Here is a 43,632-nt window from a genome sequence, read left to right on the forward strand (position 1 = left end):
CAGGGAACTGATCTGTCTTCCCTCTTCTAAGGACAGTTCCCGGATCATCTCCTCGTACCAGATCACCTGATCCTCATGGATATAATCATACCGGCTCCAGCCTCTCCCGGTATAAGAATTCGAGTCCAGCAGAAACAAGGCCTGATTCAAAGAACCATCCGGATTCAGAATCTTAATCATCTGATTACTTCTCCCGCTGATTCCCGGCTGAACACTGCTGTATAACAAGTTCTTCGTATTCTTATACGAGAACACCTCAAACATCCTTCTCATTTCCTCCGCCGTATGGGAGGCCACAAATTCCGTATCGTGATTCCCATACGTAAACGCCCAGGGAATCCCGATATTTCTCATAAATGAAGCAAACTGCATCATCGGCGCATGGTTATTAAAAGATAAGGACTGGATCCCCAGCGGAAACACAAAATCACCGGTAACAATCACCAGATCCGGCTGCGCGCTGCGGATCAGTTCAAATACCGCTTCCAGCGCCTTCTCATCCTTCCTGGCCGAAAAGAAGCTCCCTCCCAGATGAATATCCGTAATCTGCAAAATTTTAAAATCCGAGTCCTCCGGCATCGTAATGGAGTAAACCCCGGTCTCCTCCTCATATCCCACCGTCAGAGGCCGGTGGGGCACCATTGGGATCATATTGATAAACGGCTGTATCCACCAGGAATCCACATTCATCAGCCACTTCAGGGCAAATCCCATGCTGAATATCAGGATCGCCAGCATCCAGGTATTCCACCTGGCCACCCGGCTTTCCATAAAGGAAAATACAACTACAACCACAGTCCAATAAAAAGCCATAAACAACAACAGCCTGGTCAGATAGCGTTTCAGGGACCTGCTGTATTCCTTATCCACCAGCCAGTTACAGAAATAAACACAGACCGCATCCTTCACCACCATATAAACGCCGACCGCTGCGATCCACATATTTGAAAAAGCCAGTACTTCCCCCGCGTCCATCCTGGTCACCCGGAGCATATAGATAAACGACCAGATCGAACTCATAATCAGCACTGCGCAGATCACAATGCTGTTTACCAGTTTCTTCCGATACGCTCCCTGCAGCATCACCATGTAATCCGACGCTTCCTCCCCCAGCGAACAGTATTTCTTTAAATACTGCCTGCTGCGTATCAGACGGACAAGTCCAGACAGGAACAAAAGCGCACCGGCCAGACAGACGCAGAATACCACGGTCCCGGAATAGATTCCCGACACCAGGAGCACACCGATGACCAGTGCGGTTCCGACCGCTGTCATCGACGCGTATTTTTTTACTTCATAAAAATAATCTATCATTTTCCGCTTTGTGATATGTTCCGTTTTGGGCACCTTCTTTTTTAGGAAATAGGTAGGGATGGGGGGAGCGATGGGTTCGGCGGCGGATGGCCCGCACCGGGGAGGCTTTTCCTGGGCAGGGGGAAACTTCGAGGGTGCTTTGATTTTCTAATAGGCCGGAATTTTTACCAGGACAGCCCGGGGCCGGACAAACTCGCAAGCTCAGACAGTGTCCGGCCCCGGGCTTGGCAAAAATCCCGGCCTATAAGAAAATTCAAAGACCTCTCAATGTTTCCCCCTGCCCAGGAAAAGCCTCCCCGGTGCGGGCCATCCGCCGCCAAACCCATCGCTCCCCCCATCCCCCGGCAACCCTGCCGGACAGGAGTGCAAGTCAGTATTCTATGCCATGGCGGGCTTTTATTCCACGCTCATAGGGATGTTTATGGCAGAGGATCTCTGAATCGTAGTCTGTTAATTCCAGAAGGCGGGGGACGGGATTTCTGCCTGTTATGATTATTTCTATCTTGTCCTTATTATACTCTAAAAATTTGTATAGTGGATCTTTTTCGATCAGATTGTAGTTAATCGGATAGGTAAGTTCGTCCATTACCAGGAAATCGCATTTTCCCTGCTCTGCCAGCTGTCTCATTTTTTCCAGGATCTGATTGTGGATGTCTGTTAGCCGTTTCTTTTGCTCTTCTGTCATCTGGAAGTAGAAACCAAAGTTTTCATCGCTTCTTAATATATCAATATTGGGGATTTTTTTTAACTCTGCCAGTTCTGCAGTCTCATTTCCCTTCATAAATTGGCCGAATACTACCTGCATTCCCGCACCAGCTGCACGCACCGCGCCTCCTACAGCTGCCGTAGTCTTTCCTTTCCCTTCTCCGTGGTATAATTGAATCATAGTATGGGCTCCCTTCTGTCATAAGTAAACATTTACATTCAATCACTCACATATTCTAAACATATTTTAAATAAGTAAGCATAAAAAACTTCGCACCTAATTCCATACTTAATAATCATAGCACGTACCCGTGTCACTTACCAGATGCCTTTCCCTCAACAATCAGTAGTCAGGGCGATGATGGGCGGCTGCGTGGCCGCCCATCACCGCCCGTTCCTCGCGCACCCCCTACCGCGAAGTAGACCCAAACCCCCCGTTGCGGACAGCATCCGCCTCGTCGTCTACCGTGATTCCAAACTGTGCAAAGATCCCCTGCATGAACCCGTCACCGGTTTTTAGCTGCAAGACTTTATTCTCTTTGGAATCATTTGTGATTTTAGCCATGATATGCCCTTCGTTATCGGAATAAAAATAATCGCTGTCGATGATTCCAACCGTATTGTTCAGCTGGAGCCTGTATTTGAAGCCCAGGCCGCTGCGGGGATAGAGTTTCAGTACCCAGCCTTCTTCCATCTCCGCCCGGATACCCGTAGGAATTTTGATGGTTTTCCCAGGCTCCAGGGTGAATTCCAGAGGGCTGTAAAAATCATATCCGGCCGATCCCCTGGTCGCGCGGGCCGGCATGCGGATCTCCTCGTAGACCTTGCGCACCACTTCATCCGGTGTTCCAAGGAATGAGTCTTTCCAATCTTTTTCAAATTGCTCCGGGCTTACTTTGTGAAACTGTGCGATTTTTAACATGTATCCGCTTCCTCCTTGTTGTATGGTAAAATAAATAGAACTTTCTATATTGACAGGAACTCTTCCCGATGGAACAAAAAGAGCGGTTCAAACTCCAACAGAGTCCAAACCGCCCGTTCTTATCTTAAGCTATGGCGAGGAATTTATCGATCTGTTTGTTGAGCAGATAGATGATAGCCTCCACCACCTGATGACAAAGTGCTACGATATATCTGCAATCCTCTTCTACCGATCTTTTGAATTCCAGGTACTCATTATGCGCTTTTTGGATGAAGATGCAAAGCGCGTCCGGTGTCTCGAATTTTTCCATTCTGCCGGCGTTTCTGGATGCTTCTCCGCTTCTGATATATTCTCTTAATCCATGTTTCAGATGTTTTTCGTAAATGCAGTGTTCTTTTAGATTTCCTTCGTAGGTCGCATTGTGCGGAAAGGTGAAGTAGTCCGCCATGTAGTGGATCACCTGGCCGAGATCCCTCCAGTATACCCGGGCATTGCGCTTCATGATATCGCAATTTACGGTCAGCCTTTTTATTTCAGTCCGAACTTCCTCGAAAGTCCCGTTAAATTCGTGTTTTTTTGTCAAGAAAGAAAGTTTGCAGTCCGGCAGGATACTGCCGAGGTAAAAGGCTTTCTTGTGTTTGGAAAGCTCTTTGGTTCCATTTGCTTCTACAATATATTTCGCCAGTGAGATGTGCGATTTTTTTCTCAAGTTCATATCCTCCAGGATTGAATTTTTCACGAACCTTTTTTATTGTACTTGAGGCGAAGTAAAAACACAAGTTATTTCACGTAAATTTTTCATGAAGGGTAAAATTGGCATGTATAAATGGTGTACTGTTAAGTATACATGTAAGGACAGGGGGGCCGGTTTCAACTGCACATAAGAGGAACTGCCGGAAAAATCCGGGAACCGGAGACTGCTCGAAACCTGTCGGAATTAACTGGTTATGTAATGACTATTGTGATAGAATATTTGTAAAGGATTTTCCAAGCAGCGCTCGTATGTTCTCTAAAATTCAAAAAAGAAAGGGAGCTTTATAGACTATGGCAGCCAGGTATAAAACGAACCGTATTTTTACAGACAAGCTATGGCAGAAAGATTGTCCCGTACTGATGGAGAAAGGCGCGTTTCTGTATGATACCGTCAAACAGCTTCATCTTTTACAATTCAAGTTTTGCAACTTACAATCTAAGGTTATAGAGTCCGTACATATAGAAATCGAATTTCCGAAAACGGATCATGATGTTTCGGCCGTTCCGATCAATTACCGCTACCAGGAGATTCATGCCGCCTTCCATGACCGGTTCGGAATCCAGTCTCCCATTTATGTTATAAAGAAAGAAGTCAATGAATTTCAACTGACGGTCAAGTCGGTTCACTTTCAGGATGGAAGCATATGGACAGGAGCCTCTCCTCTTATTCCTCTGGCTGCTCCGGACTATCTCACAAGTCTTGGGGAGTACCAGGAAACGTTTATTCAGGAAGTACATAAAATGAAAGACCTTAACTGTATGAATCTGCCGACGGACCGGGAGGAATTCTGGTATTGCGCCTGCGGGACTGTCAATGGAAAGGACGAGACCCATTGTATCAACTGTTCCATCCCAAAAGAGGCCATTTTTCAGCTGAGAGATCCGGACTTTCTCAAAGCCCGCAAGCAGGAGGCGGATGCCAGGCAAAAACTCCTGGAGGCAGAACAGGAGGCAGAAAGGCTCAAAAACCTCCAGACAGAACTTGAAAACAAAAAGAAACGGAAAAAGGTGCTATTACGCATCACTGCCGTCTGCTGTTCCCTGGTGCTGCTTTTTGGTATCGGCCTGCTTTCCGTAAAGGTGTTCTATCCGGAATACCGCTATGACAAAGCAGTCAGTTACATGGAAAACAGGAATTATGACAACGCTTTGCAGGTATTTGAAAGCCTGGGCGACTACAAGGATTCCTCAAAAAAGCTGCTGGAAACGAAATATGCCTATGCCGGAGTCTTGGCGGAGAACAAAGATTACGATGGTGCGCTGGCATATTATAACGAACTAAACGATTCTATGGATGTAGGGGAGGAGATCGATCTTGTTCGTTATCAGTTGGCAAATGATTGTGTTGAAAATGGCAGATACAGCGATGCTTTGAAGATCTACCAGGATCTGGCGGATTATAAGGATTGCGCTAAACGGATACCCGAGACAAAATATCTTCTGGCTAGTGCGTCTATGGAAAGCAAAGATTATACGACAGCGTACCGATTATATACGGAATTAGGCGATTATAAGGATGTTCCGGAAAGAATAACTGAAGCCAAATATCTTCTGGCCAATGCATCTATAGAAAGCAAAGATTATACGACAGCGTACCAATTATATACGGAATTAGGCGATTATAAGGATGTTCCGGAAAGAATAACCGAAGCCAAATATCATTACGCCGGCGTGCTGGTGGATCGGGGAGATTATCAGGAGGCGGTCGATCTATATAAAGAAATTTATAATTATAAAGACAGCGCCGATCTGCAAAAAATCGCAAATTTTAAGAAGGCTCAGAAATTCTTTGATCAGGAAAACTATAGTGAATGTTTGTTCACACTTCAAAAGATGTTTAATTCGTTAAAAGATATTGACGGGGCAACGGAACTTTATAATGAATGTAAAAATAAATTATGGAGGCAATAATTATGCCGCATAGCCGGAATATAACGCGCTGCGGCCGCTGTAAACAACTATACTTTTGTATTCTATTCAACAATATGATCTAAGGAGGGATTGTTTTTACTATGCCATCCAAATATCAAACACTTCGAATCTTTACCGAAACGCTGTGGCAAAAAGATTGTCCGGTACTTTTGGAGAAGAGCGCTCTTTTATATGACCGGGATAGAAGGCTTCATCTTTTGCAATTTAAATTTCGGAACATACAGTCTCGTGTGATAAATTCATTATATATCCGGATCAGTTTTGGGGAACCGGACAATCATGCAGCGCCGGTTACGGTCGGTTATCGTTATGACAACCTACAGGCGGCAGGACAGGAGCATTTTGGAAGCCAGTCGCCTGTATATATTTCGAACACCGTGGCTGACGGGTTTCAATTGGCTATCGAATCAATCACTTTTGAAGATGGCAGTACATGGACCGGCAGCTCTCCCCTGACTCCCCTGCCCGCTCCCGGGTTTATTTCAAGTCTTGGAGTATACGGTGAAACCTTTATTCAGGAAGTACATAAGCTCAAGGCGATCTCCTGTATGAATCTGCCGACGGACCGGGAGGAATTCTGGTATTGCGCCTGCGGGAATGTCAACACCAGCGATGCCGCGCATTGTATCAACTGCGGCTTTCCCAAAGATGTAATCTTTAAACTGAGGGATCCTGCTTATCTAAAGGAATGTAAGCAGATTGCCGACGCTGAACAAAAGCGCATGGAAGAAGAAAAAGAGGCGGAACGGCAAAAAAAGCAACAGGCTGAATTAGAAGGCAGGCAAAGGCGGAAGAAGCGTCTGATCCGCCTTGCCGTTATCTTCTGTATATTGATCTTTGCGTTTAGTATTGGCCTTTTATCACATAAAGTGATCTATCCGAATTATCGTTATCACAAAGCGCTCAGTTATATGGAACAGGGAAATTATGCGGATGCGCAGAGTATCTTTGAAGGTCTGGGAGACTACAAGGATTCCGGGAAGCTGAACATGGAAGCCAAATACGGGTATGCCGGATTCCTGGCCGAAAATGGTGAATACGACGCGGCGTTGGCCTGTTATAAGGAACTGGAAGGTTATAAGGATGTCTTAGAAAGAATAACATCCGTATACTATAACATGGCAGATTCCTATGTGGAACATGGTAATTACAGCGAAGCGCTGAAGATTTATCAGGATCTGGGAAACTATGAGGATTCCGAAGAGCGCATACCGGCCACGAAATATCTCATGGCCAATGCCGCGATGGAGAGCCATGACTATGAGACAGCGTATGGGCTTTACTCCGAATTAAGTGATTATAAGGATGTACCGGACAGGATGAACGAGTGCAGTTACCAATACGCCGGGCTGCTGCTGGAGCAGGGAAAATATCAGGAAGCGATTGATCAATACAAGAAAGTGTATCATTATAAGGACAGTGCCCAGCTTCAGGATGTAGCCAAATTTAACATTGCAAAGAAGCTATTTGAGGAAAAAAACTATGAGGAATGCTATGCAGCGCTGGATGGCTTAAAGAAAAGCCTGAAGGATCTTGACGGCGGGATGGATATGTATATGGAATGCTGTTATCAGGTGGGTTTATATTACCTGAAAATTGGTGATACCGTGGATGGTCTGGGCTATTTCCGGTTTATTTTCTACAATGAAGATTACAAAGAACACTATACCGATCTGTTGGAAAAAGAAATGTACGATAAAATTGCGGAAGACAAATGGGATAAGGCAGCATTAATGAGAATGGCCCTTCCGGATGATTATCAGGACCCCGCTCTGGATGAAGAGTTCTACATTGCCGGAAAGCGGATCTATAATTCTTTCTACACCTGGACTGCTTCCAGTGTCTTTGAATATCTGGCCTCCATTGATTATAAGGACAGCCGCACATGGTTAAGAAGGATACGCCAAGAGCAAGATGAGATGGAACAAAGGGTGTCATAACGTATCCGATTGGTCGCCTGTATCCGGGACGCCGTTATGTTTATCTCCCTATGTGGTATTCTGAGATTGGCCTCCGTCAGTCTCAGGTGATCCGTTACTTCCAGGTATTCTCCGTATGATCCGGGCTGCTTTTTACTGCCTCATCCTATTTATATTCTCCCGTTATCTGAGGGACCCTTATCAGTTTCTGGCCGCAAATATGAAAAGAAGCAGCTGGCGTGTTCTCTGGGCCATACCGCTTCTATTTATGGGGCTTGTAATGTTCCTGGGACTTTATCCTCATGTGCGGACGGACAATCTGTTGGGCGTCACCTTTCTTTATGTCATTCTCGGATTTGTTTACTATATTATCTACCAGGTATTATTAGCACTTATGATCTGTTAAATCAAAAGCAGGATCTGGACGTCCTGAAAAATCAGGTGGTTATAAGGCGGAAGCGGGGATGTTCCGGCTGCGGCTGCTTATAAACAACAGGGATGAAGAGGCAGCTGGCCGCTAGAAAGAGGTGCATTGTCCGAAAGGTATCTTAGTTTAATCTTGAGTATTTTGTTTAAATGTTCTATAATTATGAATAAATAATGTTGGTTTTTATCAATATCAGACAAATGGAGGGAATGTTTTATGAAAAACAAAAAAGCTTTAGCATTGACTGTTATTGGCTATACCGCGCTTGGGCTAGGCTGTTTATCCGGGTTTATTATGTTAACGCAATCGGAATTAGCGGCTACATTGTCTTGTATCATTGCCGGTGTTATTTCCTGTTTCTTGTTTTTAGGTTTTGCGGAAATCATAGAGCTGCTGCAGCAAAATCTGAATATTATGCGCGGTATGGCTTCTGCTCAAAATCCTCCACGTTATGTTGCCCAAAACGGAGGAAACCATCCTCAACAGCCGGTTCCGCCAAAGAAACCTGAGGTAGTACCTGAGGAACCCCTCCCGCCTCTTTAAATCTGGATGTCTCACTGGTTGTCTCATCTCATTATCATAACCGGTCAGCGAACCCAAAGGAAAGGACACTGCATAAAAATCGATTGTTACATATCGGAATCGGTAGGTCCTATTCATTCTTTTCCGTATCTGTATTCAGATCTGTGCGTGCCGGAAGATCAAATATTTGGCATCCAAACCCCAATCTTCCTGCCGGATCAGCGTTTGACTCATTTTACCTTTACGGTAACAAAGGTACAGTTTTCCGACGGTACTCTGTTTGAAGGCGAGGAACTGCTTCCCCCTGATCCAAAGACATTTCCGGCCCGCAATAATACACCCTCTCTTTCCGGGGAAATTCAAAATTCCAAGCCTAAAAAAATTTAATTCTTACTTAGAAAGGTGCTTTCGCACTACTTAGCATTCTTCCCCGGGGCTTCGTATGCCCGTTTCTTAGGGTTTGGAACCGCCGGCGGTATGCGGGGACGCACGGGGACGCTTCGGGCGGCCGGGTTCTTTTGTATCTCTCTGGGGGCGCATAGGGCTAGCGCTGGAATACGCTTAGTGAAATCGGAAAGCCGGGGTCAGGATGCCCGGCGGACTTCACGTCCGACGGGCAAGAGCCTCTGAACCGGGAACACATCAGGTGTTCCTGGTGAATAGGCCCGGTTCCCGAACCCGGCTTTTCGATTTCACTTAGCGGATACCAGCGCTAGCTCTCCGCGCTCCCAGGGAGATACAAAAGAACCCGGCCGCCCGAAGCGTCCCCGTGCGTCCTACCTCGGCCAGCGTTCCTCTCTCCCCATCAGCTTCCCAAACACCTGATGCGGTTCCCGCTGATACCAGTAAGCCACTGTAGCCACATCATCCTGCCGCTCATATATACCCCGATGGCACGATCCGATCTGCTGCACCGTAACCTTAATATCCTCCTGGAAATATACCGGGTCCGGTATATGGAACCGGTACAGCCCCCTCATCGGCGGACAATCATCCATATGATAATCGTTATGCACGCTGTCATCCTGCGCCGAATAAAACGGATATCCCAAAAACGGAGTGCAATAAGTATGCTCTACTGTCTTTCCCCCTGCCTGCGTCGCAAAGCTCCAGGCTCCGCCGAAATAATCCTCTGTCCCGGTGCCGCAGATCGTAGGATAATCCTTATCCCCATCCAGATAGAATTTTACTTCTCCTTCTCCCCACCAGTATCTCTCCAGGGTCGTCAATGCCATAAAGGTCCCCACATACTGGCCGGAACCCTTGACTCCATCCAGGATCACATAATCCTTCTGCTTTTCTGTCATCCGCTGCCGCCGCCACTGCGCGTGAAAATATCCGGCATTCTTAGGCAGCCCATCACACAGGCAGTAATCCACCTGATAGAAAAAGGAAGGAACCGCCTCTTTATTCTGGTTTTCGATGGTAATTTTTGCCTTTTTCCCGAAAGGCATGGGGAAATAACAGTTAAATCCCCGGGTCGGATTTACCACCACCGGCATGGAATTCACCGGATACGCTTTCGCAAAGCCGCAGCAGAAAAAGTCTCCAAGCGGGCACTCTACCGACGGCGTCTCCTCGTCATCCCAATACATCCGCAGCACCAGATCCCGCAGAACAAAACAGTTCTGATCGCTGGTCTTATCCGTCACTGTGATCCAGATATGCCGGATGACCCCGGGACCTTCCATCTCAGCCAGCACCTTTGTCTCCCCCGGCGCTATCGTGGGGATGCAGGGGGAACCCTTTCTGGAGGGTCCCAGTATACTGTCTGACATTCCTCCCTTTCCCTTTTCACCGGTGGGATTCTCTGCATTAATCGCCCTGCTTCTCGCGTTTTGAATTAAGGGTAAACTCTCCATCCCCATGATCGATGCAAACATTTTATATCCTCCGTTTCTGCGATTTAACAGCTAAATCGATAACTAGATTTGTAAATCTATATACTTTACTGCCCCAGCAGCCGCGGCTCCACACAGGATACAGTTCCGTACTCCGCAAATACCCCGATCAGGCCGGATTGTGCGCTGTAGCACCTGGTCGTCAGCGCCACATCATCCACATACACCTGCATAATCGTACCGCTGACCAGCAGCTGTACTCTGGCCTCACCGTCCCGGAACCGCACAGGGCGTTCATCGATATAACTTTGATCCCCGTCGATCCGGTTATAATAATCCATCACAATCTTCTGATGTGTCAATTCCAGACGCAGCTGGCACCACCGTTCCAGCTTTTCCCCGCTGACATGGATCATCAGTCCCACCGCTTTCGTTCCCGGTTTCCACCGAAGAGTCGCTTCGAACAGGCACGGATCTTTTAGTTCTCCCAGGGAAGCCCAGCCGAATCCGTCCCCGGATATTCCGGTGAGCAGCTTCCTGAAAGCCTGCTTTTCCTCTGATTGCTTCTGTAACGTTTCCTCTAATTTCCACACACCCTCAAAACCATGTACCTGTATAGGCAGTTCCAGGCCGAATGACCGGCGCACCGCTTCCACCATCCGTACCCCCAGCGTCTGATCCTCCCGCTGGATCAGCTCATGAACACAGGTGTTTCCTCCCCACACGAATCTGCCGTCATCCCGGCAGTCCTTGCGGATAGACAGCCATCCGACCAGATACCGCTTTTTCCCGTCCGTTACCGTCTTGGCCGCATAGAATTCCCGGCCGTCGAACATATCATCCTGATCCGGCATCTCCCATGGGCCGTCAAACCGTTCTGCCAAACGATATCTGGTTTCCCACCATCGGGAATAATTGGAGAAAGTCAGATACCATCTGCCGCCCATCTGAAAAGCATCGTGGCATTCGTGCGTCGGAAATGTCCTGGGCGAATAGATGGTCTTATAGTGTTCCCAGTGTTTCACATCCCCGGAGACATATACTGCCGTACATCCATCCCTTAAAACCGCCCCATCCTTTTCCGTAGCGGTTACCAGCATGCAAAAGCGCTTAAGCTCGGGATTCCAGAATACATGAGGATCCCTCCAGTGCCGGTCTCCATAATACCTGGTGTCCGGCGGGAAGAAATAGCCGGTATCTTTCGTCCAGTGGATCAGATCCACGCTGGCAGCCCTTAAGATGGCCTGCTCATATTTGCCGGGAACACCCCGGTTCCCTTCACAGAAACCTGTATAATAAAAATAAAAAGTACCGTCGTGATGAAACACACTGCCTGTCGCCGCATGCCAGTCCTGCTCATCGGGACTGCCGTTTTGAAGCACCAGCCTGCATTTCCCATAATGTACGAAGTCCTGGGTCTCGACCGCATAGATACAATATTTGTACAAAAAAAATAAAATATATCTGCCTTCCCAGTAAAACGGCATGATATCTCCACACATCTCACCGTGGGGCATCCCGGGATACTGGTTCTCGGGAGTATAGAATATCAGATCGCATCCTTTCATTCTGTCGCCGCCTTCTTCCTTTCAGGTGTATTCCGGGAATTACAGCCGGATTGCTTTTCTTCTGTACTCTCATCAAAGCATTTATCTCCCTTCCCGGGAATCCGGTACAGCTTATACCGCACCTCCTGATTATCCGGGAGTAATTCCGTGAGATCGGATTCTGCATAATAAAGCATGCTGCATACCGCTTCCCCCTCTCCCCAGAACAGTTCAACGCTGTTGGTATCTAAAAGCAGGTGCAGGTATTCCGGGTGTTTCATTTCCCTCTGACTAATTTTCCGGCATAACCACTCTTTTCCAAGTTCATCCGGAAAAGCTGACGTCCGATTTATCTCCAGTTCTTTTGTTTTCGTATTTACTAAGATCTTAAGACAATTACGCTCATTGGTCAAACGAAATTCTCTTGTCTCATCCCGCAGCGGCAGCTCCATCGTTATGTAACAGGGCTGTCCCGGAAGAAGGATGGCCGCTTTGTCTGTCCTGGCCGGATAAGGCTTAGCCGCTTCGAATAATTCCCGCACCGGATATTGGGCTAACCGGTAATCCTTCCCGCTTTTTTTAAGTTTCAGCTCTCTTGGAAATGACATAGTGCCCCGGTACTTCACGGCCGGCAGCATCTCCGCATAAGCCCACCGGTTCTGCCATCCCATAAGAATCCTGCGGCCCCGCACATTTTCATAGGTGACCGGCGCGTAAAAATCATATCCGAAATCCAGTATTCGTTTTTCCCCTGCCGGAGTTTGCGCAATAAATTTCCTGCCGTTAAAGATCCCGGTGAAGTATCTCACACAGGAATATTTTCTTTCCGGGATTATGACGCTGACGGTTAAAATCCATACCTGCCCGCGCTGAGAAGGTTCCGCTGTTTTGTCGTCCTCCAGTGCCATCGGGAACAGATCCGGGCACTCCCAGATTTCCCCCGGTTCCTGGTCACCGCTTTTAAAGGTACTCTCATATTCCCATTCCTTCAGGTTTCCCGAACTATAGATCTGTACCTCCTGTCCTGCTGACAGTACCATGATCCATCGCTCCTTAGGTTCATGGTAAAATACCTTCGGGTCCCGAAAATCTCTCAGGCCAGGATTCAGCACCGGATTTCCTGCGTATTTCAGAAAGGTATTACCTCCATCCAGACTGTAGGCCAGGCTCTGGGACTGAATCACCGACTCTCCCCACTCCCGGTGATGGGTAAACACAGCCACCAATGGACCGTGCGCATCTGTTCCGAATCCGCTGGTATTATCCCTGTCGTATACCATACTGCCGGAAAATATCTCTCCGTGCTCATCCGGATAAAGAGCCACGGGCAGATATTCCCAGTGGATCAGATCCGTGGATCTTGCGTGGCCCCAGTGCATCGCGCCGTGGGTCAGGCCGTCCGGATCGTATTGGTAATACAGATGATAATATCCCTCAAAAAAGATCAGTCCGTTCGGATCGTTCACCCACCCCGCAGGCGGGCTGAAATGAGCTCCCGGACGGTTATAACCTTTTATCATCCTATTGTCCTTGTTGTCCATCACTTGTCCTCCGTCGTATTCACTCAACCCTTCACCGCCCCGGCGACCACACCCTCAATGATATACTTCTGCAGGAACAGATATAAGACGAGAATTGGAATAATCGTCAAAACCAGCGCCGCCATCATCAGGCCCAGATCTGAGGAGAATGTCCCATAGAAGGCCCGCGCAGCGATCGGCAGGGTATACAGTTCCTTCTTACCCAGTACCAGGCTGGGCAGCAGGTAGTCATTCCACAGGTTCAGCGCGTCGATGATCACCAGGGTAGCGACCATAGGTTTTAGCAGCGGCAGCACGATCATAAAAAAGGTTTTATACCGGCCGCATCCGTCGATACTGGCCGATTCCTCCAGCTCCATGGGCACTGTACTCTTGATCGCCCCATGAAACAGGAATATTCCCATACTCACACTGAATCCGATATGCATGAAAATCAGCGTCGTCCTGTGATTCAGCATATTCAGGGTCCCGCCGTAGATCGAAACCAGCGGAATCATCAGTACCTGGAAGGGGATCGCCATGGAGGCGATCATCAGGGCAAACAGAATTTTTCCCGCCATCCAGTCGGTCCTGGCAAAAATATAGGCGGCCATGGCGGATACAAAAATAATCAGAACCACGCTGCACCCTGTAATGAACAGGGAATTTCCCAGTGCCTTGAAGAAATCCATCTTCTCTACCGCCTGCACAAAGTTACTCAGAATGAAACCATGTTCCCCGACCAGAGACAGTGGCTTCTTAATTACATCGATCTTGGTTTTAGACGCATTGATCAAAACCAGGAAGAACGGGAAAATGTACAGGAGCAGGACCGCAGACAGGATCACGGTTTTCAGCATTCCGGAATTTCTTTTTCTCTCTGTCATCTTACATGCTCACCTCTTTCTTCTTGCCGATCATCACCTGGCTTATGGAAATCACCACACATATGACAAACAGGATCACCGCTTCCGTCTGCCCCACACCGTAATCTTTGGTTGTAAATGCTTTCATATAGACATGCATAGCGGCCATGACCGTGGAGTTAAAGGGGCCTCCGTCCGTCAGCGACAGATTCAGATCATAAGCCATAAAGCATCTGGTGATGGACAGGAACAGGCATACCACAAAAGAGGACACCATCAAAGGCAGGGTCACGAACCGGGTGCACTGCCACTGCCGGCAGCCGTCGATCCTGGCCGCTTCCAGCAGATCCTTAGGTACGCTCATCAGGCCCGCGATATAGATTAACATCATGAAGCCCGAGTACTGCCATACCGTGACGATAATAAGGGCAAACAGCGCCTTGTCCGGATCTGACAGCCAGGACGTGGAAAAGATCCCGATCTGCAGCTTCGTTCCCACGGATACCAGCGCCCTGGAAAAGATAAACTGCCAGATATACCCCAATATCAGTCCGCCGATCAGATTCGGTGTGAAAAATCCGGCCCTGAAAAAATTTTGTCCTTTTATCCCGCTGGTGACCAGATACGCCAGCACAAAGGCCAGCACATTGATCAGGATCACGGATATCGCTGAGTAGATCAGGGTTAGCAGCACAGAACGCCAAAAGTCCGCATCCTGAAATGTGGTAATATAATTGCCAAAGCCTACGAAAGCCTTATCCGCCGATATACCGTTCCAGCCGGTAAAAGTCAGATAAAGACCATAGACGAACGGTACCATCAGAACCATGATAAAACAAAAGACCGCCGGTCCGGCAAATCCCAGGAAGGTTCCCGTCTTATACCAGAATGAATGTTTCCTTTTCATGCGGTTTTGCACCTGCTTTCTATTCAAGATAAATGGGGCCGCACTGCTGTGACGGCCCCTCTTGGAATTTGCTTATTTTTGTGCCTGCCAATAGGTTTCGATTTCGGAAGCCAGTTCATCCCGTTTGATATTGTCCCCCAGGTATTTCTGAAGGGAGGCGCCGGCCTGGGTCCCATGATCACCGGGGATCTCCTGATACCAGTACATGGACTGCCCTGCATTGATATATTCCTGTGCGGAAGCGCTTAAAGGTGCGGATACTTTTTTCTGTATGTTGGAGAACGCGGGGATGATACTGCATTCCTCTACCATAAATGTCTGTCCCGCTTCATCATATACCAGCCAGTTCAGGAAATCCTTCGCTGCCTGCTGCTGTTCCGGTGTCGCATATTTCGCATCGATGACAAATTCTTTGCTGGCGCCGCTGACCAGTTTGGTGTTCGCATCATCTGTCGTATCTTTCTGAGGCAGAGGCATAATGCCGATATTTTCAGTATGTTCATAGATATCCGTCGCCCAGCTGCCGTTGAACCAGAATGCCACCTGGCCTTCCGCCAGATAAGAATTGTTCAGATCGTAATCTGCGGAGAGGGGATCGGAACCATTGATATTATATTTTTTCAGCAGATCAAAGCTATCCATCAGGGAATTGAAACGGGCATTCTCCGACAGCTTTGTTTCACCGGACTTCAGGGAATCCACGAAAGCGATGGAACCGTCTGCCGTGTTGCCCTGCTGGTCATAGAGCTGCCCGAAGAAATGGTTGGCCAGGGACCAGTCGTCCTTGTTGATGGCCACGGGAGCTGCCATACCGCCGTCCGCCAGTTTCTTCAATAATCCTTCGAATTTGTCTAAGGCAGCGTAATCCGCGGGCTTGAACGTCTCACCGGTAATTTTCTCGATCGCGTCGGCATTGTAGATCAGGCCCACTGCCTCCACGGTAAACGGGAAACTGTATACTTTGCCATCGATGGTGATTCCATAGGTATCGCCGCCGTCTTTGATCCAGTCCTCACCGCTTAAATCCGCCAGATACTCCTGGAAATCATAGACATCGGGATGGTCAACCAGCATAATAGTGTAGGGATCGCCCGCCGCGTATTTTCCGGCCAGGTGGGTTCCAACCACATCGCTGGTGAAATTTACTTCTACGGTCACCCCGGTCTGCTCCTTGTACTTCTTCGCCATCTCCTCGAATTGAGTCTGTAGCTCGGATTTCGTATTTAATAAGGTAATGCTCGTTCCCTGACCCGAAGCGTCTGTGGCGTTTGTTTTGGCATCGGCGTCATCTCCTGCCGGTTTTGCGGTACTTCCGGCGGCAGTTGTTTCCGGTGCCGGATCGCTTGCCTTGGGTGCTTCTTTTGATCCACAGCCAATACACAGGCCTGCGGTCATGATTAGTGCCAAACCAATTGCTGCTAACTTTTTCATTTTCATAATCCTCCATTTTTTCTGTAGTTGCATTGATTGTTGGTCTGATTTTGTTCTGGTTTTTACATTCATTAATAAAGTTAGTTTTAACTCTGTTATCCAAGTCAACTCGGGTTTACAGCTGATTTTTGTGATTGTTGTCTGGTTATTCGTTCTTCGGTTGTCAATTCTCTGGTTGTCCTCTGTTTCTCATCAGGCTAATTTTAGGCAAACGGATTTTGTAATATCCCGGGATTTTAGTATTTCCACATTTCCTTTATTGCCTAAATTCCTTTATTGACTAAATTCCTACATTGCCTAAATTTCCTTCTTTACCTTATTAAGTCACCATACAGTTGGAACCTGCAGGTTATCTAATAAGATTATATCTATTTTCCCTCCTTTTATCTGACTGCAAGTATTGTTACGATAATTTCCTCTTCTAAATAGAAACTTTGTAGCTAAGTCTTATGTAACTTTGTAAAACTGCGAACTTTGCGAAATGAACTCCGTAAAGTCTGTAAACTCTGCCAACTCTGTAAATGTAAATAAGTAACCTTTTTAATGAAATCCTTATATATGAGTAACCGTATATAAGAATTTTTATAATAGAACAACCTCTCTAGGATGAGTAACTGTATAAAAGAATCTTTATTATATGATAAATTTTTTAAAAGAATCTTCATTTCTGGAGCACATGAATAACGCACATCTTGTAAATACAGGTTACTATTTCAAGTTTACATTTGTTCACTTTTACCTCACAGGATAAACTCTGAATATAATTTAATATGACTAAAGTTATTCTGCTTACCCTATATTGAGTATAATTCGACAGGAAATTATCTTTTTCTTCTGTTCTTATTGTGAATATTATCATTAATTTTAACTAATGTCAATATTTATTTTGACATTTTTTCAATTTAATTTTGACATTTTTGTTTATTATCAGCTCCATATTTTAACATTTGTTTCATGAACCTAACGGTAGCAAAGTTTACCTACCATGTTTTTCATTAACATACGTTCAATTTCCATCGTATTATTTGAACATTTAAATAATATATTTTAACATTTTTGTATAATTCACTTGCAATTTAAATATATTTTCGCTAATATAGAAAGAAGAGAACGCAAAAAAAAATAGTAGCGCTCGATCATTGCCCGCTGACTATTTCTCATGTACCGCACACAAGCGGCTATCAGACAGCCGCCAGGGTCCATTGTAATAAAGAATATTCCATAGATTCGAGGGATTTGACATGTCAAAAGAAAAAGTTACCATTCAAGATATTGCCGATGCACTGGGCCTTTCCCGTACTACGGTTTCCAAAGCGTTGAACGGTTCCAGCGGAATGCCGGAAAAGACCGTCCGGGCGGTACTGCAGAAGGCAAAAGAAATGAATTACAAGCAATTCGCCTATCTGTCGGATGTTCAGGATACAGATGCCGGCCAATCCGAAAAAGGAGGGAATCTGGCACTGCTGGCTCATATTATGCCCAACCGGTTCCATATCGCATCGACCCTGATGGCCACTCTGGAGCAGGAGATCAGTAAACACGGCTACTCCCTGACCATACATATTTTAAGCAACGACGATATCCTTTCTCTATCGCTGCCTCAGAACCTGAAACTGGGCCAGGTGGATGCCTTGATTTGCCTGGAACTTTTTGACGAGGCTTATACCCGTATGCTGTGCGGCCTCCGAAAACCGGTATTATTTTCCGATGCTTACTGCGGTTTTCCCCATCATTCCCTGCACGCAGATCTCCTCCTGATGGAAAATAAATACAGTGTCTATCATATGCTCCACTCCATTATAAAAACTACTGGAATCCGTACGGTAGGATTTATCGGTGACCCGAATCACTGTCTGAGTTTTCACGAGAGGTTCGAGAGCTTTCAGGCTGCACTTCTGGACACTGGAATCCCCTTTCACCCACAGAACTGTATCATCGATGACGACAACTATTATGGGGATGACAGGTGGCTGTCTAATCGCCTGACGGGCCTTTCAGAGCTCCCGGATCTGTTTTTCTGTGCCAATGACCTGCTGGCGATGCAGACGATTTCCTGCCTGTCCGGAATGGGAATATCTGTACCGGAGGATGTACTTCTATGCGGGTTTGACGATACTTTTTCGTTAAGTTCCATGAATTCCACGCTGACCACAGTGCGAACCCCCAGTGCAGATATGGGGATCATCGCCTCCAGGCTCTTATTGAACCGGATCGCCGACCCGGACCTGCCTCCGACGTTTACCTATCTTCGAACGGAGGTCCAGTTCCGTCAGTCTACCAAGCTGCCCGGTCATAGTTAAAAATATTTCTTCTCTCTATGACCGCATAATAGCTCTTATATTTCCTTTATTCCTTCAGAATTTTAACCGCATTCTCGACACTGATCCCAAGCCGGTAAGCACCTGCCTCCAAAAATTCCAGGGCTGTTTGCCGGCAGCGGATTCCGCCCGCTGCTTTAATATATACACTGTCCCCGACAACACTTTTGATCAGATTCACCTGGTCCAACGTGGTAGGCGCAATCCATCCCGTCGCCGTCTTTACGTAGTCACCACCGCCTTCGACCACCAGTTCGCATGCCCGTTTTGCAAAGTCCTCGGGCAACAGTGATATTTCAATGATACATTTCAACGGGATCTCCCCCGTTATGTCTTTGACCGTTTTAATTTCATCCCTGACCCAATCATATTTACCGGATAATAGCCAGCCAATATTGATCACCATGTCAATTTCCTCAGCGCCCAGCGCGATATTCTGTCTCGCCTCGTATAACTTTGTATCTGTCAGTTCACCGCCCGAGGGAAATCCCACCACTCCTCCGGTATGCACAGAAGTACCGTCCAATCCTTTCTTTACCCCGCTCATGTAGCAGGGCAGCACAAATGCTGCAGCGAATCCATATTCCACAGACTGTCTGATCAGATAATCCAAATCCTTTTCCGTGACATTACTTTGTACCTGTGTGGCATCGATATGGGATGCAAGTTCTGACCTAGTCATTATGTATATTCCTCCTTCATCTTTCATGATCATTTGATATTCTATTATTATCATATGTCATATCTCGTGTCAATCATTTTATTCTGCATAGCAGCCCAGTTTCTTCAACATGGTTGTTCCATCAATTATATCGGATCCTTTTCACAGCAGAACAGGTACAGATTTCCTGTTATCAGTATCCCATTTCCAATCCCCCATCCCATCCGCCGGCAATTCTGCTGCTTGTAATAAACGTTCACATATGATAAATTAGATTTATATTTAGTTCATTGTTCTAAAGGGAGGCATCCACATGAATGAATATGAAAAAATACAATTGCTGGTGAATATATCTAAGATGTACTATGAATTGAATTTCAGCCAGCAGGAGATCTCCAATAAGGCGGGCTTATCCAGAACATACATCAGCAAGTTATTGAACGAAGCCAGAGAACGGGGCATCGTTGAGATTCGGATCCATGATCCTGTGAAAGCGGAAACTCCTCTGGAAGAAAGCTTACGCAAACGTTACGGTTTAAATAAAGCCATCGTCCTTCCGGTCAATGATTCCGAACCCGCATTATTAGACCAGCTTGGAAACGCTGCTGCTGAATACTTAAATATGATAATCCGTGAGGATGATATCATAGGTGTTGGCTGGGGGGAAACACTCCACGCTTTTTCAAAAGCGGTCATAAGACGGGAGGAATTGAAAAACATTCAGGTGGTACAGCTCTGCGGCGGTGTTACGAAAATGAATCAGGATAGTTATGTCAGCGATATTCCCAGGAACATAGCCAGGAACCTGAGCGGCTCCTGCCATTTGATCCCGCTGCCCGCTGTTCTGGATAGTGTCACCGCCAGGAATGCGGTCATGAAGGACCGGAATATCACCGAGGTGCTCCACCTGGCGCGCCAGGCAACCATCGCTGTCATCACCGTGGGCGTGTTTGTAAAAGAGAATGTATTTGTATCCTCGGGATATTTCCGTGAGAATGAGATCGAGCAGCTGGAAAAAGCGGGTGCGGTCGGAGATATCTGCTCCCACATCATCAAAGAGCACTGTGAAATCTGCGATCCCCAGTTGGAAAAGAGAACCGTTTCCGTCTCTTTGGAAGATCTTATAAGCATTCCAACTAAACTATGCATAGCCGCAGGAGGGCGAAAGGCCAAAAGCCTGAAAGCTGCTTTAACGGCAGGCTGTATCAATGTATTCGTGACAAATGAAAGGATGGCAGAGGAACTGCTATCGGGAAACTGATCCCTTCAAATAAAATAGAAACGAATGAAACACAGGAACAGTAAATGGTGCAAAGGAGCAGGATATGAAATCTGTTATTTATGGCGCCGGCAGTATCGGCAGAGGGTTCATCGGGCAGCTTTTCAGCGAATCTGATTTTGAGGTTGTATTTATCGACCAGAATAAAGAGCTGATCGACCAGTTGAATGGCCGTAAAAGCTATCCGATTCGATTTGTGAAAGACGCGCAGAACTGGGAAATCCGGGTTGTTCATGTGCGTGGAATATGGTCATCGGATGAGGAAGCGGTCATAGATGAGATCAGTACCGCGGATCTCATGGCCACCTCCGTCGGAAAAAACGTTCTTCCCGTCATTGCTCCGGTCATCGCTTCGGCCCTTAGGAGACGATGGAAACTTTCCATTGACGCGCCCCTGAACATTATTGTGTGTGAAAATATGGTACAGGCGAATGCCTACCTGGGAGAATTGATAAGCGGCCATCTGACTGCGTCCGAGACCACTTTGTTTCGGGAAAAAACAGGAATGGTAGAAACCTGTATCGGCAGAAATGTACCGGTCATGAGCCCCCTGCTGCAGGACGGCGACCCATTAAGGGTAATCGCGGAGGATTACAGCGAGCTTCCGATCGACCGCAGCAGCTGGCTGGGTGAGCTATTACAGATCAAACACATGGTCCCCTATGAGCCCTTTGACTTTTATATCCGCAAAAAACTCTTTATGTATAATATGGCCCATGCCGTGGCTGCTTATCTGGGCGATATCCTGAATCTTCCTGCCCTGGCCTCTGCCATACACATTCCGGCTATCCGCTACATCACATCGAAAGCCCTGCAGGAAATCAGCATCGGAATGGCCCACGAGTATGACAAAGACCTGGAATCCATCATTCTATATTCCGATGAGCTGTTATACCGCTTCGGCAACCGGCAGTTAGGTATCTCCGTAAAAAGAGTTGCCCAGGATCCGATCCGTAAACTCGGTATAAATGACCGTCTAATGGGAGCGGCCGGACTATGTCTGAAACATGGTGTTTTTCCTGGTCACATAGCGGTCGGTATCGCGGCTGCCTACTATTATCACCATGCTACTGATGAGGAGTCCCAGGTTCTACACTCTTATATCGAATGTGAAGGAATCGGAAAGGCCATAGATAAATACAGCGGAATAGGCCTGCAGCATCCTCTTCGGGAGACGGTTCTGAAGCTGTACCGTATGCTTAAGGATCAGTGTTCTTTTGAGGAAATCATACATACCGCTGAATATGAAAAGATGCATCCATAATAGATGCATCCATAGCTGTGGTCTATTTTACAAATACTTATTCTCATACTCTTCCATAGGCACCGGCTTGCTGAACAGGTAGCCCTGTGCCAGTTCCACCCCGCAGGCACGAAGCGCCGATAACTGTGCCTCCGTTTCAATCCCTTCCGCTACCACCTGAATATTCATTTTTTTACAGATATCTACAATGGACTCCACAACTGTGCTGGCTCTTGGATTGGAGGCCACATCATCCACCAGGCTCTTGTCCAGCTTAAGCACATCAAATTCCACTGTGGACAGCAGGGCCAGATTGGCATATTCTGTACCAAAATCATCAATGGAAACCATAAATCCTTCACACCTAAGATCGCGGATCAGCGTCTGCATATCCACACTGTCTGCCTCATGCGCAGTCTCGGTAAGCTCAATCTCCAGATATTTCTTATCCACACCATACTTCCTGCAAATTCCCGCGATACGGCTGATAAAATCCGGACGGGATAAGGAACACCGGGAGAAATTAACGGAAACAGGGAGCGCCTGTTTTCCCTGTAACGCCCACTCTTTAAAGCGGGAGCATACAAACTCAAAAACATAAAAATCTATCTGGCTGATCGTCTCGCTTTCCTCCAGCAGGGGAAGGAAATTACCGGGCAATACCAGGGAATCGGAACGAGGCTGGTATCGGATAAGTGCTTCCGCCCCCACAGCGGATCCATTGCTGGATGCCACCTTGGGCTGGAGATACACCACGAAATGCTGCTGTTTGATCTCCTCGCACAGTACCGCTGGATCGGCCAGATGGAGGATCTCGTCACTGTGATGCCGGTACCGGTTAGAAGCCGGGTTCCTTCGATAGAAATCCTTCTTATCCTCATACATTCTAGCATCCGCGCTTGCGATAATCTGCTGCAGATCCTTGAACTGGGTGTCCCATTGGGCGCCTATGGCGGCACTGCAGCGGGCATTGCTGCGAAAACGGCGGCGCAGGCCTGCCACCCGCTGTTCAAACGTCACCCGGTCTATACCCGGGCAAATAATAACAAATTCATCTCCGCCGATCCGGTAATAATCTGCGTCCTGAAATGCCTCACGCATCTGCCGGGCACATTCCACTAGTACTTTGTCCCCGAAAGCATGACCCCTTTGGTCATTAATGTCTTTTAACCCGTTTACATCCAGATATACGATACCCACCGGGCCGATATGTTCGGAAAAAGCAGCCGAATCCTCCATATAGCGGTTTCGGTTATAAAATGAGGTAAGGGTATCGTAATAGCTCAGGTGGGACAGCTGCCGCTCACTCTGTGTCCGCCGGTAGGTCAACATAAGAAAATAACACAGCGTCTGCAGCAAAGATACAATGCTGCGGATACGGTCCGGAGGGGGATTGTCCACCCCCAAGATCCCACGCAGCTGTCCCTCCTCCTCCATCGGAGCTGCCGCCAGACTGTGGATATTCTGGCCGGACAGCAGCTCATACTCCTCAGGAGAACTTTCCCGCATAGTCTCCACATCTTCCAATATAAAAAATTCCTGCCGTTCGAAGGCCGGCAGCCAGCTGGCGATAGCCGACAGGGGCATGTCCTGCAGGGCATCCTTCTGTGAAGTGCTTCCCTCGGCACACCACTCGTAGTCGTTATAAAGCAGCTCGTTCCTGATCATCCCCACATAGACACGGTCGGCGCCGAGGAATCTTCCCAGACGCTTAAGAATTATGGGAACAGACCGGTCAAGATCATACTCCTGGTACAGGGTACGCACACACTCCATCACCATTTGCTCCGCGTCCAGGGTTTTTTTCAAAGCCTGCTTTTCGGCGTTGGCTTCTGTGATATCGAATGCCAGTTCCATCCGGGCAGCCCGGCCGTCCCATGGCAGCAGGCGGTCTTTTAAGAGATAATGCCTCTTAGTGATGGGATTCGTATATTCCCAGGTATAGTTTTCTCCAAAAGTCAGTTTCGATGACGTACAGAATTCACAGGGACTGTCCATTCCCTGCAAAACTTTATAACACTTTCTGCCGGACAGATCTTCTACGCCGAAGGTTTTCCTGCCTGCCTCGTTGAGAAAAAGCAGATCATAATTTTCCAGGTCTGACACATACATAAGTTCCGGGATTTCATCCATAGGGGCACGCAGGTCCCTGGACATCCTCTCCAGTTCCTCGCTCTTAGCCCGGTTTTCTGCCTCCGCTTTTTTCAGAATCTGCTGCTTTCGCGCCTGTACCGAACCGTACCAGACCAGCAGCGCCACCGGTATCAAAAAGACCACAATCAGAAGGATCAGATCCCGTTCCGCATTATGTACCTGTTTTTCCGCATAGAGCTCAGCCGCGTTGACAGCCTGATTGCAAAGAGTGAAATATTCTTCACTCAGCAGGAAAAGCTGCGCACCGCCAGATCCCTGGCGTACCTGCTGAATCTCCTCTTTCAAAGTGTCCCATAACACCTTCATCTGCGAGATCAGATCCTGATAATGTTCGTCTGCTAACCGGTCCAGGTGATTATCTCCCTCCCCGGTGTCAAGTTCTGCAAGAATGCCGTCCAGCTGTTGGAGCAGATCATCATTGGGCTTTCCATCTAATTCCTGCTTCACCAGCTGCTGGGTCCCTCCGCGCACCACACCTGCATAGTTGATTACCCGGGCATTTCCCTGCAGCCCGTGGATCGACAGGATCGAAAGCAGCCCGGTGATAAATAGCGCTGCCGCCAAAATCACCGGTATAATTCTCTTTTGCATTTTAATAATTCCTCCATGTCAGCGGTCTCAAAAGTCTATCTGGTAATTATCTGGTAATCAAAAGTAATGAATTCCCCTGTCTGTCCTTTACTGAGTACAGAGCTGCGGGATGGCCGGGTATTCTTAGTTTCAATAAATAAAGATAATATTATAATTATAGCTCATTTCCAGGAAAGCGCCAGAGGGTAAATGAAGAATTTACATCAAAAAAATATACCTTCTGCCTAAGCAAGGTATATTTTAAACAACGGTTATATGATTATGCCTATCCGGATAACCGGGAAAAACGCACAATCCTACTTTCCGCTTAATTCATAAGGGGTTACCTGATACACATAATAATTGAGCCAGTTCGTATACAGGTTATTGGCATGAGACCGCCACTGGAGCTCCGGCCGGATCGTCTCATCATCATTGATATAATAATTCTGAGGTTTATCGATCTCCAATCCTTTCGCCCGGTCCCTCATATATTCATTGTGAAGCGTAACCCGGTCATACTCCGGATGCCCCATCACAAACACCTGGCTTCCGTCCTCATCCATAGCCAGGAATACTCCGGCATCCGCGGATTCTGCCAGAATCAGGATCTTCCCGGTAGCCAGCAGGTCTTCCCGGTAAACAGTCGTATGTCTGGAATGCGGCGCCAGGAAAACATCGTCAAACCCGCGTACCAACGGAATTTTTCGGTTGGACACCCGATGTTTGAATACACCGAATATTTTCTTCTGTGTCTCATGCTTTTGTATTCCATAGTGATAATAGAGGGCCGCCTGGGCTCCCCAGCACAAATTCATCGTGGAGGTGACATGTGTCTTTGACCACTCCATAATTTCTTTTAATTCTTCCCAGTAATCCACCTCTTCGAAATCCAGCAGTTCAACCGGTGCTCCTGTGATGATCAGTCCGTCAAATGTCCTGTCCTTTACTTCGTCGAACGTAACATAAAATTTATTAATATGACTGGTGGGCGTATTTTTAGATTCATGGCTGGATACGGTCATGAAAGTCACATCCACCTGCAGCGGAGTATTGGACAGGGAACGCAGTAACTGCAATTCCGTATCCTGCTTCACAGGCATCAGGTTTAATATACCGATTTCCAGGGGGCGGATATCCTGATGCAGCGCACGATTCTCATCCATCACGAATATATTCTCCCTTTCCAGAATTTCCTTGGCCGGCAATTCCCCTTTAACTTTGATTGGCATACATATCTCCTTCTTTGTCGTCAAATAGTTTACTATGCAACTAATCCAGATTTTTATCTATGTTTCATTATATCAAGTTATATGAGGTTTTAAAAGTTTAGAATTTTATTCTATATGTCCGCCCTGCGCGGACAATCCATAATCATCCCGCAATCAGCCCGAATTTTTTCAAGCCATTATAGATCCCCTGCTCCTGTATCGGATCCGTACGGTACCTGGCTTTTTCTAGCACATCCGGATACGCGTTGCCCATAGCAATACCATACTCGACATATTCCAGCATTTCCAGATCATTATTGCTGTCACCAAACGCGTACGTATCACTGCGGTCCATATGCAGATGCTCCAGCAGTTTCTGTATGCCCGTGGCTTTATTATGCCCCACCGGCACCATTTCTACAAATGGTGAATGATTGTGGCAGACAAGCTGGTATTCTCTGGCAAGCATATGTTCCACAGACTCCCAGTGGTCCTGCGGCTGCCGTATGGCGATCAGTTTATTAAATTCGGTATTCTCTTTTTCAATCGGCCTCAAAACCGGCTTAAATGAACCACCCAGCTGTTCCCCCAATCTGCGGTACTCCGTGCTGGTATCCGCCGCATTATAATATAGATACCGGGGGCCCTCCAGAAAATATTTCGCCCCCGCCTGATCCAGCAGTGATGTAAGCCGCTCCAGCTGATCCGGTTCTGCTATTTTGTTAAAAATCACTTCCCCTTCATGTTCCACATAAGTACCTGCGCCGCAGATCATCCCCTCAAACGCCATATCCGTTATCTCGTCAAACACGGCTGCCCTGGTACGTCCGGTACAGATCACCGGAATATGCCCGTTTTTCCTGAGCAGTTTGATACCCCTTCGGGCACTTTCGGGTATACCCACGTTGGAGTTATACAGCGTGTTATCGATATCAAAAAATATAATCTTGCGGTCCATATTTTCCTCCTTTAAATATTACAGCTACATCAGCGGCGCAAAAAGCCTCAGAATCCGGGCCGCCAGACGGGTCCTCCCTTTTAACTTCTTCCATTCATCCACATGGATCTTCCTGCATTTTTTCAAAGTCTCCTGGAAATCCCGTTCCACATCCCCGACCACGCTGTTTTGATAGAAGAAACAGCCGCATTCAAAATGCAGGTACAGGCTCCGGTAATCCAGATTGATCGTACCTACGGTACAGGCCTCGTCGTCCGCTACAAATACCTTGGCATGGACAAAACCAGGGGTATATTCGTATATCTTCACGCCCGCCGTCAGCAGCTCCTTGTAATAGGATTTGGCCAGAATAAACGCATATGGCTTGTCCGGTATCCCGGGCATGATAATCGCCACCTCCACCCCTCTTTTCGCCGCGTAGCAAAGGGTCTGTATCATATGATAGTCCAGAATCAGGTAGGGAGTCATAATATGCACATACCTGGTAGCACGGTTCAGGATATCCACATACACCGTTTCCCCCATGGGTTCCTGATCCACCGGACTGTCTCCATAGGGCATGACAAAGCCGTCTCCCGGTTCCGGGGTTTTAAAGGGTTCACTGGGAATGTACCGCTCAAAGTCCTCTTTTTGCGTCCCGGTAATATTCCACATCTGCAGGAACATCATGGTCATGCTCTTCACCGCATCCCCCCGGATCATTACAGCCGTATCCTTCCAGTGCCCGAACCGCTCTTTTACATTAATATACTCATCCGCCAGATTGATCCCGCCGGTGAATCCGATTTTTCCGTCAATAACCAGTATTTTCCGGTGATCCCTGTTGTTATAATGGGTAGATAAGACCGGACGGATGGGGGAGAACATTTTACACTGGATCCCATACTCTTGCAGCTGTTTTGGATAACTGTACGGAAGCAGCACGATGGAACACATACCGTCGTAGAGCATACGGACCTCCACGCCTTCCTGCACCTTGCGTTTTAGGATATCCAGCACCGTATCCCAGAAGATCCCCTCCTCCACAATAAAATATTCCAGAAAAATAAACTTCTCCGCCTCATTGAGCCTTTTCTTCAGCTCTTCGAATTTATCCTCTCCCAGGGGAAAGTAAACTGCCTCTGTATTTTCATATATCGGATAACCACTGGTCGTCTCCGAGTACACAGCCAGCTTCTCAACCTGGGTATTGATCTCACTTAAATGCTTCCTTACCTGTTGATCTTGCGCCAGATACGGGCGGGTTTCCGTCAGCATCTGGGTATGTCTTAAGTTCATCAGTTTCGGCGTCCACTGAGTGTGCACAAACAGATAGAGCAGGCCGCCGAATATCGGAATGATTACGATCGGGACCATCCAGACCAGTTTAAAATCAGGCTCACTGGTTGAATTTACGATAAATACCACGACGAACAGGGAGATCAGGGCAAAGATCCCATACACCCATACCATATAGTCTTCCAGCGCCAGAACGCAATAAACCAGAAGGGCTACCTGTACGATCAACAGCAGAATCACCATCAGGCTCCTTCCGTAGATCACACCGAACACCTTTTTCTTGCTCCTCTTCATCCGTGATTCAGACATCACTTCTCCTCCTTCGTACCCCGTTAATTCCTGTCATACCCTGATGATTCCTGCCGTACTCTCACTGCCCGTTCTCTTTCAGGATCTTATTGTATCAGAGCCAGGAATTCTTCCTCTGATATAACCGGCACATTCAGCTCCCTGGCTTTTTTATTTTTGGAAGACCCTGATGTGGTATCATTGTTGATCAGGTAGCTTGTCTTAGATGTTACGGTACCGGTCACTTTACCGCCCTTCGCCTCAATCAGCTCTTTTAATTCCGCCCGGTTGGCGAAGTGCTCCACACTTCCGGTAATGACAAATACCTGTCCCTCCAGCACCTGTTCCTCATTCTCAGCGGCCTCTTTTTCGATTCGCAGTTCTTTCAGCAAATGATCGAACCGGCGGCTGTTTTCCTCATCCGCGAAATAATCCACAAAGCTTTGAGCGATCACAGGGCCGATCCCATTGATCCCGCTTAACTCTTCCACCGTCGCCTGCCTCATTTTCTCCACATTATACTGATATTCCCGGCAGATCATTTTCGCGTTGGCTAGCCCGATGTTGGAGATACCCAGACTGTAAATGACCCGTGGAAGGGTGGTATTTCTGGCATTTTCGATACTCATCATCAGGTTCTCATAGGATTTTTCCCCGAAGCCCTCCATCTCCACAATCTCATCCCTGTAATCCGACAGATGAAACAGATCCGCAAACTCGTGAATATACCCGCGCCCGATCATTTTCTCCAGCGTCATCTCCGACAGGCCGTCTATATTCAGCGCGTCCCTGCTGACAAACAGGGTAAATGCCTTCAGACGCTTCGCCTCACATTTGGGATTCACACAGTAAAGCGATTCCACATCATTCATCTGGCGGATCTGCGTCGGCCCGCCGCATACGGGACAGACTTCCGGGATATCATTGACCCCGCTTCGGGTCAGATTTTCCGCGATCTGGGGGATAATCATATTCGCCTTATATACTTCAATGGTATCACCCACCCCCAGCTGCAGTGCTTTCATAATACTGATATTATGCACACTGGCCCGGCTGACCGACGTTCCCTCCAGCTCCACAGGCTCAAAGATCGCCACCGGATTGATCAGGCCAGTCCGGGAAGGGCTCCACTCTATCTGCGTAAGCCTGGTCTCCCGTATTTCGTCGGCCCATTTGAAGGCCATGGCACTCCGGGGAAATTTGGACGTATTTCCCAGAGACAGACCGTATTCAATATCATCCAGGAGCAGAACCAGCCCATCCGATGGAAAATCATTGTCGCTGATCCTCTCGGCAAAAGAAGCCACGACCTCCTTCAAATTCTCCCCATCAACCATCACATGCTCCACCACGTCAAATCCCTGCTCCGTCAACCAGTCAAACTGCTTCATACGCGAGTTTTCAAAATCAACCCCGTCTGCCTTGACGAGAGCAAATGCCATAAAATGCACATTTCTCTTTGCCGTAATCTCATTATTCAGCTGCCGGACAGAACCGCTGCACAGATTCCGGGGGTTTTTATATTTCGCATCCACATCCTCGATCTCATCATTGATCCGGTTAAAATCTGAATAGGTAATAACCGCCTCGCCTCTCAAGACCAGTTCCCCTTTATAGCTGATATTCAGCGGAACATTTTTAAAAACGCGGGCGTTATTTGTGATCACCTCGCCCACTTCACCGTTTCCCCGGGTGACCGCCTTCAAAAGCGTCCCCTCCCGGTAAGTCAGCACAATCGTCAGCCCATCCAGCTTCCAGGACAGTACCGCCTGCTGATCCTTCAACCATTCCTGCAGCTCATCCACGCTCTTCGTTTTATCCAGCGAAAGCATAGGCGACTCATGCTGCTCCTTGGGCAGTTCATTGACCGCTTCATATCCCACATGAACCGTAGGGCTGGACGCCAGAACCACACCCGCATCTTTTTCCATCTGCACCAGTTCATCATACAGCTTATCATACTCAAAATTACTCATGATCTCCCGGTCTTCCTGATAATAAGCCCTTCCTGCCCGGTTCAGCAGCTCTACCAGTTCCTTCATTCTCCCTATCTGTTCAGCCATTCGTTCTCTCCTCAATCACTGTCGTATTCGATGAATCTCTGATCAATTCCTGGAGTGTCCGCCACTCCTGCGGGGTCACCTTCCGATAAGCGCCGGGCTTCAGATTTCCCAGCCGTATATTCATAATCCGCACCCTAGTCAAAGCCGCCACCCGGTACCCCAGATACTCGCACATCCGCCGGATCTGCCGGTTCAGCCCCTGCGTCAGCACAATCCGGAATCGATACTTATCCAGCTTCTGAACCTCACATTTTCTGGTCACAGTATCCAGGATCGGGATTCCCCCGGCCATAGCCCGGACAAATTCCTCTGTAACCTCCCGATTCACCGTCACGACATATTCCTTCTCATGACGGTTCCCCGAACGCATTATTTTATTCACGATCTCCCCATTATTCGTCATCAGCAGCAGTCCCTCTGAATCCTTATCCAGCCTTCCCACCGGATAAATCCTCTTCGGATAATGCAGAAACTCTATAATATTATTCTTTTCCCTTTTTTCCGCCGTACATACAATCCCCCGGGGTTTATTTACCACCAGAAGGATCATTTCCTCCTCCTTACAGGCCGGCCTGCCGTTCACCAGAATCCTCTGATCCTCCCTCACCTTCATCCCGGTAACCGCCGGCACCCCATCCACCGTCACCTTCCCCGCCTCAATCAGCCGGTCTGCCTCTCTCCTGGAGCAGACCCCAGCCTCACTCAGGTACTTATTCAGCCTAACTTCCTCCATACCATTCCCTCCAAAATCCATAAAACAATCAACATATCCAAACCCAATCAGAACTGAACTATACACCAATATAGCGAAATGGACATGTCCCAAACCGGAATGGACATGTCCCAAACCAGAATGGACATGTCCCTTTTCTCCATTTACAGATAAACGCTTTCCTTCTCTTTCTCATCCTCAAAGCAGATACGTTCCAGTTTTTCCATCAGCAACTTTCGATGCACGAACCCTCTGATCAGAAGTCCCCCCATCCCAACGCAAAACAAGACCATGCTCAAAACACCGGGATAAGAAACCTTCAGCAGCCCGAACACCCAGAACCCTGCCCCTGCCATCAAACCCATAGACAAAAAGACCAATAAAACCCCTCTGACAATAATCCCTTTCCCCTGAACTTTTACAAAATACGCCTCCCATTTAGCCCGATCCATATGCCCCAACTTCTTTTTCACCAAGAAAGCCAGCAGAATCAACCCCACAGCCAGCGCCTTCGCTAAATTCATCAATATCAAACAGGTAATCAAAATAACAACCAGTCTCAGCATCCTTCACACTCCTATGTAAAAACTCCGCCAGAGCCAAAGCAGGGGCTGAAGCATTCAAAAATCCGGAGGCCGGCCGGCAGTTCCGGATTCCAGCCGCGCCCGCCGGAGAAGATCTCTTGTGTTTGAAAAGCATGGCCGAATAGTGGAGGGAGACTCAAGGGAGAATGGCGGCCCTTATGCCGACATTCTCCCTGCTTTCAGAGGCTCACGGAACTGCTCATGAGGTTGCTTTTTCAAACACAAGAGATCTTCTCCGGCGGGCGCGGCTGGAATCCGGAACTGCCGGCCGGCCTCCGGATTTTTGAATGCTTCATACCCGGCCCACTCGCTCCGGCACCCCGGCTCAGTCCCAAAGGCCCCTACAACAGCTTATGAATATCGTTAAACATCACGAACAGCATCAAAGCCAGCAGAAGAATCAGCCCGGTAAAATGCACCATTCCTTCTTTCTCCGGATCGATCGGTTTCCCACGGATCGCCTCGATCACCAGGAACACCAGCCGCCCGCCGTCCAGCGCCGGAATCGGCAGCAGGTTCATCACCCCCAGGTTGGCCGACAGCAGGATCAGCCAGTTCAGCATGGTAAGCCACACATCCTTGGCGGTACCGCCCACCTCCTGCACCTGCTCATAGGACTCGCCCACGACATTGACGATGCCCACAGGCCCGGACAGATCATTGATACCCACCTGACCGGTGAAGAGCATTTTCAGGCTCTGGAACGTGGCCTTGATCCAGTATTCCACTTCATAATAACTGTACTGCAGCGTCTGCAGTGCGTTTCCTTTCTCCCGCGGCCCCGGTCCTCTGACACCCAGCAGATACCGGCCCTCTGTCTCGTTGAACTTGGGCGTCAACAGGGTCGTATATTCCTTGCCATCCCTCTCATAGACCACTTCGACCGGTTCGCCGCTCTGATTGAACTGCATATAGTTATTAAATTCCCGATATACATGTACGGAACTTCCGTCTACTTTCTTAATGATATCCCCGGCCTGTATCCCTGCTTCCGCCATAGGATAGTCCGGAATCACCTCATATACGGACGGCTTGTCAAAGCCGATATTTCCTATAATAATCACTGCGCCGATAAAGGCCAGGATAAAGTTAAAAATCGGACCTGCCGCAACCACAGACATCCTGGCCCAGACAGATTTGGCTCCGAAGGATCTCTCATCCTCCACCAGACCGTCTTCCCCCAGCATAACACAGGCACCGCCGAACGGGAGAAGCTTCAGGGAATATTTCGTCTCGCCTTTTTGTACGCCTACAAGGGTAGGCCCCAGGCCGAGGCAGAATTCCGTCACACAGATCCCGTTTTTCTTAGCCAGCAGAAAATGCCCGAATTCATGGAAGAGGATTAAGGCACTGAATATCACTATGGCTATCACTATTTTCAAAATCTACCACCTGCTTTCAATCCGGTCATAGACCGCTTGCTCTGTCTCCAAAATTTCATCTATAGTAGGTGATTGTATCACTTTTATATGATTCATGCAATCCCCGATGATATCCGGGATATCCAGGAACCGTATCCTTCGCTGTAAGAATTTACTGACCGCCCGCTCGTTGGCCGCATTGTATACCGTTGGCATCAGACCGCCTTCCCGGGCCGCCCGGTATGCCAGTTTTAATCCGGTAAATGTCTCTATATCCGGGTCCTCAAATGTAATCTGCCGAAGAGCCGCAAAATCCACCCGCTGTCCGCCCAGATACCGGCGTTCCGGATAGTAAAGCGCGTACTGGATCGGCAGCTTCATGTCCGGTGTTCCAAGCTCCGCCATGACCGCCCCGTCCACATACTGTACCATCGAATGAATGATGCTCTGCGGGTGCACTACTACTTGTATTCTGTCCAGATCCACCCCAAATAACCATTTCGCTTCCATAACTTCCAGCCCTTTATTTACCAGGGTGGCGGAATCGATGGTGATCTTCTGTCCCATGGACCAGTTCGGGTGCTTCAGCGCATCTTCCACCTGGATCTGTTCCAGATCTCCCCGCTGTCTGCCGCGGAACGGACCGCCTGAAGCGGTCAGCAGTATTTTTTCAATGCGGGACGGATCTTCTCCGTTCAGGGACTGGAAAATCGCACTGTGTTCACTGTCCACAGGCAGAATCCGGACGCCGTACTCTTCTGCCATGGGCATGATGATATGTCCTGCAGTGACCAGTGTCTCTTTGTTGGCCAGAGCAATGTCTTTTCCCGCGCAGATGGCTTCCATGGTCGGACGGATTCCGATCATCCCCACGATGGCGGTTACCAGAATCTCCGATTCCGGCATGGAGGCCAGCTTTAACAGTCCATCCATACCGGACGCGATTTCCACTTCGCAGTCTTTGACACGAACGGCCAGGTCCTTTGCATGTTCTTCTGACCAGACCACCGCAAGCTTTGGCCGGAATTCGCGGATCTGCGACTCCAGCAGGGCGATGTTCGAACCCGCTGAGATGCCTTCCACTTCCAGGTCTTTATTTTCACGGACAATGTCCAGAGTCTGGGTCCCGATGGAACCCGTGGAACCCAAAATCGCTATTTTTTTCATTGGTTATTTCCTCACTATAAAAATAGCAGCGCTCGAAAAAGCCTCGCCGGCTATTTTCCATGCATCGCACGTAAGTGCCTGAAACACAGGCACTAAATGCTCATAGTTATAAAAACAGATAAACTAAATAGTATACTACCGGAGCTGTAAAAATGACGCTGTCAAACCGGTCCAGAATTCCACCGTGGCCCGGTATGAGCTTCCCGTAATCCTTCAGCCCGAAATTTCTCTTGATGGCCGAGGCCGCCAGGTCTCCCACCTGGGAGATCACCGCCCCGACCGCACAGGTAACCGTAATCACAGGCACCATATCCGCGGAGGCGTATCCGACCAGCACCATCACTTTCGCGAACAAAAAACCCAGAAGCGCAGCACCGGCGACTCCGCCGATTCCGCCCTCGATGGATTTCTTCGGGCTCAGTACGGGCGCCAGTTTATGTTTCCCGATCAGCATTCCCACGCAATAGGCACAGGTATCGCATCCCCAGGAGCAGATAAAGATCAGCCACACGATAAACAGGCCTTCCGGCATTCCCATTCTGGTTTTGTAAATGTAGGACAGCATGACCGCCACATAGACAACCCCAAAAAATGTGGTCATAACCTGTTCCGCCCGATATTTCGGATAGGTGAACACGTATACCATCATCAGTGCGATCAGGATGAGCAGTAGACACATCATCCCATATTCCTGCAGCATCATCTCCTCCTCCAGCTGGTGTTTCTGCATTTCCAGCCAGACAAGCCCATAATAGGCCACAACGCCAATGCCCGCAGTAATCATCAGCGGAGAACGAAAGGTCAGCTTCCCGACCTGGCATAATTCCTTAAGGCCGATCAGGGAGACCGCCATCAGGGTAACCAACAGGACAGGCCCGCCGCTTATGATCGTGAAGAGGGCAATGATAACTAATACGATCGAGCTGCAAAGACGTGTTAAAAACATCTATTCTCCCCCCTTGACTCCGCCGTATCTCCGGTCTCTACTATTATACTTTTCGATAGCCTGCATTAATTCCTCTTTTGTGAAATCAGGCCAGGCTGTATCGGTAAAATAAAACTCCGTATAAGCCAATTGCCACAATAAAAAGTTGGACAGCCGCTGTTCCCCGCTTGTCCGGATCAGCAGATCCGGATCTGGTATGCCGGCCGTGTCCAGGTAAGATCCGAACAGCTCCTGATCGATGTCTTCTGTGCGTATCTTCTGCTTCTGCACATCCTCCGCTATCTTCCTGGCTGCCCGCGCCAATTCATCCCTGCTGCCATAATTGATCGCGATGGTAAAGTTCAGGCCATCGTTATCTTTGGAGGCTTCCTGGAGTTCAAAGATCCTGCTGCGGATATCGTCATCCAGCTTGCCGAGCTCCCCGATGACCCGGACCTTCATCCGGTTCTTCTCCGCTGTCTTCAGACAGGTCTTCATGTAGTTGCGCAGGAGTTTCATCAGCGCATCCACCTCATCCTTGGGCCTGGCCCAGTTCTCAGTGGAAAACGCATAGACCGTCAGATATTTGATTCCCATCTTATAGGCGTCCTCGCAGATCCGCTCCACGTTCTTGCTGCCCTGGGCATGTCCGTAGTTCCTGGGCATCCCGCGTTTCTTCGCCCAGCGCCCGTTTCCATCTAATATGATCGCCACATGCTGCGGAATATTCATAGATTTCCTCCTGTAAATGGGCGGCCCAAAAGACCGCCCACATCTTATCCTATAACGCTAAAATTCCTCAGAATCTCTTAGAAATTCCTATACCGTCAAAATCTCTTTTGATTTATCCTCAATTGATTTATCTACCGTCTTGATGTATTTATCTGTCAGCTTCTGCATCTCATTTTCCAGATCCTTCAGATCATCCTCAGTAAGCTCGCCGGCCTTGTTCTGTTTCTTTAACACCTCGTTGGCATCACGGCGGATATTACGGATCGCCACTTTCGCGGCCTCTCCTTTTTTCTTAACATCCTTAACCAGTTCTTTTCTCCGCTCCTCTGTCAGATCAGGGAACACCAGACGGATCATCTTACCGTCGTTGGTCGGATTCAGACCCAGGTCCGAGGTAAGGATCGCTCTCTCGATGGCTTTCACCATACTGCCTTCCCAGGGCTGAATCTGAATCATGCGCGCCTCTGGAACTGTAACATTCGCCACCTGCTGAATCGGTGTGGGTGTTCCATAATAGTCTACCCGGAGTTTGTCCAGAACATGCGGATTCGCCCGGCCTGCACGGATACTCCCGAACTCTCCCAACAGATTCTCATGGGTTTTTTCCATCTTATACTCATATTTTTCTAATCTTTCATCCATGATATAGTCCTCCTTTATTTATCTTGCTTATTTGAATTGTTTATCTGAACTTTTTTACCTTTTTATTTCACTTCAATTTCTTCAAATATTATGTTATGATTCTTAACTTTAAACAGTCACTCTGGTACCGGTAAAGTCGCCTTTCACCGTATTCACGATACTGTTCTCCTGATTTAATCCAAACACCAGCATAGGCATTTTATTTTCCATACACATAATGGACGCGGTCATATCCACGACGGCCAGCTTCTTGTCGATAACCTCCTGGATACTCACCTCGTCGTATTTCTTCGCATTGGGATTGGACTTGGGATCATCATCATAGACTCCATCCACCGCCTTCGCCAGAAGAATGACATCCGCCTCGATCTCTACCGCCCGCAGCACGGTTGCCGTATCTGTGGAGAAATAAGGATGTCCCGTTCCCCCCGCAAAAAATATTACGAAATTATGGGCAAAATATTTGCCGACCCGCTCATGGGAATACAGCTTCGAAAACCCACCGCATTCAAACGGGGTCAACACCTGTGTCATCATGCCTGCAGACTGGAAGATCTCGGAAACATAGATGCAGTTCATAAGCGTCGCCAGCATACCGATCTGATCCGCCTTCTCCCGGTTGATGTTCTCGCTGCTTCTGCCCCTCCAGAAATTACCACCACCGATGACAATTCCCACCTGAATTCCCTCATCTACCAGGATCTTGACCTGCTTGGCCACCTTCATGACCGTAGCTTCGTCAAATCCCGTTTTCTTATCTCCGGCCAATGCTTCTCCGCTGAGTTTTAACAAAATCCGCTTCATACAAGCACTCCTTGTTCCTCTTTTTCCACCATTTTAACACACTTTCCGGGAAACGCCAATATAAAGTTGGAGTTCGATTACCCAGTTCGGTTCCATCGGTATAGGCCGCTGCACCTCCTGCGTCCCCTTATTCCAACTCAAACGCCCCCGTATACAGCTGATAATATTTCCCACGTTCCTCTATGAGTTTCTCGTGGCTGCCCCGCTCTATAATCCGTCCGGCTTCCAGGACCATGATGACATCGGAGTTCTGGACAGTGGAGAGGCGGTGGGCAATTACAAATACGGTGCGTCCTTTCATCAAGCTGTCCATGCCTCTCTGGACGATGGCCTCGGTTCTGGTATCTATGGAGGATGTGGCCTCATCCAGAATCATGACCGGGGGGTCTGCAACGGCAGCCCGGGCGATGGAGATCAACTGGCGCTGGCCCTGGGACAGGTTTCCCCCGTTTCCTGTAATCACCGTATCGTAGCCGTTGGGCAGCCTTCGGATGAATTCGTCGGCGTTTGCCAGGCGCGCTGCCTCGAATACTTCCTCATCAGTGGCATCCCGCTTGCCGTAGCGGATGTTTTCCAGAATCGTGCCGGTGAAGAGATTGGTGTCCTGCAGGACGATCCCAAGAGAACGGCGCAGGTCCTCTTTCTTAATTTTGTTGATGTTGATATCGTCGTAGCGGATCTTGCCGTCGGCCAGATCGTAGAAGCGGTTGATCAGGTTGGTGATCGTCGTCTTGCCTGCGCCGGTGGCGCCCACGAAGGCTACCTTCTGGCCCGGTTTTGCGTACAGGGTGATGTCGTGGAGGACGATCTTTTCGGAAGTGTAGCCGAAGTCCACGTCGTAGAAACGCACCTCGCCTTTTAACTCCGTGTAGGTGATGCTTCCATCCCCGTGAGGATGTTTCCAGGCCCACAGGCCGGTCCGTTCTTTCGTCTGTGTCAGTTGGCCGTTCCCGTCGTGTTTTGCATTTACAAGCGTCACATAACCCTCATCCACCTCGGATTCCTCATCCATCATTTTGAAAATACGCTCCGCACCTGCCAGGGCCATAATCACCATATTTAACTGGTTGGATACCTGGCTGATGGGGTTCATGAAGCTTTTGCTGAGCTGAAGGAAGGATGCAATGGCTCCCAGGGTCAGGCCGCCCACCCCGGCTACCGCCATGGTTCCGCCCACGATGGCTAACAGGACATATTGCAGGTTGCCCAGATTACCCATGATGGGCATCAGAATATTGGCGAAGGTGTTGGCCTCTGAGGCATCGTGGCAGAGTTTCTCATTTTTCTCATCGAAACGCTCGATGGCCTTCTCTTCATGACAGAAAACCTTGATCACTTTCTGGCCGTTGATCATCTCCTCGATGTATCCGTTCAGGTCACCGAGGGCACGCTGCTGCCTTACAAAAAAGTAGCCGCTCTTGCCCGCGATCTTTCGGGTCACGTTCAGCATGAGGGCGACGAACAGCAGTACAAACAGCGTCAGCTGCCAGCTGGTGGCCACCATGGCGCAGAATACCGCCAGGATGGTGATGACCGATGAGAACATCTGGGGAATGCTCTGGGAGATCATCTGCCTTAAGGTGTCCGTGTCGTTGGTGTAATGGCTCATAATGTCCCCGTGGGTATGGGTATCAAAGTAGCGGATGGGAAGGGTCTGCATGTGAACAAACATCTCATCCCTGATGTTTTTTAAGATCCCCTGGGCGATGGCCACCATCAGCCGGTTGTAGAGAAGCGTCGCGATCACACCGCTTAAGTAGATACAGCCCATGACCATCAAGGATCTTAGCAGGGCGGTAAATACCGGCGATGCTTCCACCAGAAGCGGAGTGATATAATCGTCGATCAGTGTCTCCAGGTACAGTGAGCTGGCCACACTGGTCAGGGCGCTCAGCACGATACAGATCAGTACCAGGCAGAAGCGCAGCTTATACTGCCCCAGATAGGAGAGCAGCCTTTTTACCACCTGCGGATTGATATCCTGCATTCCTTTTCTATTTTTATTGTCACTCATCCTGACCGCCTCCTTTCACCTGGGATTCATATACTTCCCGGTAGATGTCGTTGCCTGCTAAAAGCTCCTCATGGGTACCCACCGCCTGGATCCGGCCCCGGTCCATCACTATGATTTTGTCGGCATCCTGTATCGAGGAGACACGCTGGGCGATAATAAATTTGGTGGTATCCGGGATCTCTTCCCGGAACGCTTTGCGGATCTGAGCATCCGTTTTCGTGTCCACGGCGCTGGTAGAGTCATCCAGAATCAGGATCTTTGGTTTCTTTAACAGTGCGCGGGCGATACACAGCCGCTGTTTCTGTCCTCCGGATACATTGCTTCCTCCCTGTTCGATGTAGGTGTCGTAGCCGTCCGGGAAGGAGCGGACGAATTCATCAGCCTGCGCGAGCTGACAGGCATGGACCATCTCCTCGTCTGAGGCCTGCTCATTACCCCATCGCAGATTTTCCTTGATGGTGCCGGAGAAGAGCACATTTTTCTGGAGTACCATGGCCACTTGGTTTCTGAGACTCTCGATATCATAATCACACACATTGACCCCGCCCACTCTGACCTGTCCCGCAGTGGCGTCATACAGGCGCGGGATCAGCTGGACCAGCGACGTTTTGGACGCTCCGGTCCCGCCGATGATGCCGACGGTCTCACCGCTTGCGATATGCAGATCCACACCGCTAAGACAGAGTTTCTTTGTGTCTTTGGTATAGCTGAAATCCACCCGGTCAAAATCTACAGAACCATTGGGGACTTCTGTAATGGGCTGTTCTGTATTTTTCAGATCACTGATCTCGGTCTTGATCTCAACGATACGCTCTGCGGAAGCCCGGGCCATCGTAATCATAACGAACACCATAGAAAGCATCATCAGGCTCATCAGTATCTGCATCGTGTAGGTGATCAGGCTCATCAGCTGTCCTGTGGACATGCCGTTTACCGGATCTCCCCCGGTCAGCACGATCATTCTGGCGCCGAACCAGGAGATCAGCAGCATACAGGCATAGACACAGAACTGCATCAGCGGCATATTAAAGGCCAGCAGTTTTTCCGCTTTGGTGAAGTCCTGATAGATGGATCCGGATATCTTTCCGAACTTTTCTACTTCATAGTCCTCCGAGACATAGGATTTCACTACCCGGATGCCGTGCAGATTCTCCTGCACCACATTGTTTAATGAATCGTAGGTGCGAAAGACCCGCTCAAAGACAGGATGGGCCTTCGTCATAATGATATACAGACCGATCCCCAGGACCGGCACCACGCCCAGAAAAATCATGGCCAGCCGGCTGTTGATCCCGAATGCCATGATCATCGAGAAGATAATCATGAACGGTCCCCGCACGGCCATTCGTATGATCATCTGGTATGCATTCTGGACATTTGTGACATCCGTGGTCAGCCTTGTGACAATGCTGGCAGTAGAATATTTGTCGATATTGAAAAATGAAAAATTCTGGACATTATCATACATATCCTTCCGCAGATTCTTCGCGAATCCCGCGGATGCTCTGGCAGCCGCCTTTCCCGACAGGGCCCCGAACAGAAGCGATACCATGGCCGCCACAGCCAGCACGGCCCCCATGCCCCATATGTACTTCAGATTCCCGGTGTCGATTCCATTGTCAATGAGCCAGGCCATCATCATGGGTATGATCACTTCCATAATCACTTCCAGAGAGACATATACGGGAGCCAGAATGGAATCTTTCTTATATTCCCGTATGCTCTTCATCAATTCCCGAATCATAATGATTCCTCCTTTTTATAGTTTGTATACAAATTGTTTGCAGGTGAATAGTTTGTATCCGCATAGTTTGTGCCCGAACTAACAGCAAGAAAAATCTGCCGTCTGAATCGTTTAAAATTGTTTCATAAACGTCTCCTACGGCATTTACAACAGATTTTTCTTTACTTTATCTAATAGCGTAAGCATCGTGTCGACTTCCTTTGCTGTCATCCCTCTGACCAGCAGTTCCTCCATCTCACAGATATTGTGGTATACGGTCTGACAGATCGCTTCCCCTTTGTCGGTAATCACCAGTTTTTTCAGCCTCGCGTCTTCCGGTACAGATATGCGCCGGATGATTCCGTTCTTCTCCATTAGTTTCAGGATCCCGGTGACCGTAGATCTGGTAATGGAGAATTCCTGCTCCACATCTTTCTGAAACACATCCCGATGCCTGTTCTCCTGCAGGAAACGTAAAATCCAGCTCTGTACCGGGGTGATGCCTTCTATCCCGCTCTTCCTTTTCTGTTCTTCGATCTTTCGGCCGATCAGATTCGATATGGCATGAATCTCATGCCCTATATCTTTATCTCTCATCTTATACCCCTTATTTTACTTCTCGCATATTGTTCGGTTCCAAACAATTATAGGATTTTATTTCTCTGTTGTCAAGTTTTTTCTGGAGATAAACTTGAGATTTTTCCGGGCAGCCAGACCTCCTATAGCGGACACGGCGGGGCAAAGGACCGAATCGCCACTTGAGCAAGCATTGGACAGGGACAGAAATAAATTGCAAAAATAGTTCACCGTTTTTACAGAAAAGCCCCGCGGTCTTCGCCTTTTCTGAATTTGCAAATTCTTCTATATTTGTAGCATCTGCTCTCAATTCCTTTACAAGCGCAGTTTTTCCTCCATACCGTAATCACATTGGCAGTTCATCGGGGAATAGCCGCAAAGATTCCTTACCGAATGGTTCCCATCATTTCCTTTAACTATCGTCCTTATAATAATGACGGTACGCTGAAAACATCCACAGAGGGCGCCAAAGCGGAGATGGAACGGGATTTTGAGATCGACTACTACCGTGTATGGACCCACATGCGCATCGTCACCAGGGAAGCAAACTTCAATAGCTCAGGCCGATTCGGGCTATCAGAGATCGAAATCGGAACGGATCTGGAACCGGCCCAATTTTCACTGCCGGAATATGGAGAACCGGAAATTCCCGCCCAACAGCAGCTTCCGGATCCCAACGCCCACTGGGCCTTCGAGGAAGATACCCTGTTTACAGATATCATTGCCGGCAGCACAATCTCCCAATATACCGATTCCGGGGATCTCTTAAAGGTCGACACCACCATATACGATCACTGTACCGATCCAAATGTCGAAACAGATCAGCAACCCGAAAGGATTCACCGCTGGATCCGACAATAATAACACTTCCGACCGTTCATTTTGTGGAATTACAAAGAGCCTGGCAGCCGCCGGGCTCTTTAAGATTAATCGAGATCTTATGCTAGCAAGGCATCATTGATCTGTTACAAATACAGGGATTTTTCTGGACACTCATCGATACATTTTAAGCATAAGATGCATTCTGTACCATTGAGGCGTTTACGGGAATTATCTGCGACGTCTACATTCATAGGACAGACCTTTTTACACTTTCCGCAGGAAATACATTTATCCGAATCATTTTTCACCCGCAGCAGTGCATAATAGCTCGCAGGTTTCAAAAATACCGTTATGGGGCAAATATATTTACAAAAAGCGCGGTTGTCCTGAAAAGCAAAAGCCAGAACGATTCCTACCGCGTAATACAGCACATTGCCGATGATAAAACACCAGAACATAATTTTATCCAAATCCGCCACATGAAAAACAAAAAGCGCACCGACAAACAACAGCGAAACTGCGAAGACGATATATTTGATATAACCGATCTTTTTACGTGACTGCTGCGGTACCTTATAAGGAAACAAATCCAAAATCATAGCTGTCCAGCAGGCATACCCACACCAGCCGCGTCCAAACAAGAGAGGGCCAAAAATCTTTGCAACCGCATAATGAATCACAGCCGCCTCAAATACGCCCAAAAACAAATAGAACCAGAAGCCTTCTATCTGCATATTTTCATGAGACAGTATACCGAGATAAACCAACATATAAAGCCCCACGGCAAACTGATATGCTCCCTTTTAGGTAGACAAGTGAAATAATAAAAACTTGTTTCCTGAAAGGGGGTATTTTTTTGAGTAGAAAAGGTAAGTACCGCATAGAAGAAAAACTAAATGCTGTACAAGAATATTTAGATGATAAAGATAGTATGTGCTCCA

Annotated in this window: 35 protein-coding genes and 1 pseudogene (1 of these 36 only partly in view); 7 read left to right on the forward strand and 29 right to left on the reverse strand. The window is 48.2% G+C overall.

What is annotated here, in order from left to right:
- The 4 genes from KTH90_RS08615 to KTH90_RS08630 form a co-directional block, all read right to left on the reverse strand.
- Window positions 1-1,314, reverse strand: partial view of a metallophosphoesterase gene (locus tag KTH90_RS08615; RefSeq protein ID WP_158350283.1) — the 5' portion only. Its footprint begins 390 nt before the window's first position; 1,314 of the gene's 1,704 nt are visible here — the first part of the coding sequence; it begins with the start codon at window positions 1,312-1,314; the stop codon falls past the left edge of the window.
- A gap of 370 nt (window positions 1,315-1,684) precedes the next feature.
- Window positions 1,685-2,200, reverse strand: a complete 516-nt coding sequence (locus KTH90_RS08620) for a cob(I)yrinic acid a,c-diamide adenosyltransferase (RefSeq protein ID WP_158350285.1) — start codon at window positions 2,198-2,200, stop codon at window positions 1,685-1,687.
- A gap of 228 nt (window positions 2,201-2,428) precedes the next feature.
- Entirely contained in the window at window positions 2,429-2,941 is a 513-nt protein-coding gene (locus tag KTH90_RS08625; protein ID WP_158350286.1) for a dCTP deaminase/dUTPase family protein, read from the reverse strand.
- A 124-nt stretch (window positions 2,942-3,065) separates the two neighbouring features.
- Window positions 3,066-3,650, reverse strand: coding sequence for a zinc dependent phospholipase C family protein (locus tag KTH90_RS08630; protein ID WP_158350288.1), 585 nt, complete (start codon window positions 3,648-3,650; stop codon window positions 3,066-3,068).
- A 335-nt stretch (window positions 3,651-3,985) separates the two neighbouring features.
- On the opposite strand from KTH90_RS08630, the gene KTH90_RS08635 reads away from it, so the two are divergent.
- The 3 genes from KTH90_RS08635 (at window position 3,986) to KTH90_RS08645 (ending at window position 8,515) form a co-directional block, all read left to right on the forward strand.
- A complete protein-coding gene (locus KTH90_RS08635) occupies window positions 3,986-5,605 on the forward strand; it encodes a tetratricopeptide repeat protein (RefSeq protein ID WP_158350290.1) in 1,620 nt (539 codons plus the stop codon).
- A 251-nt stretch (window positions 5,606-5,856) separates the two neighbouring features.
- Window positions 5,857-7,566: a tetratricopeptide repeat protein gene (locus KTH90_RS08640; RefSeq protein WP_238726632.1), complete on the forward strand. Its 1,710-nt coding sequence runs from the start codon at window positions 5,857-5,859 to the stop codon at window positions 7,564-7,566.
- 622 nt (window positions 7,567-8,188) lie between these two features.
- Window positions 8,189-8,515 (forward strand): hypothetical protein, encoded by a 327-nt coding sequence (locus tag KTH90_RS08645; RefSeq protein ID WP_158350294.1) that lies wholly within the window; start codon window positions 8,189-8,191, stop codon window positions 8,513-8,515.
- Between the two features lie 755 nt (window positions 8,516-9,270).
- Here the strand turns inward: KTH90_RS08645 and KTH90_RS08650 are convergent.
- From KTH90_RS08650 to KTH90_RS08675, 6 genes are all read right to left on the reverse strand, one after another.
- Entirely contained in the window at window positions 9,271-10,377 is a 1,107-nt protein-coding gene (locus KTH90_RS08650) for a glycoside hydrolase family 172 protein (protein WP_158350297.1), read from the reverse strand.
- 65 nt (window positions 10,378-10,442) lie between these two features.
- Window positions 10,443-11,903, reverse strand: a complete 1,461-nt coding sequence (locus tag KTH90_RS08655) for a glycoside hydrolase family protein (RefSeq protein ID WP_158350299.1) — start codon at window positions 11,901-11,903, stop codon at window positions 10,443-10,445.
- Window positions 11,900-13,423: a glycoside hydrolase family 32 protein gene (locus KTH90_RS08660; protein ID WP_158350301.1), complete on the reverse strand. Its 1,524-nt coding sequence runs from the start codon at window positions 13,421-13,423 to the stop codon at window positions 11,900-11,902. The genes KTH90_RS08655 and KTH90_RS08660 overlap by 4 nt, the downstream gene beginning before the upstream one ends.
- A 23-nt stretch (window positions 13,424-13,446) precedes the next feature.
- Window positions 13,447-14,289, reverse strand: coding sequence for a carbohydrate ABC transporter permease (locus KTH90_RS08665; protein WP_158350302.1), 843 nt, complete (start codon window positions 14,287-14,289; stop codon window positions 13,447-13,449).
- A gap of 1 nt (window position 14,290) precedes the next feature.
- Window positions 14,291-15,175 (reverse strand): carbohydrate ABC transporter permease, encoded by an 885-nt coding sequence (locus KTH90_RS08670; RefSeq protein WP_158350304.1) that lies wholly within the window; start codon window positions 15,173-15,175, stop codon window positions 14,291-14,293.
- A 72-nt stretch (window positions 15,176-15,247) separates the two neighbouring features.
- Window positions 15,248-16,606: an ABC transporter substrate-binding protein gene (locus tag KTH90_RS08675; RefSeq protein WP_238726633.1), complete on the reverse strand. Its 1,359-nt coding sequence runs from the start codon at window positions 16,604-16,606 to the stop codon at window positions 15,248-15,250.
- A 1,241-nt stretch (window positions 16,607-17,847) separates the two neighbouring features.
- Here KTH90_RS08675 and KTH90_RS08680 point away from each other — a divergent pair.
- Window positions 17,848-18,906, forward strand: coding sequence for a LacI family DNA-binding transcriptional regulator (locus tag KTH90_RS08680; protein WP_158350308.1), 1,059 nt, complete (start codon window positions 17,848-17,850; stop codon window positions 18,904-18,906).
- 46 nt (window positions 18,907-18,952) lie between these two features.
- Here the strand turns inward: KTH90_RS08680 and deoC are convergent, their stop codons facing one another.
- On the reverse strand, window positions 18,953-19,606 hold the full coding sequence (gene deoC / locus KTH90_RS08685; RefSeq protein WP_238726634.1) for a deoxyribose-phosphate aldolase: 654 nt from the start codon (window positions 19,604-19,606) through the stop codon (window positions 18,953-18,955).
- Window positions 19,607-19,898: 292 nt separating this feature from the next.
- Between deoC and KTH90_RS08690 the strand changes: the two genes are divergently transcribed.
- Window positions 19,899-20,846 carry a sugar-binding transcriptional regulator gene (locus KTH90_RS08690; RefSeq protein WP_158350312.1) on the forward strand — a complete coding sequence of 316 codons (948 nt, stop codon included), beginning with the start codon at window positions 19,899-19,901 and terminating at the stop codon, window positions 20,844-20,846.
- Window positions 20,847-20,910: 64 nt separating this feature from the next.
- Entirely contained in the window at window positions 20,911-22,128 is a 1,218-nt protein-coding gene (locus KTH90_RS08695) for a mannitol dehydrogenase family protein (RefSeq protein WP_158350314.1), read from the forward strand.
- A gap of 27 nt (window positions 22,129-22,155) precedes the next feature.
- Here the strand turns inward: KTH90_RS08695 and KTH90_RS08700 are convergent, their stop codons facing one another.
- The 17 genes from KTH90_RS08700 to KTH90_RS25310 all read right to left on the reverse strand — a co-directional run bounded on the left by KTH90_RS08700 (window position 22,156) and on the right by KTH90_RS25310 (window position 42,179).
- Window positions 22,156-24,852 carry a putative bifunctional diguanylate cyclase/phosphodiesterase gene (locus tag KTH90_RS08700; protein WP_158350316.1) on the reverse strand — a complete coding sequence of 899 codons (2,697 nt, stop codon included), beginning with the start codon at window positions 24,850-24,852 and terminating at the stop codon, window positions 22,156-22,158.
- Between the two features lie 296 nt (window positions 24,853-25,148).
- Window positions 25,149-26,063, reverse strand: a complete 915-nt coding sequence (gene metA, locus KTH90_RS08705; RefSeq protein ID WP_158350318.1) for a homoserine O-acetyltransferase MetA — start codon at window positions 26,061-26,063, stop codon at window positions 25,149-25,151.
- A 142-nt stretch (window positions 26,064-26,205) separates the two neighbouring features.
- Window positions 26,206-27,000 (reverse strand): Cof-type HAD-IIB family hydrolase, encoded by a 795-nt coding sequence (locus KTH90_RS08710; RefSeq protein WP_158350320.1) that lies wholly within the window; start codon window positions 26,998-27,000, stop codon window positions 26,206-26,208.
- A gap of 24 nt (window positions 27,001-27,024) precedes the next feature.
- The gene (gene cls / locus KTH90_RS08715) at window positions 27,025-28,587 is read right to left on the reverse strand and encodes a cardiolipin synthase (RefSeq protein WP_238726635.1); all 1,563 of its coding nucleotides are present in this window, start codon (window positions 28,585-28,587) and stop codon (window positions 27,025-27,027) included.
- Between the two features lie 86 nt (window positions 28,588-28,673).
- Window positions 28,674-30,629, reverse strand: coding sequence for an NAD-dependent DNA ligase LigA (gene ligA / locus KTH90_RS08720; protein ID WP_238726636.1), 1,956 nt, complete (start codon window positions 30,627-30,629; stop codon window positions 28,674-28,676).
- Window positions 30,622-31,362 carry a pseudouridine synthase gene (locus tag KTH90_RS08725; protein ID WP_238726637.1) on the reverse strand — a complete coding sequence of 247 codons (741 nt, stop codon included), beginning with the start codon at window positions 31,360-31,362 and terminating at the stop codon, window positions 30,622-30,624. Before KTH90_RS08725 ends, ligA begins: the two co-directional genes overlap by 8 nt.
- Window positions 31,363-31,505: 143 nt before the next feature.
- Window positions 31,506-31,907, reverse strand: coding sequence for a hypothetical protein (locus tag KTH90_RS08730; RefSeq protein WP_158350326.1), 402 nt, complete (start codon window positions 31,905-31,907; stop codon window positions 31,506-31,508).
- A 359-nt stretch (window positions 31,908-32,266) separates the two neighbouring features.
- Window positions 32,267-33,307 carry an RIP metalloprotease RseP gene (gene rseP / locus KTH90_RS08735; RefSeq protein WP_158350328.1) on the reverse strand — a complete coding sequence of 347 codons (1,041 nt, stop codon included), beginning with the start codon at window positions 33,305-33,307 and terminating at the stop codon, window positions 32,267-32,269.
- A 3-nt stretch (window positions 33,308-33,310) separates the two neighbouring features.
- Window positions 33,311-34,453 (reverse strand): 1-deoxy-D-xylulose-5-phosphate reductoisomerase, encoded by a 1,143-nt coding sequence (locus KTH90_RS08740; protein WP_158350331.1) that lies wholly within the window; start codon window positions 34,451-34,453, stop codon window positions 33,311-33,313.
- Window positions 34,454-34,559: 106 nt separating this feature from the next.
- Window positions 34,560-35,399: a phosphatidate cytidylyltransferase gene (locus tag KTH90_RS08745; protein WP_158350333.1), complete on the reverse strand. Its 840-nt coding sequence runs from the start codon at window positions 35,397-35,399 to the stop codon at window positions 34,560-34,562.
- The gene (locus KTH90_RS08750; RefSeq protein ID WP_158350335.1) at window positions 35,400-36,110 is read right to left on the reverse strand and encodes an isoprenyl transferase; all 711 of its coding nucleotides are present in this window, start codon (window positions 36,108-36,110) and stop codon (window positions 35,400-35,402) included. It abuts the gene before it with no gap.
- Window positions 36,111-36,197: 87 nt separating this feature from the next.
- Window positions 36,198-36,752 (reverse strand): ribosome recycling factor, encoded by a 555-nt coding sequence (frr, locus tag KTH90_RS08755; protein WP_158350336.1) that lies wholly within the window; start codon window positions 36,750-36,752, stop codon window positions 36,198-36,200.
- A gap of 108 nt (window positions 36,753-36,860) precedes the next feature.
- The gene (gene pyrH, locus KTH90_RS08760; protein WP_158350339.1) at window positions 36,861-37,556 is read right to left on the reverse strand and encodes a UMP kinase; all 696 of its coding nucleotides are present in this window, start codon (window positions 37,554-37,556) and stop codon (window positions 36,861-36,863) included.
- Between the two features lie 127 nt (window positions 37,557-37,683).
- Window positions 37,684-39,570: an ABC transporter ATP-binding protein gene (locus KTH90_RS08765; protein ID WP_158350341.1), complete on the reverse strand. Its 1,887-nt coding sequence runs from the start codon at window positions 39,568-39,570 to the stop codon at window positions 37,684-37,686.
- On the reverse strand, window positions 39,563-41,314 hold the full coding sequence (locus KTH90_RS08770) for an ABC transporter ATP-binding protein (protein ID WP_158350343.1): 1,752 nt from the start codon (window positions 41,312-41,314) through the stop codon (window positions 39,563-39,565). The genes KTH90_RS08765 and KTH90_RS08770 overlap by 8 nt, the downstream gene beginning before the upstream one ends.
- A 144-nt stretch (window positions 41,315-41,458) precedes the next feature.
- Complete coding sequence (locus tag KTH90_RS08775) at window positions 41,459-41,890, reverse strand: MarR family winged helix-turn-helix transcriptional regulator (protein WP_158350345.1); 432 nt, start codon at window positions 41,888-41,890, stop codon at window positions 41,459-41,461.
- Window positions 41,891-41,900: 10 nt separating this feature from the next.
- Window positions 41,901-42,179 (reverse strand): DUF6144 family protein, encoded by a 279-nt coding sequence (locus KTH90_RS25310; RefSeq protein WP_334300913.1) that lies wholly within the window; start codon window positions 42,177-42,179, stop codon window positions 41,901-41,903.
- A gap of 83 nt (window positions 42,180-42,262) precedes the next feature.
- Here KTH90_RS25310 and KTH90_RS08785 point away from each other — a divergent pair, with 83 nt between their 5' ends.
- Window positions 42,263-42,730 carry a hypothetical protein gene (locus KTH90_RS08785; protein WP_158350347.1) on the forward strand — a complete coding sequence of 156 codons (468 nt, stop codon included), beginning with the start codon at window positions 42,263-42,265 and terminating at the stop codon, window positions 42,728-42,730.
- 104 nt (window positions 42,731-42,834) lie between these two features.
- On the opposite strand, the pseudogene KTH90_RS08790 reads toward KTH90_RS08785, so the two are convergent.
- A pseudogene (locus KTH90_RS08790) lies at window positions 42,835-43,482 on the reverse strand (4Fe-4S binding protein); the annotation flags it as partial.
- Window positions 43,483-43,632: the final 150 nt, after the last annotated feature.

This window comes from Diplocloster modestus (genome assembly GCF_019042245.1).
GTDB lineage: Bacteria > Bacillota > Clostridia > Lachnospirales > Lachnospiraceae > Diplocloster > Diplocloster modestus.

Excerpts from the sequence above, each read along its gene's own strand:
- KTH90_RS08620 (WP_158350285.1), bottom strand. The coding sequence starts at position 2,200 with ATGATTCAATTATACCACGGAGAAGGGAAAGGAAAGACTACGGCAGCT.
- KTH90_RS08625 (WP_158350286.1), bottom strand. The coding sequence starts at position 2,941 with ATGTTAAAAATCGCACAGTTTCACAAAGTAAGCCCGGAGCAATTTGAA.
- KTH90_RS08635 (WP_158350290.1), top strand. The coding sequence starts at position 3,986 with ATGGCAGCCAGGTATAAAACGAACCGTATTTTTACAGACAAGCTATGG.
- KTH90_RS08645 (WP_158350294.1), top strand. The coding sequence starts at position 8,189 with ATGAAAAACAAAAAAGCTTTAGCATTGACTGTTATTGGCTATACCGCG.
- KTH90_RS08650 (WP_158350297.1), bottom strand. The coding sequence starts at position 10,377 with ATGTTTGCATCGATCATGGGGATGGAGAGTTTACCCTTAATTCAAAAC.
- KTH90_RS08655 (WP_158350299.1), bottom strand. The coding sequence starts at position 11,903 with ATGAAAGGATGCGATCTGATATTCTATACTCCCGAGAACCAGTATCCC.
- KTH90_RS08660 (WP_158350301.1), bottom strand. The coding sequence starts at position 13,423 with ATGGACAACAAGGACAATAGGATGATAAAAGGTTATAACCGTCCGGGA.
- KTH90_RS08665 (WP_158350302.1), bottom strand. The coding sequence starts at position 14,289 with ATGACAGAGAGAAAAAGAAATTCCGGAATGCTGAAAACCGTGATCCTG.
- KTH90_RS08670 (WP_158350304.1), bottom strand. The coding sequence starts at position 15,175 with ATGAAAAGGAAACATTCATTCTGGTATAAGACGGGAACCTTCCTGGGA.
- KTH90_RS08675 (WP_238726633.1), bottom strand. The coding sequence starts at position 16,606 with ATGAAAAAGTTAGCAGCAATTGGTTTGGCACTAATCATGACCGCAGGC.
- KTH90_RS08680 (WP_158350308.1), top strand. The coding sequence starts at position 17,848 with ATGTCAAAAGAAAAAGTTACCATTCAAGATATTGCCGATGCACTGGGC.
- deoC (WP_238726634.1), bottom strand. The coding sequence starts at position 19,606 with ATGACTAGGTCAGAACTTGCATCCCATATCGATGCCACACAGGTACAA.
- KTH90_RS08690 (WP_158350312.1), top strand. The coding sequence starts at position 19,899 with ATGAATGAATATGAAAAAATACAATTGCTGGTGAATATATCTAAGATG.
- KTH90_RS08695 (WP_158350314.1), top strand. The coding sequence starts at position 20,911 with ATGAAATCTGTTATTTATGGCGCCGGCAGTATCGGCAGAGGGTTCATC.
- KTH90_RS08700 (WP_158350316.1), bottom strand. The coding sequence starts at position 24,852 with ATGCAAAAGAGAATTATACCGGTGATTTTGGCGGCAGCGCTATTTATC.
- metA (WP_158350318.1), bottom strand. The coding sequence starts at position 26,063 with ATGCCAATCAAAGTTAAAGGGGAATTGCCGGCCAAGGAAATTCTGGAA.
- KTH90_RS08710 (WP_158350320.1), bottom strand. The coding sequence starts at position 27,000 with ATGGACCGCAAGATTATATTTTTTGATATCGATAACACGCTGTATAAC.
- cls (WP_238726635.1), bottom strand. The coding sequence starts at position 28,587 with ATGTCTGAATCACGGATGAAGAGGAGCAAGAAAAAGGTGTTCGGTGTG.
- ligA (WP_238726636.1), bottom strand. The coding sequence starts at position 30,629 with ATGGCTGAACAGATAGGGAGAATGAAGGAACTGGTAGAGCTGCTGAAC.
- KTH90_RS08725 (WP_238726637.1), bottom strand. The coding sequence starts at position 31,362 with ATGGAGGAAGTTAGGCTGAATAAGTACCTGAGTGAGGCTGGGGTCTGC.
- KTH90_RS08730 (WP_158350326.1), bottom strand. The coding sequence starts at position 31,907 with ATGCTGAGACTGGTTGTTATTTTGATTACCTGTTTGATATTGATGAAT.
- KTH90_RS08740 (WP_158350331.1), bottom strand. The coding sequence starts at position 34,453 with ATGAAAAAAATAGCGATTTTGGGTTCCACGGGTTCCATCGGGACCCAG.
- KTH90_RS08745 (WP_158350333.1), bottom strand. The coding sequence starts at position 35,399 with ATGTTTTTAACACGTCTTTGCAGCTCGATCGTATTAGTTATCATTGCC.
- KTH90_RS08750 (WP_158350335.1), bottom strand. The coding sequence starts at position 36,110 with ATGAATATTCCGCAGCATGTGGCGATCATATTAGATGGAAACGGGCGC.
- frr (WP_158350336.1), bottom strand. The coding sequence starts at position 36,752 with ATGGATGAAAGATTAGAAAAATATGAGTATAAGATGGAAAAAACCCAT.
- pyrH (WP_158350339.1), bottom strand. The coding sequence starts at position 37,556 with ATGAAGCGGATTTTGTTAAAACTCAGCGGAGAAGCATTGGCCGGAGAT.
- KTH90_RS08765 (WP_158350341.1), bottom strand. The coding sequence starts at position 39,570 with ATGAGTGACAATAAAAATAGAAAAGGAATGCAGGATATCAATCCGCAG.
- KTH90_RS08770 (WP_158350343.1), bottom strand. The coding sequence starts at position 41,314 with ATGATTCGGGAATTGATGAAGAGCATACGGGAATATAAGAAAGATTCC.
- KTH90_RS08775 (WP_158350345.1), bottom strand. The coding sequence starts at position 41,890 with ATGAGAGATAAAGATATAGGGCATGAGATTCATGCCATATCGAATCTG.
- KTH90_RS08785 (WP_158350347.1), top strand. The coding sequence starts at position 42,263 with ATGGTTCCCATCATTTCCTTTAACTATCGTCCTTATAATAATGACGGT.